We start from the raw sequence: 57,671 nt of genomic DNA, 5'->3' as shown, positions 1-57,671 counted from the left end.
TTTGCGAGAACGAATTAGCGAATATTTAACGGAACGAGTGGGTGTGAAATATCGCCCGGATTCAGAAGTAATTGTAACTGTTGGCGGAAGTGAAGCGATTGACTTAGCGCTGCGAGTCTTTATTGATCCAGGCGATGAGGTAATTATCCCACAGCCTTGTTTTGTTTGCTACGAGCCAATTACCCAAATGGTTCATGGCAAGGCAGTTACCATTGATTTACAAGCCGAAAATGAGTTCAAACTTACACCGGAACAGCTGGAAGCGGTCATTACAGAAAAAAGTAAAATCTTGATTCTGTCCTATCCGAATAATCCGACTGGTGCGGTAATGGATCGTGAATCCTTAATTAAAATTGCGGATGTAGTGAAAAAGCATGATTTGTTGGTTCTATCAGACGAAATTTATGCGGAATTATTGTATGATGAAGAATTCGTCAGTATTGCTTCATTACCTGATATGCGAGAACGAACGATTGTCATTAACGGCTTTTCTAAAGGCTTTGCGATGACTGGCTGGCGCTTAGGCTTTGTGGCTGGACCAGAAATGTTTATGCAGCAAATGCTGAAGGTCCATCAATACATCATCATGGCCGCTCCAACCGCTAGTCAGTATGCGGCGTTGGAAGGCTTGAAGGATTGGCACGATACAGTTGAGACAATGCGAGTTTCTTATGAGGAACGTCGCAACTTTCTGCACCACGAATTGACTCGAATTGGTTTGCCTTGTTATCGGGCAAAAGGGGCCTTCTATTTATTCCCGCAGGTTAGTCAATTTGGTATTACCAGTGAAGAATTTGCTTTGCGGCTATTGGATGAAGAGAAGCTGGCGGTTGTCCCTGGGTCGGCCTTTGGTGATAGCGGAGAAGGATTTTTACGATTATCCTATGCGTATTCGATTGATGAATTAAAAGAAGCCGTTAAACGATTGGAAAGCTTTGTGACGAGATTGCAAACAAAATAATAGCAGCCTGATTTTTTCACGCCTTAGTGAGAAGATCAGGTTTTTTTCTGCAAATTTTTAAAACTTCCATATAGATTTGACGATTACTTGATAATCTGTCAAAATTAGATGTTATAATGTGAACAATTGGGAATTTGACTATAAGCAGCCATTTAAAGCAGAAAAGGTTTTACGATGACTGCTCACTGTCTGTGAGAAGAAGCAGGCACAGAAAAAAATCTTTCGTTTGGAGACAGCCAAACGAAAAGTTTGAAAGCAAAAATAAAACTATTGATTTACGGTTCTGCGGTTGTCAGGAGGGAATTCATGATTGGATTGACTATGCTATTTTCCATAGTATTAGCCTTATTGTTTATCCATGAGATGGATGCCATCCGAAATAAAGAATGGCAAATGTTTATTGGGCTGAAGGATTTATCTGATGAAGCGGCCTATCGACTTTTTTTGCTTTTGCATCTTCCGTTGTACGTGATTGTTTTATTTTTAGTGATTCATGGGTCAGGAAAGATGGGATTCTATTTAGTAGATATGTTTTTGATTGTGCATACGATCATCCATTATCTATTCCGAAAGCACCCGAAGAACCAGCTGACAAAGCGGCTTTCTAGAGTAATAATTAATTCAGCAGGATGTCTTGCACTTATGCATTTAATTTTGTTTAGCTTAGGGTAAAGATTTTTTAAAATGACTAACTTTTGAGGGACAAGGAGGAAACAGCTTGACCAAGAAAATGATCGGTTGGCTATTTCTAGGGATACTGGTTATCGGTTCGGTTTCGTTTGCCGGTTATCGGATTTATCAAGACAGAGTAGTAGAGACGCAGAATGAACGAAAAGAAGCCTTCAATCAAAAATTGAAGAATTTGTACAGCGACCAGGAGTCTGGCTACTTTGCCAAAGAATTGAGTGAAGATCAGTTTGATCAATTGGCTAATGAGGTCAATGGTGCCGGTGAGGCGAAAACCGTTGAAGCGATTAAGCAGGCCAAGGAAAACTTTTCGATTCAGCAACAAATGAATCAATTATTTGAATCGAATGTACTAAACGGAATGGAGCTGTTAGCCCACCCGGTATTAAAATCGCCAGACAGTGAAAATACGATTCCTGATTTGGAGTCGCGGCTGCAGGAAAGCGATGCAAAGGATATCAGCTGGGGCCAGGACATCCAAATGATTTTGTCGATTGCCAAGGAGCAGGCAGAGAAGTATAAAGCCGCTGATCAGTCAGTGACGACTTTAACCAGCAGTAAAAGTATTTCCTTATCTGATTATTTAGGCACGGTGCAGGCAGTGGCTTTGTTGCCGGAAGGAGATTACAAAAAGGATCTTCTAGCTAAGCTGGAACCAATTCGTACCAAGCTAAGCGACTCTAATGAGCAATTCGCGGCGAAAATGCAACAGGACGAAAGTGCGATTGCTTCAGCAGCAGCCAGCTATCGTCAACGTCAAGCTAAGGTGCTGGAGGAAAAAAACAAGGAACTGCAAAAAATCCAAAAAGAAGTGGATGAGAAGCAGAAAACCTATGACTCTTATGCTCGCATCAGTCAATCGCGTGCGGACAGCATCAGCCGTTCTAAAGCGGCGGAAGAATCTACAACCGAATCCAGTTCTTCAACCAGTGGATCAAGTTCTAGTTCAACCACTCAGCCAAGCTCAAGTGCAGCTGATTAACTTAACTATTAAAGCAGTAAGCAGCCGTTTCTCAATCAAGAGGAGCGGCCTTTTTGTCATTCAAGCCTAAAAACTTGAGGAACAATTGACACTTGATTGACTTCCGCTTGATTTTTCTACTTTAGACTAATCAGCAAAGGAAGTGATCGAGGTGAACATTCAATCAAATGATCGTTTAAAAGATTCATTTCAGAAAAAGGAAGGCGCTATTCTCTTCATCCCTGAACAATATTTCTTAGCGCTCCAAGTAAATGATTGTTCAGCTAAATTTGATTTGGCCTTGAGAGCAGGCGTACTGAAGTATCTTAGTCAAAGAATGCGATTGGTTTATGAAAAAGAAGTTGGTACGACAAAAGTACCTCAATGGAAACCAAATGCTGTCTTCTCTTTGGAAAAGCAACAATTGCTGCCCAAATTTGAGGACAGGTCAAAAAGTAGAGACTGTACGTTACTGGTTCGTCAGCCAGGGTTTCTCACAGAATCCTTTATCAAGGAGGCCTACAAGGAAATTAAACGTAGCAACTGCCACCCACTTTTTGAAGAAATAGAATTTGTCACTACCGGAAGCCGTCTGTGCAGTCAAATAATTCATAGCGGATCAACTGAGAAGCTAGCTGAGTCCTTAGCTCTGTTGGATCAATTTGTTCAACAGCATCATTATGAATATGCAGATCAGTACTTTCGGGAAATTGACTTAGTGGGGAGTAGTGGACAAAAAATTTTGAGGTGCAATGTTCGTGTAGTAAATTCTGCGTAAAACTAATTCACCAATAAACCTGGCTATAGTAAAATGACTAGGTTAGAAGGCTTGTTGTTTTCGCTAGTTGACATTGCTTTTCGAAAAGGCAGGGAGAGATCCACATGCAAATCCGTCTAGCAGTCACTAATGACATTCAATTCCTTGACCAAAACGATCCGCATATTGGCAAGCAGGAATTGTTGAACAGTATTCACCTAAATCGTGTCTATATAATAGAAGAAAACCGTCAAAAAATTGGCTGGCTACGTTACAATTATTTCTGGGACAGCATCCCGTTTATGACCATGCTTTACTTTTTTGAAGAGTATCGCGGCCATGGCTATGGTCGCCAGGCTGTTGAATTCTGGGAGTCGGAAATGCGGGTGCTTGATCATGAACGAGTCATGACCTCCACAGTGTCGACGGAGTTTGCCCAGCATTTTTATCATAAGCTAGGATATGTTCCGATTGGCGGATTTACACCATTAGGAGAGCCTTACGAAATTATGCTGGAGAAAGTTTTTGGATAAACTGTAAGCCGTTCTTTCAGAAATGAGAGAACGGCTTTTTTAGGTTGCCTGTAATTGGTTTTCGCATAATTCATGTAAGTATTTTTCAATATTGTCTAAATCTTTTTGGGAGATGCGGGCGCGAACGATTAAATGTTTTTGTTGAGGAGCAGGCTGCTTTTGGTAAAAAGGCACCGTGCTTAGTAATAAATCTGCTTCTTCAGGCGTTTCGACAAACTTAAGTGCGTAACGATTACTGTAATAAAAGTTAAGCTTAACCTTCAAGTATTGTTTAAATGAGTCACTGTTTTCCGAATAAACATAGATTGCAATTTCTGGTAATAGTTTGTCCATCGGCATAACCGAGATACAGATGGAAAGGCTGAACATGCGAAACATCTCTAGTTCTGGATCGGATAGTTGTTTTGACCATTCCGACCAAAAAGTTGCGAAGCGTTTTAAATAAAGTGGATACATTTCAGTTAGATCATCTAGGCCGACAAATGCTTGAAGGGTTGCTAGAAATGTACTTTTTAATGGGAAAAAATGCAGAGTCAAGGTCAGCTGATCCAATTTTCTGTAAATAAATTGTTCCTCTTCTACACTAAGCGGTCGGAAATATTCTTGAAATAGACGCACCCAATCCTGTAACGCTGGAGCAGGTACTGATTGTTCTGGCTTTATGGGCAGCTGAAAATTTTCCGAGAAGGAGCAATAAACAACGGTCAATAAAAAATTCCAGTCTTGCGTCGACCAGTGAACTAAAAATGCTGGTGGTTCAGGATAATTTAACAGATTCATCCTGCTTAAATCAGCTTTAGAAAGCTGGAGTATCTTCCCTTTTGCAAGAGCCGACTGAGTAATCAACACCCAATAAGCAAAACGTTCAACTAGAGTCAAATCACCTGATACATTTAAGTATTTCGCTATATCTTCGGCTAACTGATAGCTTGTGTCCAACGTGGTCATGTTGGGGATAGTAAAGAACTGTCGATGCATACTGCGTAGAAAAATATAGTAGAATGCACGGACTTTTGATTCTGGTCCCTTTAAACTCAATTGTTTAGCACAAGTAATCCGTATATCAAAATCAGAAATTTCGCGGTTAATATCTTTAACCTTTCGCTTTAAACTAGATTCACTTATGCCATGATTGATACAAAACAGGACAGTCGATAGCTTTCGTTTCAACAAAAGTGTTTGAAGAATTTCACTGGCCAAATCTGACGAATACAAATAATCGTAAAACAACTGCAAATTATCCGACGAACGAAATAGTGTAAGGGTGGTACCCTGCTTTTCTTTTTGAATAGCGATGGAGCAGGAGCGATCAGGATACAGCTGTTCCATCAGATCTGCCAGCTCTTGGCAAATGACCTGTAAAGTACCTACGCTAGAAGTTTGGACGATGTCTACTAATTCTTTATATGTAAGGGGCTGGCTTTGCTGATCCAAGGCATCAACAATTTTTCTTTTTAGTAAAGTATTTTTATCAAAACCGAAAATACAAATCACCTCATTTCAATCTTATCGAGCTTTAATAGTAGTAATAGTTTAAGAATATTTCAATTTAGACGAGTTGTTTTTATGTCTTTTGACGAAAATTTAGAGAAATCCAAAGAAGTTTTGGAACTGATTTCATTCTTTTAAACTAGGAAAAAGAACTAAAAAAGGTCAAATTCGCAGCTTCAGCAGCTGTGAATTTGATCTTTTTTTTGGTAGAAGTGTGATTAGAATAAAATGAGCTTCGTTAGTTTGAAGTTATTATTGTGAGATGAAACTTGAGAAATCAAACTTTAATTCCCTAGTTATAACGAAACTTGCTTTTTTATGTAAAAAAGTTATAAAACTAGAAACATTATTTTGTTAGCCTATTAATGAAAGGGGGGAGAGCATGAAACGAAAAATAGGACTGGTTCTTTTGATAATTTTGCTGATGATACCTAATACGATTGCTATTGCTGCGACTGAGGATACTGCGACGTCTTCTTCAACGGAGCAGAAAGAGACAACTATTTCGTCCCTTAGTGAAGATCCTTTGTCCACCGTATCTTCAAGCGAAGTAAATAAGAATACAGCTTCTACAGCTGAAACTGAGGAGCCGAAAGAAAGCAAAGAAACGGTTGCTTCAACCGAGAAAGAAGATGAAATCGACCAACCACAGGAAGAGGCAACTACTCGAGCTGCTGTGCAAACTTTAGCTGCGGGTGAAGTCGCTGTGAGCGATTGGACGAGTTTTGTGAATAGCGTCAGAGATGAGACGGTGACTAAAATTACACTTACAGCAAGCTTTACTAGTACTACGCTTAGTGATGGCCGTCTTTCTACTTATACGCGTCGTAACAACCTTGAAATTGATGGTCAAGGACATCGAGTGGATTTCAGAGATTCTTCGATCTGGCTGGGAGCACCAACTAGCACTACCGGTTCCTTTCATATGCATGATATCGTTTTGAACCAGCAATATCTTGGAGCATATTCCGAAGATATTGTGGGGACTAGGCTGAATTATGCTAATGGTGGAAAGTGGCGCTATCGTTTTGGAAATGTGACGACCGAACCAGGAGTTCAGCGTTTAGCACGGGCATCTTATGGTGAAGTAACTGTTTACGGAAAGATGAACGTTGACACCCGAGCTGAAAATTTCTATCTGGGAAGTTTTATTATGGAAGATAACACGGTTTACACGGGCAATGTGAATTATTATGACTTCTCTGTTTTCTGGTATAACGTGATAGCTGCCAGCAGTTCAACGGGGGCTTCTAGAGAATTCACAATCGGTCAAAATTGTCGGGTTAATATCACTCAAAGCCAAACTGGGGGAACCACCTATCCGGCAGTTTATCTATATTATCAACGGCTAACAGTTGGGGAGAACAGCGTATTTAACGTCAATATGCCAGGGAATGCTGTGCGCTTTGATGAAAATGGTTCAGGAATGATTATCAAACCAGGCGCTGTGGTGAACTTGACCAGTAAACAAAATTCCGGGGCAGTGGTTGCTTTTTCTAACAATAATACGTATTTAGAAGTAAATCCTGGCGCTTATTTTTACGTAATCGGTCGAAGCAGCCAACCTTTGATAAATATGTCATCCAATGGGGTTGGCTCAGCATCTGTTCGCTGGCAAAACACTCGGATGGTCTTAGATTCACCAGCACAATACGATTTGCGGAATCTTTATGATGGCAGACAAGCAGTTCAGGTGGCGATGGGCAACTATGGGGATAATTCCTTTAAGATAATCGATTCAGATATTGATCTATGGAAGCTAAGTACACAGCCATTAGGTCCATCAGATGAGACTCATGCCAAAGTAGCTAGCTTTGAAGTAACAGGAAATGGGACTGCTCAAACAGTCACTACATCTGAAACAGGTCTTGCAAGCTTCAAGCAGGGGAACTATCGTCGAATTTCTGGGATGAATCAGAATCCAACCATCGAATGGACACCAATTACAGATGCCGACAAAACATTACAGGCACGAGTAATCATCGGCATGGTTCCTGATAACAATGGTTCAAATAGTGACGGAGAGATTAATTATATTCCAGTTTATGCGTCAAGTAAGCAAGCGATTGTTACCTTAACGGATTCCTATGGAAAAGTGGTTTCTAATTTGGCTACCGATCAGAACGGCTATATTTCTTATCAAGCTGAAACCTTTCAAAAAGCGGGGAAATCAGTTTCTGGTATTGCTGAAAGAGGGCCTTGGATCACCGAGTCGCCCGTCGCGACAACGGTAATTGATGTTACGCCGCCGGAACCAGCGAAGATCAATGATGCTGCGAAGATTGAAAGTATTACACCTAAACTTACTGGTACAGGTGAGCCAAACAGTATCGTTACTTTGACAGTCAATGGCAATGAGGTAAGTGGTCTTTCTAGTACCGTAGCAGCAGATGGCTCTTGGACACTGGACATTTCACATTTAGCTTTAAAGCAAAATGACGTTTTGCAGGTCTTTTTACGGGATCAAAGTGGACGTGCTAACGGCATTGATAACCCGCCGGCCACAAACAACGCAGTTGGGAATATTCAGCCAGCAGCAGATATGAATTATCGTGATGCGACATTTAAAGCTGCTTCAGCTGTTACCTTAGTAGGTTATCTAACCTTGAGAGAAGTACCTGAGCAATTCAATTTTGGCTTGAATGATATTTCAAATAAAACAGAAACCTATCAACCACAAATTAGTGGCAAGCTGGAAATATCGGATTCTCGGAGCGATGCTCATAAGCCTTGGCGAATTACGGTTAATCAATCAGAAGAAATCAAGCTGGGAGCTGTTTCTTTAGTCGATTCACTTTACTATACGTCCCAATCAGGTGATTTGCCCATTAATACGGGAAATCAAGTCATCGAAACAGGCGAGTTTACTGAAGACGGTATTCAAGATATTTCGGCAGATTGGCAATCAGCTGGGGGCTTTAAATTAGTTGTCCCGCCTGAAAAGCAGCGGGTGGGCACATACTCCGGTAAATTATCTTGGAAATTAGAAGATGTCCCGGGAAATTAGGTGATGACAATGAAAAAAATAATTTTTACCTGTATCGCACTTTTCTGCTTAACCAGCACACCTGCTTACGGTGAAGTAAATTATGATTCCAATGGGCAAACGGGATTTTATGGTGTTTATGAGTATCCAGAAAACCAGCTGCCGACAAAAGACGACCTACCTAAAACGGCTGCTGATTCGGATAGCTCAATGAGCGAAAGCAGAGAGAACATTCAAAATGCTTTGCCATCTTATGAAGGAAAAGGTTCTATTTTACCGCGGACGGGTGATCGTTCGTCTTCATTTACTACAATTGCAGGAATCGCTTTGTTGGCATTTGTCGGTTTCAAACTAAAGCGAGGAGGGGATTTAACTGAAAAAAGCAGTCATTCTCCTCGTGGGTAGTCTATTTTGGGTGAACAGTCCAGCGTTTGCAGAGGAATCCAAAACCATTCTTTCCTATCAAATAAATACCAGTACGGTTATTCGACCATTGGATCCATTGGCACCTGATCCAACTAAACCGATTGTGCCGAAAGACCCCATCGATTCTTCAGGGCCTGCCCCTGGGACTGGCGGCATTCATTCGATTGATTATGCTTCAAGCTTTCAATTCGGCAAGCAGAGTATCACAACAACTGACCAAACCTATTATGCACAGGATTTGAACTATCAAACAGCAGATGGTACTCCAAAAAACGGGCCCAATTTTGTTCAAGTATCTGATCTTAGCGGAACAGGCAGCGGCTGGATACTCAGTGTAAAGCAGGATGAACAATTTCACACGAGCACTAATCAAGAGTTAAAGAATGCCGAATTGATTTTTCTAAAAGGTCAGGTTGTATCCAATGTGGATCAAGCCTATGCTCCGCAAGCCCAGGAGAAAGTTGTTTTCCAATCTATTGGTGAAGAAAAAAATGTTGTTACAGCAAATGAAAATCAAGGAATCGGCACTTGGATTTATCGCTTTGGTCAAGCTCAAGGGGATCAAGCGATCCAGCTAAAGGTACCAGGAGGTTCGGTAAAATACGCAAAGGAATACCGGACGTCTTTAACCTGGTCAATCAAGAATGTACCAGGAAATGAATAGGAGGAAAATCATGAAAAAGAAACAAATGATTACGACAGCTGCGGCGACTATTTTAGCATTTACCACTCTTGGTGGTGCTGCGACTTATGCCGCTGAAAGCAGTGAATATACATCAAATGGGGCGGTTAAGTTCATTCCCAATACTGATCCAACACCACCAGTTAATCCGGTTGATCCAGATCCTGACAAGCCGGTGAAACCTATCGATCCGACTGATCCAGATGGTCCAAAACCAGGAACAGATGGCCCATTGTCTATCGACTATGCGTCATCATTGGACTTTGGATTAAACAAAATTTCCAATAAGGACCAAACCTATTTTGCTCGGGCACAAGCCTACGAGGGAGATACACCGGCATCGCCAAACTATGTTCAAATTTCTGATAATCGCGGGAATAATGGCGGTTGGGTCTTAAAGGTTAAACAAAATGGTCAATTTAAAGCAGCGACGACTACCTTGAATGATACCTTAACTGGAGCAGTTATCACGCTAGACAAGCCGACTGTTGCCAGCAATTCTACAGCTGTAGCACCAGTAGCGGAAAAACCAATCACGTTAAATCCGAATGGCACAGAATCGGTTGTTCTATCCGCAGTAAAAAATACTGGGGCAGGTACTTGGGCGAACCGTTGGGGTACAGTGGAAGACGTAACCGAAAAGGATGCCGAGGGTAAGGATGTACAGGCAAACGTTACTAAGGATGTTTCCTTATTTGTACCAGGCAGCACACCAAAAGATGCGGTAAATTATAAAACTACGTTAACTTGGAATCTTTCAGATATACCAGAAAATGTTTAGAGGAGCGAAATCATGAAAAAAATTCACTATTTGACAATCGCGGCAGTAGCCTTAGCTGGGTTAGCCGTACCAGTGACAAGTCTAGCAGCAGACGGCGGACAATATACCTCCAATGGTGCGGTGACGTTTGAAGCAAACACAGATCCAACTAAACCAGTGGATCCAACAAATCCGGTGGACCCAATTAAACCAGTGGATCCAACTGATCCGAATGGTCCAAAACCTGGAACCAATGGACCATTATCCATCGATTACGCGTCAAGCTTAGATTTCGGCACACAAAAAATTACGTCTACCGATGAGGTCTACAAAGCCAAGGCGCAAAAATATTTAGACAAAGCCAATGCCGAGAAGACAGGTCCTAACTTTGTTCAAGTCACCGATAATCGTGGACTGGAAACAGGCTGGAATCTGCAGGTGAAGCAAAACGGTCAATTTAAGACAGCCGAGAATCAGGAATTAACCGGTGCTGCAATTACCTTCAAAAATGGAAATGTAGTGACAAACTCTAGCTCAGAAAAACCTGCGGGACAAGCAACGATCAAATTGTCTCCTGACAATGCTTTGACAAATGTTATGTCTGCGGCAGATGGTCAGGGCGCGGGCACTTACTTATTGGCATGGGGAACCGATGCGGCTACTGGAGCTGAAAGTATTGAACTGGCTGTGCCGGGTTCGACCACTAAATATGCAAAACAATACAAAACGACATTTACTTGGGTGTTAGCTGATACACCACCAGCAACCGATCCAATCCAATAATAACGTAAGAAGGGATGTGCTTTTTGCATCCCTTCCTTTGACTGAAAGGAAGCAATGATGAAAATTTTAAAAAGAATTGTACTAAGTATTTTTTTGCTAATCGGCATAGGTTTATCGACTAGTATTACCGGTGAGGGGGCGGAATTTAGTTTTGCGGTTACGCCACAAATCCCTGACAACCAAATTGATAAATCCAAAACGTATTTTGATTTACAGCTTGCACCGGATCAAAAACAAGAATTAACCGTCAATTTGCGGAACGATACTGATCGTGAGGTGGTAGTCGAAGCTCAAATTAATAGTGCCACTACGAACAGCAATGGTGTAGTTGAATATAGTGCCAATGAGATTGCTCCAGATTCATCCTTGAAATTTAACTTAAAGGATTACGTGGAAGCAGCGAAAGAAATAACCTTGGCACCTCATTCGGAAACCGACTATAAACTAAATATACATATGCCAAACGAAGCATTTGAAGGAATTATAGCAGGCGGTATTACGTTCCAAGAGAAAAAAGCAGAAGAAACCACTACTTCTAGTGATGATTCTTCTGGTTTAGCAATTAAGAATGAGTATTCTTATGTCGTTGCCTTGTTGATGCGTCAAGGGACAGAGAATGGCTCGCCAGATTTGAAATTGTTAAAAGCAGGAGCAGAACAGGTCAATGCCCGGACCTTGATCTACGGGAATTTGCAAAATCCTAGTCCTGTTTATTTGAATCAATTAACCACTCACATGACTGTTACTAAGCAAGGAAAAGAGGAGGTAATTTACGAGAATACACAAACAGGTATGCAAATGGCGCCCAATTCTAACTTCAATTTAGGCCTGCCCTTAAATGGTGAACGATTAAGTCCCGGAAAATACCTGCTGAAAATTGATGCTTATGGACAAAAGGATGAAGCAGGAGCATTTACCTATCCAAACACAGATGGTCAAAAGGAAAATTATCGTTACAATTGGCAGCTGGAGAAAGAATTTGAAATCAAAGCTGACGAGGCTCGAAAACTAAATGATAAAGATGTGACGGTCAAGCAGGACTTCACCTGGCTGTATATCCTAATTGGCATCCTGTTGCTGTTAGTGATCATTATAATTATTTGGTACAAAAAGAAACATGGGAAAAAGTAAATATTTCCTAGTGATTATTTATTGGGCTGCATTATTTCTCCTTTGCTTTCCGATGATAAAACAAAGCCTGTTGAGTTACAAATTAACTAAAGTTTCTGCCGTTCAAACGAAGGTGGTTGACCAGCCATTAAATCAAGCCGAAGCTGTTCAACCGCCAACTTTTTCAGAAATAGCAGCTTTTCAAGGGACGGATCAGCCAATTAGCGCCAAGCTGTTAATTCCTTCAGCTGGCTTTGTCGTTTCGATCTATCCGGCAATTACTCAGGAAACGTTGTTAGCTGGAGGAGGTATGCTGTTTCCCGAACGGCGTCCAGAAAAGGACAACCTAGTTTTGCTGGGTCATCACCTAGGAAACCAGCAATTACTATTTGGGCAGCTGTTTTCTTTAACTAAAAAAGACAATATCTATCTTTATTATGCCGATGAAGTCTATCATTATCAGGTGACTGCCACCAAGGTAATTAAAGAAACCGATCTTAGTGTATTAGCTGAAACCCCTAAGCCACAGTTGACGCTGATAACCTGCGATACGCCAAGACAAACCGATCAGCGATTTGTGGTCACCGCAGATTTACAAAAAAGCTCACCCAGAACTAATCAAACAAATAAAACCGAAAAGAAGCTGGAAAAAGTCACTACTAAAAGAAATAGTCAAAACATGTGGCTAGGAATTGGGTTGTTTTTTAGCTTGGCAGCCCTAGGAACCTTGATTATTTTAAGGTTATTACGAGAGGAGGAAGCCCAATGAAAAAACGGGTAATCATTCATTCAGTCTCATTATGGATGGGCGCGTGCATTTTCTTATACTCCAATTATTCGTTAGCTGCAACAAGGATTTATGATCCGACGAACCCTAATGAAACTATTACCCCTATTCCTAATGATGAACCGCAAAAAGCTCAGGAATCAGCAGCTGAAATTATTTATCAATCAACGGATTCATCGGAGCCTAGAGAAACCAGTGAATCTTCAACAGTGGAATCAGCCACTAAAGTGACCAAGGAAGAACAAACTAACCAACCAACGGGTAAATCCGATGAGAACGCTGAAAAAGCTGTTTCTAAAGAGAATAAGCCCCAGAAAAAAGCTGAAAAAAATCAGCAATCTGACAAAATATGGACCTTTATCCGCCATTCACAAACCCCTTTGATGTTAGACGACAGCTTTTTCAATGAATCACCAGCAACTATGTCTGAGCCATTTTCAGGTGGTGAAGCAAGTGGAGGCAGCGAATTTAGTCAAACGGCGTTGAGTGCGTATCTATTATCGGGAATTGCGCTGTACGGAGATCCTGTGACTATTGGTGAGAAAAAGCTGAGTGATTATTTTGCTTGAGCAATTTTTGGCAAAAGAGGAATGGCGGAAGTATCGAATTCTGGGATTGTTAGAGCGAAGTCCATTTTTTTCTGTTGCTAAGCAAGAAATTATGGATCAGCTAGAGATTTCTAATTACGTCTTAAAAGGAGTCATCGACGCACTGATTTATGATCTAAAAAGGTATCAGCTGGACCAGGCGATTCAGCTGATTGATGAAGATCCATTTATTCAGTTGAAAATCAGTGGAGAAGCCAGCTCGGAGTCCTTACTGGAAAGCTATGTGAAGGATTCTTTAGGGTTTAAGCTGTTTTGCAGTGCCTATCTTCAAAAATATAATTCAGTAAATGACTTTTCAGTTAGAGAGCTGATTAGTTATCCAATTGCTTATAAGGAATATAAGCATCTAAATCGCTTTTTGAAAGAAAAGAAGCTTCAGATCACACGAAAGTTTCAGCTAGTCAGTGAAGATGAACAAGGCTTACGACTGCTGCTTACGGAATTATTCAGTCGGATTTTTAAGGATGAATTGTCTATTTATACAGGCACCGACACCTATTTAGTAAAACAGCAGATTGCGGCTTTGTCAGCAGAAGACTTTACGCGACATCAACGAACTGAGTTAATTCATTACAGCTATGTAAGTGATACACGTATAAGGCAGGGGCATTATTTAAAAGAGACCATTCTACCATTATTAAATGGAGAGACCCAAGAACAGTTATGCCTCTCTTATTTCTTTTCACGTTTACCAGAGTCGTTTGCGGCACCTGAGAAACGAGCCTTTACTAATTTTTATCTCACTCGTTCGGTTAAGCTAGTTGATCAAGTGACGGTTTGGAGTGACTGGATAAAAGATTATAGCCAGCAATTCATTACAGCCTTAACCGAGGCCTTTCCCGTAATCGCAATTCATCCGGAAAAGCTGGCTTACTTTAACCAGCGCTTGGATTTCTTGCATCTGCAGCTTAGTGAACTGAGTTTAGGCTATGAGGCGCTGCAGCCAGCGATCGACATCAGCTATTTTCAGCAAAACTATCCTGAAATTTTAGTATTTTGTCGACAATACATGGAATCGATGAAGGGAACGGCTTTGTATGATAAAAAGAAATTCGTCTTTTTTAATTATTTGTTGCTGATTGTGACCACCTTTCCCAAGGAGGCACTGTTGCACACGGTAAAAATTTATACGGACTTTTATTATGGAGAACTATACAACCAATTTATCGAAGGAAATTTGGTTTTCTTTCAAACCGCAGGAGCGAGTACAACTGATAATATAGAAGAAGCCGATATCCTGTTGACAGACAACCGAGCATTGGGGGAAAACAGTCCGTGTGAATATGTCGTTTGGCTGTCGCCGCCGCGGCCGTTGGATTGGGCTAATTTAGGTCAAAAAATTGTTCAGCAGCGTTCGAAAAAGTATTTAGCAGACGAAAAAGGGGATTAGCCAGCGGCTAATCCCTTTCTTGTGATTCACTGGAACTACTAGAGCTGCCAGAAGTATTGGAACTGCTGGAAGGTCGGGTAGTGTCACGAATATTCAGTTCTTTTTTCAAATCCTCAATTTGTTTATCCAAATCTTTGCTTTGCTCTTCGTTAGCGGTAATCTCGCCTTCAACACGATCAACATCAGAGGTCAGCGCAGCTTTTTCTTGCGCATACTGTGCTTCCTTCGTACGATAAACGCTAGTGTACTGGTTAGATAAGGTTCCGCCAGCCGGCTCTACGTTTTGGATCAACGCCCAAACCTGTTGCGCATATTGATCAAAGGTTTTCCAGTTGTCCTGTGTGTCAGTCACAATTAATTCGAACTGACTCAAGGTTTGAATCCGATCAGCCAACAGCTGGGTACTGAAGCTGGAAGCCTCTGATACCATTGGACTGTTCAGCTTTTCAGCAATCAGTTCATTGGCCTTGGTTTTGGCTAAGGCATCAATGTTCTGCGTTGTAGCCAGCAGCGCATTCGAACGCGTCGCTAGTACTTGTTTGGCTTGACTGGAGCGCGTAACCAGCTGACCATTTTGGTTCGTTACTGAAGCCGGCATTTGGAAATCAACATCTTCTTTGCCGTCGTTTAACAAATCCATCGCTTCCTGGAAAATCTGACGGGTCGCTTTACCCACCGAAGTATTATCCTGCGGCTGCGGTGTATCATCCCCCGCCCAAACGGCTACAGTGTAATGCGGTGTTGCTCCAACCGTCCATAAATCCTTGGCTTCATCCGTTGTACCGGTTTTAATTGCCCAGTATTGATTGTGAGCCAGGTTTGTATCAGTCGCTGTTCCATCTGCATCTTGATGAACAGCCTTCATGGTATCAATTGTTAAATAAGCAGCATCTTCACTGTAAACTTTCCTTTGTGGGGCATCGTTTAGATTGAAGACTTCCTGATCATTGTCTTTACGTTTAATACTTTGAATATTGGTTGGCATCCGGTAATTTCCTTGGTTCACCAATGTAGCAATACCACTAGCCATTTCTTGGGTGGTGGCACCATAGGTCATCCCGCCGACAGCGATAATCGGGTTATCATCGGCAACGTCCAAGCCAGTAAATTGCATTTGAGCGAGAGGCTGATAGACCGGTTCTTGCAATTCCGTCTGATTATCCATCGCTAATTTGTAAGCTACCACGTTGGAGGAGATTGCCAAGGCATTCCGCAAGGTTAAATTGCCCCGTGATCCCATATAAATATTATTCGGATAGTTATTGTTTGGTCGATCATCCGATACGGTACTAGTTTCTAGAAGCCCGCGTTCATAAGCTGGCGCATAGGAGACCAGCGGTTTGATCGCAGAACCTGGCTGACGGTAAGAAAGAAACGCCCGATTGTAGGTATTGCCTTCTTCACCACGGCCGCCAATACTTGCTACAACACTGCCAGTAGCATTATCAATAACGGTCATCGCTGCCTGCTTCACGTGAATATTCTTTTCAGGGTCCATATCTGGCCAGCTTTGCATGACTCGGGTAACGATTTCCTGCAGCTGCTGGTGAATCGTCGGATCGATTTTGGTTTGAATTTCATAACCGCCAGACAAAATTCGTTGATACACTTTGTTGTAGGCGTCTTGATATTCTTGATTGTACCGATCTTCTTCTTCCTTACTGTCGAACTGGTACTGGAAGCGGAAGTCCTGTTGCTCCATCAAAATTTTGGTTGCTGAATCGACTGCTAAGGCAACCTCGTTATCACCTAGATCATTATTTAAGGCATCCGAATGAATGCTGGCAGTGAAATCATCTTTTACTGCCTTGTCATGATCTGCTTGAGTAATGTAGCCTTGACTTAACATTTCGTTCAGGATCGTTTTCCCACGTTTCAAGGCATTTTCCTTGTTACTTACTGGGTCATACAAACCAGGATTGTTGGTAATTCCTACCAAAACAGCTTTTTCCAATAAACTAGTATCATTAATGGATTTATCGAAATACACCCGAGAAGCCGCGTTAATTCCGTAAGCTCCGTGGCCAAAATACACGTTGTTCAAGTAGTACTCAAGGATCTGCTCTTTGGAAAACTTCTGTTCTAAGGACTGAGCCATTACCATTTCCTCAACCTTACGAGAAATAGAGACTTCCGGTGTTAAATAAATGTTCTTAACCAGCTGCTGGGTAATCGTAGAAGCTCCCCGAACCCCACGGCCTAGAACGGCATTTAGTCCTACCGTCAGCAATCCTTGGGTATCTACCCCATGGTGCTCATAGAAACGTTTGTCTTCAATCGAAATTAAGGCCTGAGAAACTAAAGGGTCCATATCCTTGTAGCTTAAATAATCCCGTTCCTGTGTTTTCAGTTCCTTTAATGTTCCGCCATTCACATCTAAAATAGTCGTGGGACGAAATTGCTTAAAGTCACTTTCTTGAATCGATTTCGCTTGCTGCTGTCCTGCATCTACCGCAGCAGTAATGACCTGGCCATATTGTCTGAAAAAAAACACGCCAGCTGCCACTAAGGCAATCACCATTAACGTTAGAGCGGCTATAGAAATTTTGGTTACTCTGGAAAGTCCGCTGCCTGATGGCTTTTTAGACTTAGTATTATTGTTTCGTTTATTTCCTGTTTTTTTCGGTTTCGGACGCTTTTTCTCGCCAGACAAAAGTGGCAGGACCTGCTTTTGCTTGCTTTCTTTCTTGCGTCGATCTTTTCTTCGTTCTGCCATGTAGCTCCCTCAAAAAATCATTTTCTTCTAGTTTAATAGATAACAGCGGGAAAGACCATGGAAATTGTCGCTTTACTATCAAAAATTTAGAAAAATTAAGTAAAATTCCACATTAATATGCCAAGAAGGCTTGACGAAAAGAGGAAATGTCGCCACAATGAGAAAGGAAAACAAAACGAGGTGAAAAATGAAAACCACAAAAAAATGGTTAATCTTTTGGGGCATTCTAGCCGGTTTATTTGTCGCAACCTTTGCTATTATTTTAACGGGGAATTTTCCTCAGTTTACCATTCCCTTTAGTGTGTTTGCCAGTGATGAAAAGGAACAGCAGCAGGCGGAATTGCCGAAGCTTCCTGCATTGGCGTTAAAGGATGTGAATGACCAAGAGCTGTTAAATGCGCAAACGGATAAGATTAACGCGTTAAATGAAGGCCTGCAGCAGCCAGAAAGTATGGCAAGCTCACAGGATTTGGAACATATCTTTTTAACCGTATTTGGCAACGTTGCTGATAAGAAGCTTGTTTATGAGCTATATCGCAAAGTATATCCAATGATCAGTTCTGAAGAAGCGGCCTTTGTCCAAGTAGGACTGCTAGGCTTTGGTCAAACTTTGCAAGACGAAGATGTTGTCACAAATCAGCGGCAACAGTGGACCTTTACCACAGCCGATGGAACGAGAAGAGATTATGTAGCGGATATTACTTTTAATACAGAAGAGCTGTTAAGCATGTCAGTGGCTGACAGTACGGATACCACAGCCTTACTAATCACAGCCGATGATACTTATCTGGATCGTTCAGCGGACTTTGAAACAGTTTGGTCAGATGTGATTGCCAAGGGATCGGACGAACGACTGTATCAGCAAATGCGTAAATCAGATTTAAGTCCTGATCAAACCGAATTTGCTGCATTAGAGAAAGAAGTACCGATTAAGGATAAAGCAGGCTTCTTTGATCTTTATGTAGCCACTCGAGGCGACCTGCGACAAGCTTATTTAAACAGCTTCCAGCATTCCAATAGTCCCACAGATGGGATTACAGATTATTACTTCCGAGTTCCGACTTCTGAAAAGGATGCCGATACCTACAAAGTTGAATACGATCGATTGCAGCAGAAAATTAATTCAGTTGCTAAGCAATAAGTACAAAAGCTGAGCAAGGTAAAAAACTTGCTCAGTTTTTTGTTTAAGACAAATAAGCAGGCGTTTAAAAGACTTTTCGAAATGTGTAAAACAGAATTATCGTAATCAATTGGTTAACTAATTGATTTCTTTACTGATCTATTTGTCAGCGAAGACACAAAAATAGACACTGACAAACATAGACTTTTCTTGACTAACTCAGAGAGTGAAAGTAAATTATTTTTGTATCAGTGGCTAATAAAGATATTCGATACTTGAAACGACTTGCTAGCTAAGGAAGGAGCAATATTTTGATTTCATTTTTAGTAATCCTCATGCTGCTTTATTTTATAAAAGAGCAATTCTCTTATGGAGCCGTTAATAAGGTAACCTATTATTTTTTACCACTATTTTCTTTATTGCAGGTAGCGTTTCACTTTCATTATTCACGAAATAATTTAGTTGTTTTACTCTTCTGTTTTTTGACGGGTTCCCTAGTGGGTTATTATCAAGCAAAACATGCAAAGATAAGGCAACATTTAATACCAGTGTATGTTTACTTTGAAGAAAATGGTAAAAAAAAGAATATCTATAAAAATCAGGTGGCAGTAAGAGGAGGTACACACTACTTGATCGGTTGGTGTATCATCTTTGTTATTCAATTAGCTATCCAACTAATTTTGACAGCAAATAAAGTGCAATTGGGTTCTACTCTTTATGAAGAATTACTTGAAGACTTATTTTCTATTTACAGACTGCAAGACTTTGAAAAAGGGGCACAAAATTGGTTTACGTGGTCTCTATATGGATTTTCTAGTTTATCGTATCTTTTATACTTGTGCAAAAGAAATATAGCGGTTAAAGAAATCCTTTTTCATACAAATAAAGAGATAATAGAGTAGTTATGCTCTCTGTCAGGGAAGACTAGTTGGTAAAAAATACTTAGCTAAAGAGAACCTTTAATTCTCGGATGCCATAATAAAGTGCAACGCTTAGCAATTATTTGTTGAGTGTTTTTTGTTATAATGTAAATTTCTCGACTATAAGCTTGCTTCACTTTTACATAAATATAGTTTATTATCAGTTTAATAGATAATTTATTCTGAATCAGCATAGGGATGAACAAGAATGGCGTAATATTCGTGGTGATTAGCTTCAAGAAATAGGTGGGAATTTCTTGAAATTACTTTTCCAATTTTTTGAAGCAGGCAGGAGTATGATGGTTCCTTAGAGCATGCGATTGCAAATCATTACTTCCCTAACATCAGCAAAAAAATCGATGAGTTGTTTTAGGATTAAACGAGGCTTTATTTTATAGGTAACCGTAACGTAACGATTAGGCAGGGGGAAAATATGACAGAAGAACGAATCAAACAAGCAGAAAAAGCATTTGTATTAGGCTTTCCATTGATTTTTAACTTAGATCAAATGAAACGATTCACCGACAAAGGTATCGGTGATTTACCAGCAGCACCTTTCAACGTCTTTAGCCATGCCGTGAATAAAGCTACTCCTGAAGGTCGATTTGTTTCAGTCAACAATGACACGCTTTATTCCATCTGCCAAGTCGATCTTTCTAGCGGACCCATGATTTTAGAAGTTCCCGAAGTTAGAGAACGCTATTATGTACTTCAGCTAGTCGATGCTTGGACAGAAAATTTTAGTTATATAGGAAAACGTTCAGTAGCCGGTCGAGGGGGGAAATATCTTTTAGTTCCGCCTGATCATCAGGCAACTATACCCGATACCACAGCTGAAATAATCCATTGCCCCACGAAATTGATTAGTATTGTTGGGCGCTGGGCATGTGAGCCTGAAGAAATAGAGACCGTTAGAAAACTGCAAAAAAAATTGAAAGTAACTTCACTGACTAACGATTCAGATCAATTTTGTTGGCAGAATTTTAATGATGATCATCCAATGGTTTTTTGGGAAAAATTTTGGCATTATTTGAAAGAATTTCCGTTGTCACCAACCTTCGAGAGCTATCATGCAACTTTAGAATCTTTGGGGCTATTTAATGAAAAGAATCCCTTTATTGATATCGAAGAGGAAGACGAGAAACTGTTCCTAACTGCTGAAAAACGTGGAAGAAACCTAATCAGTGATCAATTACAGCACGGAAAGGCAGTGGTAGAGAATGGTTGGCAAATAAACTATCATGCGTTTGATTACAATACGGAATTTTTCGAGTTAGGTACCGTGAATTCGCCAGAATGGATTTTGCCTCACAAAACGAATAGCGAGCTGGATCAATTGATCTTAACAAGAGCTACTGCAGCAATGGGCGGTCTATGGGGGAATCACGGATATGAAGCCGTCTACTTACCAATATATGTTGATAGCAATGGGGATCGGTTAGTGGGAGAAAAAGAGTATCAGCTGACATTTGAGCATACTCCGCCAACAAATGCTTTCTGGTCATTAACCATGTACACTTTCCCAGAGTATTATTTAGTAGCCAATGAACTTGATCGGTATTCTATTGGTGACCGAACGAAAGGATTGGTATACCAAGGAGATCAGTTAACCATCTATCTTTCCACAGAAAAGCCTAACTCTGCTGAACAGCAAAAAAACTGGTTGCCTGCACCAAAAGGGTATTATCGACCACTTTTGCGTATTTATTTACCAAAAGACGCCTTTTTTGATGAAAACTACGTGTTGCCAAAAATCGAGCCCATCAATTAGGCTGTGTCTGAAAATTCAATAGCTATTGGTATGCGCAAGTCAATACGATTGAAGCACTGCGGCTTGGCTCAACTTACCAGAAGAACCCTATCGTTCTTCTGGTAAGTTGAGTGACACTCGGTTTTCAGATGCCGGGACGGCGCCGGTTTGATAATACTTTCTCCATGTTCTTCCAGTTGCACCTGATTTTGAGACGATTAGTATTGACGCCACATCACTTTTCAACTTACCTTCAACTCTGATAGATTTGGATTATGTAAACCTATCAGATTGCTTGTTTAATCAAGTTTATAGCAGCAAAAGACGTTTAAAAGTTCTTTTTGCTTAGGTGATTTTTTTGTCGAATCAAAAATCCTCAAAAAATCCATACCATTCAAAAAAACTATGTGATACTATAAAAAGGAGAAAACGAAAAAGAGGAATAATGATGAAAAAGGGATTAGCAGTTTGCTTATTATCGATACTGTTACTACTGACCGGCTGCCGAGTAGAGGATGCAGCTCCAGCACCAAAAAATACAGCTTCATCGGTAGAAGTAACGATACCTACCAGCGGAGAAAATGAGCGTCAATATTTGGCAGAGTTGATCCAGGAGTATGGTGAAGCTGCAATTCAGCGTATCGACTATGCCTCCTATGATCAGTTGTTTAATGAAGACTTAGAGGCAAGAAATGACAAACAGTTTAAAAAAGGAACCAATTTGCAGTTAATCGGTTCGCATGTAGACGACGTTGACAGTAAACAATGGCACGGCTACTTCATTGAAGGTGAATAAACGAAAGCATGGTTGAACGCAAGTTTGATCATGCTTTTTTTATCAGTTCTGCTTTTCCCAGTACAAAAAAATAAGATCCAGATTAAAAAATAAAGCAAAACGAAGTTCCAAGCAGTCTAGCAGAATGATATGCGCAAGAGAATACAGACATTTTTCGGTTTTAGAAAAATGTTTCCTTACAAGCGAGATAGCTGTCAGTTCTGCTTTTCGCAGTAACTAGAGAAATAAGATCCAAATCAAAAAAATAAGCAAAATGAAGATCCAAGCGGTTTAGCAGAATGATATGCGCAAGAGAATACGAGGCATTTTTCGCTATTTGAAAAATGCTTCCTTATTATCGAGATAGCTATCAGTTCTGCTTTTCGCAGTAACTAGAGAAATAAGATCCAAATCAAAAAAATAAGCAAAATGAAGATCCAAGCGGTTTAGCAGAATGATATGCGCAAGAGAATACGAGGCATTTTTCGCTATTTGAAAAATGCTTCCTTATTATCGAGATAGCTATCAGTTCTGCTTTTCGCAGTAACTAGAGAAATAAGATCCAAATCAAAAAAATAAGCAAAATGAAGATCCAAGCGGTTTAGCAGAATGATATGCGCAAGAGAATACGAGGCATTTTTCGCTATTTGAAAAATGCTACCTTATTGTCGAGGTAGCTGTCAGTTCTGCTTTTCTCAGTAACTAGAGAAAATAAGATCAAAAATCAGAAGATAAAGCAAAATGAAGTTCCAAGCAGTTTAGCAGAATGATATGCGCAAGAGAATGCAGACATTTTTCGTTTTTAGAAAAATGTTTCCTTACAAGCGAGGTAGCTGCCAGTTCTGCTTTTCCCAGTACAAGAAAATAAGATCCAGAATAAAAAAAGAATCCCCAACCAGGCGGTCAGAATGATATGGGGAAGAGAAAAATGTTGCCTTATTTGCGAGATAATTGTCGATTTAATGGGGATGTAAAAGCATTTTTACGTCATTTCAAACGGTTTTTGATTTAAACTAAAGACAAAAGAAGAGAAAATGAGGCTAAGCTGATGGAAGTTGGAGAAAAGCTAAGAGAAAGAAGAAATACGCTGCATATGACACAAGACGAAGTTGCCGAGGCACTGGGCGTCACTAGACAGACTATCTCAAATTGGGAAAATGGTCGCAGCTATCCAGACATCGAACGAATCATTCGCTTGTCGGATATTTACCAGTTGTCGTTGGACGAATTACTGAAAGGAGACAATAAAATGGTGCATCAATTACAAAAAAACACTCAGCAAAACCGTTTCATCAAAACCTTCATTTTATTATTGCTAGTAAATGTGTTACTCATGGTTGGGCTAATCGCAGCTAGTCCACTAAGTAAAATTATTTGGGTCTTGCTCTTTCTCTTGTTAATGGCGAATACCTTCAGCATCTTCTACTTGATTATCAAGAAAATTTAAGGAGGTTTTTTCCATGAATACAAGTAATATTTTAGTTTTCTTCTGCTGCGGAATGATTATAGTAGGGAGTCTGTTTCTTTGCTACTATATTTATTCCCTAGTTTTGATTGATGCTAAAGCTCGGGGGTTGGAGCGGCCGAGGTTCTGGGCATTGGTTAGCTTAGGTGGACAATCAGGTGGCGGATTGCTGCTGTATTTGTTTAAACGAAGAAACTATGAGGTACGTTTGACACAACAGGAACAAGCAGCGATGGATCGCTTGAAACGCAAAATTTTGGCCATTTTTGTACTGATGTTTCTGGCGGTTATCTTTTTCGTCTTTGCTATGCTGCCAAACATGTTTTAATAAGGAAGCCATCAGCTGGATGTCAAGAGCTGATGGCTTCTTTTTTAGGCAAATAGCAAGCTAATAGCGGCTAGCACACCACCGATAACGCCAAAGCCGATAACCAAGGCGACTTTAATCCAGAAATCTTTGCGGGCATTTTTTTTCACATCTTTTTCATCTAACGTTTTGCCATCATAAAATGCGACAATCTGTGAGTAGGTTTTTAATTGAAGATTTTTTTTCAGCTTTTCAACCTTAAACGCTGCATACATCATAAATACCGCAAATAGTGCGGGGATGACTAATCCCGGTGTTCCCATAAAGCGAACAGCCGGTCCAATGGATAGAGTGGTTCCTAATATACCGACGATCATCCTGGTTGTCCATTTGTTCCATTGCTGCTTATCCAATTCTTTTCGCATCATTTCCACGTCTCCTTTAACTAGTTCGTCTAAAGTTACGTCAAAAAGAACACTCATCAGCAGCAAATTATGAATATCAGGATAGCTGCGTTCATTTTCCCAATTGGAGATGGTTTGCCGCGAAACATATAATTTCTCTGCCAGCTTTTCTTGGGAAAGTTGATCACGTTCTCGATATTTTTTGATTTGCTTACTAAGCTTCATTTTTTTCGCTCCTTTGTCTCCTTAGCTTAAAAGATCGAGAGAATTTCCGCGATCAAAGGTCTTTATACTTGCTGTTTTTCGAGTGTCAAAGATTTTTGACAGCTTGATTTAACAAGTTTTTTCTAGTTTAGCGTTTTATTGAACCAGTCGTCAATCGTTTCTTCCAAACAAGCAATAGAAAGGACCATTTAGGAAAAGAAGCCGTTTCTCCTTTGGCTCTTAGATAAAATAGGTAGAGAAGAGGGGGCGGCTATGATGAGGAAAGAAAAAATTTACATAATTGCTAGAGGAATCGGCGGTCTGTTTGTCTGTTGGTTTTTCTCTAATTTGCTTGCTCCCGAATTTGTGGCTCAGCACCGTTTATTAGTCATCATTTTCTTGATTTTCCTTGTGGGAGGAGTGATGTATTATCGACACCTCCAAAGAAAATTTAAAAAGAAATTGGCTCTGAAAGAAGAAAAGTTAAAGCTGCAGCAGGAAAAGCTGCAAAATGATCTTACTGAAACGATGAAGGAATTAGTCGTCATGCACTCAGAAATCCGCGATTATCATAAAAAAAACTGCGAAAAAGGAGAAAATGGCCATAATATATTATAAAATAGATTGTAATTTGATTAGATATAGAATAGAATCATTTTAAAAAGGGGACGGAGATTCAATACATGTTTATGTCTTTTGGTCGGGTGATGGAGTTTTTTATTTTAAATAGTCTCACTTATTTTTTTGTTAAGTGGTTTACGATTGAATTATTCACCTTTTTTACTGGTAGAAAGCTTACGCGCAAACAAACGATGCTTTGTCTCCTGCTATTTATTCTTTTAGTCATTTTTCCTGTCTCCTTCTTTACGGAGATCGGGGCGGATGGATGGATGACGGAGCGTTCCTCTACGATTCTTAATGTAATTATGCTTATCGGGGAACTTGTTTTCTATTTATATCTGAATCGTGGGATAACACTGCGGGGAATTTCTGCATTTTTTGTAGTGCAAACACTTTTAGGCGTTTTTGATGGATTTAGCAATCTATTTGTCGGACGGATGATTGAACATTTAGGATTAACTTTCCCGTGGCCTGCGATAATAAATAGAGATATCGTTATGCCGCTTTTTTATCTTTTATTTATTAAGCTGATTCATTCGGTTAACTTATTTCCTTTTATTAATTCACTGTTTGAAACTCGAAAAAGGGCGATCCTTTCGACATTGGCCTTCTTATTTCTGGTTAATCTAAATTCAATGATTGAATTGTTGGCTCCTGAATTTACAAAAGAGTATCCCTTTGCCCATAATCTTTTCATTTTTATTTTAGTGTGCTTCTTAATGATTTTTTGTGCTTTCTACAAAAATGCTCAGCTGCGGATTGCCGAGCAGGAGGCCACCCTTTTGCAGCAGGAAGGCTATGTGAAAAGCTTGGAATCGATCCAGCGGGACATGCGGACCTTGCAGCATGACTACAAAAATATTTTGTCTGGGTTGTATTTACAATCAGAAGAGGGTAAAACGGAAGAAATTAAGGCTTACTTGAATCAGACATTGGGTCAGTTGGATGAAAATGTTGCCAACAAGATCAAAGAGACAACGCATTTAAGCAATATTCAGGTGTCGGCGGTTAAAAGTATGCTGCTGACCAAGCTGGCTGCAATGGAGCAACAGGGCATTCAGTGTAATTTGGAAGTCAGCGAGCCCATTAAGAATATCAATATGGATTTGAACGATTTCGTTCGCTGTTTGGGTATCTTACTGGATAATGCGATGGAGGAGGTCCAGCAGCTTCAAGCAGAAGCAGCTAAGCTGGATGTGATTTTAAGCAATGAAGCTGAAGATCTGACCGTAATCATTAAAAATCCAACTCGGGAAAAGCCGCTGATCCACCAGATTTGGCAGGAGGGCTTTTCTACCAAAGGAAATAACCGTGGAGTAGGTTTATTCAGTTATCAACGAATTTTATCCAAATATCAGCATGTGTACAAACAAACGGTTGCGAAAGACAATGAGTTTGTTCAAATTTTGACAATTAAAAATTAGGAGATCCTATGGTAACTATCTATATTTGTGAAGACAACTTAGTTTTTCAGCAGGAAATTCAAAAAACAATCGAAGCCTATGTAATGATCCAGGCCTATGACATGCAGGTCGCTTTAGCAACGGCCAAACCGCAGGAAATTTTAGCTGCAATCGCGGAGGGAAAGACGCGAAATGTTTATTTTCTAGATGTGGATTTAAAGGATGAGGAAATGAATGGATTTGATCTAGGCAAAGCCATTCGAAAAGTTGATCCCCGCGGCTTTATCATTTTTATTACTGATCACAGCGAACTATTGGCCGAGACCTTCAAGTACCGTTTAGAAGCGATGGATTACATCATCAAGGGCGACATTGCCAATATTCAAACACGCGTGCGGGAATGCTTAGACAGCGTACAGGAACGGTTACTCCTGGAGCAAAAGGAAACCCGACGATATTTGCCCATTAAAATGAATAATGAGGTTTTCTATGTGGCAATTGACGAGATTTACTTTATTGAAACCTCCCCGCACAAGCACAAGGTTCTTTTGTATGCCAAGAATCAGCAGCTGGACTTCTTTGGGAATTTGCAGGACCTGGAAACCGAGCTGGGAGAAGACTTTTTGCGTGTTCACCGCTCGTATTTAGTCAACACGAAACAAATTAAACAATTGGACTATAAAACGAATACCATTTTCTTTGAGGATGAGTTAAGCTGCTTTTTCACTCGTAGGAAGAAGAAAGTGCTGCAAGAGCTGCTAACGCAGTAAGCTGAAGGATTAGAAAATCTTTCGGCTTTTTTGCTTGTATAAAATTCTCAAGCCTAAACGGTAGGTTCCTGTCCTGCTGAAGATCATCAAGGCTAAATATTGTTATTACAAAAATTGATGTTGGAACGTATAAGAGAGAGAACTGACTGTGAGAGGATGTGTTTACTGATGGTGCTGAGTTTAGCGGAATTTATTGAAAAAGAAACAGGCCAAAAAGCCAGTCCTGCTAAATTAGCTAAAACAACAGGTCTGGCAGTAAGTACAGTTAACGAGGCGTTAAAAAAAGAGGCAACTAAAAGCAGCTTTGGAACAATAGTCCTACTTCTTAATGCCTTAAATATATCCGTTGAAAAAGTAGCGCAGTTATATAGTGGGAAGCAAATGACGCCGGAAAAAGCAGAGCGTATCTTTTTAGCCAAAACGGATTTGTCTCGACTTACCATTATGGGCACACAGTTTAGTACACCGGAAAATTTTTGGCAAGCACGCGATACACTTGTGGATAGTATTTATGAAGGACTTTATCCTGATGAAACGGACCTGGTAATGTTGAAGGACAGAATTGAGAACAAGAAAACCAGTGATCAACTAATTGCTGAATTATACGATGAGGTCCCAAAAAAAGCAGAGGACAATGGAAAATTGTCTTAATAAACCTTTACTTTCTAATGGTGTTAAAGATAAATAGAGCATCACGGATCATAAAAAGCCTAACGATTTTCTCGTTAGGCTTTATTCAACGTATTCTGATTAGAGTAGCAGGCTTTCTTTAAATAATGCTGGACGTAAATAAATTGCGCTGCTAATAATAGGAACAGTAGGCCGGCGATCATGATTGCGCCAGTTTCTTCACTGATCCGATTGGAGGCAAGGATAGGAACCGCAATGACAAATTGAATGATTCCCGCAATAAAGCTGAATTTTTTCGCACGAATCTGGGCTAGTTTCCAACGTTTCCAGCTGCCGACAGCTAATGTTGAACGGAATCCTAGCACTGAATTACACCGATAACGATTATTTGACTTGGCGATGTCAAAGGTAAATGGAAAAATCACCCACCAAAAGACGCTGGTTACAAACAGTAGAATCCAGTCCATCATACGCTTTTGCCTCTTTTCTTCCTTCAAATTTAAAGCAAATGTTAGCACATTCTAGACTAAATTTAAAGGAGATTATGATGAGAGTTTTATCATTTAAATCTTACACAAAAAAGCTGAGGGCTTTTTTAGCAAAAAAGGGCTAAATTTTAATGAAAAAATTTAGCCGTTTAAGAACGAGTTTACTGTAAGGGCTTATTATCCCAAAAATACATCGATTTTTTTAGCTTTTTACGTTCAGACTCAGGTTTTTTATAGTAATCAGAGAGAAAGAAGTAAATGATTACGACCGCAATCAAGCTGACAGTTAAGTTAGGTGTTAAAACAGGGGCATCCTTGATTAAGCCCAACAAATGGCAAAGAGTTTTGAAGAGATCAAAGCCTAACCCTAGCAGAGCAAAAAAGACCAGCAGCTTTGCGGTTCCGACAATCGATTGTTGGTGAAGTCTTTTTTCTTCTTTGGTTCCAGTCGTTTCAACTTTATGATTCCAATAAACCAAGGCAATTAAAATTGCTAAATTGATGATAGTAGTTAAAAATGTGTTCATTTTTGTTTCCTCCTTAACGATGATTTCTGACTAAAGTTTAGCATCCATCAGGCAAAAAACGAGGCCTATTTCCTAAATGGCTCATTTTTTTACCTGATTGGCAAAAAAAGTTTCGCTGAGTTAAATGATTTTTGAACGTCAGCGGTTCATTAATAGTGAGCAGGGAAGGAGGAAAATTCGAAGGTAGCAAAAAAAATTAAATGATTTTAGCTGCGGGTTTGTTACTATATAGTGAGGAATTTAGAAAGAGGGTGATACTTATCAAAGATTATTTGCTGGTGCTTAAAATTAAAAAAGGCGATCCCGAGGCGTGGGAGCTTTTAGTTGAGCGTTATTATCAAACGATTTACTCCTATTGCTTTAGAAGATGCTTCGGACAGGTTAAGCTGGCGGAGGATTTGACGCAGGATATTTTTCTGAAGCTGATAAAAAGCATCGATAAGTATCAGTTCACCGGAAAATTTTTCAATTATTTATTTACCATCGCGGTGAATACCTGCAATAACTATTATAGTAAGAAAAAATTTGACCTGACAGAATTAGCAGACTATCTTCCAGATCAGCAACAAAAAAGCTCTCTTCAGCTGATTAGTGAAGAAGAGCGTTCCGATGAAATCCAGCAGGCATTAAACCAGCTGCCGGATATTCAAAGAGAAGCGATTATCTTAAAATTCTATCATGACTTAAAGGTGAAGGAAATCGCCAAAATGACCGAAGTTAGTGTGCCCACTGCGCAATCAAGGATTAACCAAGGAATCAAGAAGCTAAGCAAACTGTTAGACAAGGAGGCTCTTTACTTTGAATGAAGAAAAACTAAAGAAACTAGTGCTGCAACAAAAAATTGCAACCAATGAAGAAGCCAAACGACAAGTAATTACTGTAGGTAAACGTTTGATGGAAAAGCAGCAGTATACTCGCCACTCCTTTTTCAACTTATTAGCCATTACTTTGCGTTTTATTCCCGCCGCAATCTGGATCAAGCAGATCGCGCTATTTGTTGGAATTGTCGGCTTTTTAGCTGTTTTTCAGCAGGGAGGTTTCGCTATGTATTATGACTGGAGTATTTTGCTGGCTAGCTTGACAGTATTGGTCTCCTTCTCGTTGCTGCTGTTTACAGATGAGCTGCTGAAAAGCTTCTCCTATGGTACGTGGGAGCTGGAACAGACCTTAAAGTACAATCTCGATCAACAGCTGTTAGCGAAATTTCTGATTTTTGGTTTGTTCGAATTGTTTTTTGTAATGGGGATTTCGCTAGCGGGACAGGGATTTTTAATGCTGACATTTTGGAAATGTGCCTTGTATTTGCTGGTACCAATGAATTGCTGCACGATTGTCGTGTTGTCCGTTTTAACGACCTGGAATACACAAAGCTTCCGCATTTTGCTATGGCTGACTTCTGGCGCAAGTGTCGCAGTGATCTGGGGAATCTTACTCAAATTTGATTTATATGAGGCGAATATATCCATCTGGTTAAGCAGCTTTTTTGCGACTGGTTTGATAGTAGCCATGATTATTTTAAAAAGTACAAGAAGAATTGGAAGGGAATTAACATGAAGCTGGAATTAATGAATATTACTAAAAAATACGAAGGAACCACTGTTTTGGATAATGTTTCCTTCAGTTTGACTCCCGGAGTGTATGGGCTTCTGGGCTCCAATGGCTCAGGAAAAACCACCTTGTTTCGGATTATTTGCGGGTTGATTAATGCCAATGAAGGGGAGGTTTTGTACAATCGCAAAAATACCGATGCCAACAGCCAAGAATTTCGCACCATTTTAGGGTTTTTGCCGCAGGATTTTAGTTATTATCCTGAATTTACCGCCATGAAATTTATGCTGTATATCGCAGCGTTGAAGGGACTTAATCCCACTGTGGCTAAGCGTAAAAGTAATGACCTGCTGAACAAGGTCGGGTTAGAAACTGTGAAGAACAAGCGAATCAAGAAATTTTCGGGCGGAATGAAGCAACGGTTGGGCATTGCACAGGCTTTATTAAATGATCCGGAAGTTTTGATCTTAGATGAACCTACTAGTGGATTGGATCCCAAGGAACGTGTTCGCTTTCGAAATTTGATTTCTTCGTTTTCACAAGAGAAAATCGTAATTTTGTCCACTCATATCGTTTCTGATGTGGAATATATTGCCGATGAATTACTGATTTTAAAAAAAGGAAAGCTAAAAAATCGCGGTACGGCACAGCGCTTAATTCAGGAAATTGACCATTCTGTTTGGGAAGTAGAAGTAAGAGAAAGTGAAGTAACCGGCTATGAGCTGACCTATACCATCAGTAATCAAAAAAATACCGAGCGTGGCACAGTCTTGCGCATTGTCAGTGAGACAGCACCAAATGAAAAGGCGAGGCAGGTAAGGCCCACCTTAGAGGATCTGTATTTATATTATTTCAGGGAGGAGGCTTAATCAGATGCTGCAGCTAATCAAATATGAAATTCAAAAGATCCTGCTGAATAAGGCAGTTTTAGGCGCATTTGTGGTGTTCTTCATTGTCCTAGGGGGGATTTTCCATATTTATTTTGTAAATTCACGGATGCATAGTAATCATGAAGGGGACATCTCACGGAGTGCGGCGGTCCAGAAAAATAACGCGATCACCTCTAAGTACGAAGGAGATCTAACGACACAAAAAGTACAGGATGCGATGATTGATTATACTGAGGAACGGGCAAAAAATCCCAATTCAGATTATTTTAATATGTATTCTTACTATACGTTTTCAACGTTTGCTAAAAACTCAGGAGATTTGTTTACACAAATTTACGATGCTGCCCAAGAGGGAAAGGTGTTTCCAATCAAACAGTCTGACATTAAATCCTTAGACCAGGTCGGGTTCAATCAGCCAGAAACCGGCTATCTGCAAACCGGAAATTTTCCTAGCTGGTCCATTCTGATGGATGCCTTGGATCGCATATTTATGTTAACCGCGCTTTTGATCATTTTTCTGTGCTCAACGATTTTCTCAAGTGAAGTATCAGGAGGGAACATTGGGTTGTTGGCTTCAACCAAATATGGTCGTTCTAAATCAACGTTAAGTAAACTAGCCGCGGCCATGCTTTTAAGTGTAGGAGTGTTTTTATTGGCTCAGCTTGCAACAATTATTTTATTCCAAATGCTCTTTGGATTTAGTGGCTGGAATGTAAGTGTTCAAGCGAATTTGATGTGGCGATTGTACGATTTCCCTTGGTTTATTAATCTGCTGCAGGTTTTCTTTTTAACTAGAGGCGTTCAGATTATCAATATTTTGGTGATTGTGGCAATGACTTGCTTTGTCTCAAGCATGACCAAATCACCATTTAGTTCCTTGGCTATTTCCTTAGGGGCCTTTTTTGGACCAGAGCTTTTGTCGCGAATTTTTAACAAGGGGTTTCCAGCCAAGCTTTTACAGTTGTTTCCGATTAACAACTACGGATCAGTAAAAATCCTGCAGCTGATTCAGTTAAAGGAAGGCTTTCTATTCAGCACAGCAGTAATGAACTTAGTGGGACTGCTGCTGATTTTCCTGCTGGCAAAAGTAGTATTTGATTTGCTGGTTTACTGGCGAATGAAGCATTATCGTTTATCCTAATTGATGAAAAACTAAGCGAATTTCCATTAGGGAAGTTCGCTTAGTTGTTGTTATAAGTAGTTGTTGGGGTGTAACATTTTACAGATAATTTTGGAAATTGTTTGATTTAAAATGAGTATTCATCTCTTTTCCCTTTTTCAATACAAAAATTATGAGCTTTGCGGAAAAATAGAGAACGATTATTTAGATAAAAGTCGAACTTTACCTTCGAAAAGAGTCCGTTTAGCTGGTCTAATCTTTTAAGAGCAGATTAGGATCGTTTTTCGCAATAAAACTTTCTAAGGTTGTCCGATCTACTAATGCATTAGTTACTCCATCACGTGATACCAAAAAACCTGCTGCGTAAGTTGCAATTTGAATCGCTTTTTCTAAACAATAGTCTCTTAATAGGTAGGCCGACAGAGCACTAATAAAAGCATCACTAGCACCGGTACTATCAACGGCGGAAAAATCAGCAGCTGGAAAATATTTTTCTTTTTCTTTGTTCTTTAGAAAAACGCCTTGTTTGCCTAGGGTAACAATCACATTATTTACACCTTTGGAAATTAAGTGTTCAGCTTTTTCTTCGATGGTATTAAAGTCTGGACACACTGCGGATAGCTCGTCCTCGTTGGGAACGAAATAATCCGTTTTGCTTAGAAGTGAATCCGGTATTTTTTTTGACGCAGCTGGCTTTAAGATCGTTTTTACGCCCTTTTCTTTCGCAAGTAAGCACGTTGCCTCGACCGTCTCAATCGGAACTTCTGTTTGAACCAGACAGAATCCCACATTAGAGAATAAGTCATGATTTTCTTTGATCGTGGTAGGAGATAACTCCGTATTAGCTCCAGGCAAAATCGAAATCATTGAGTCGCCACTGGACTCAACAAAAATATAAGCTTGTCCTGTTTCTATATCCTCAGAGCGCGAGATCCCTTCAGTATTAATCCCATTTTTCTTAAGTTCTTGAAACATAGTGTTAGAGTTGCTATCAGCACCAACACACCCAATTAGACGAACTTGGTGTCCAAGCTTTGCTGTCCCAATCGCTTGATTGAGACCTTTGCCTCCAGGACGTTTACTTAAATTTGATAAAAAATTTGTCGAGCCGTTATGAGGGAGGTTAGATGAATAAAGATAAGTATCCATATTCATACTACCCACCACGAGAATTGTCGGGCGTTGATTTTCAGCAGGAAAGCCTATTGATTGCACATTTTCCAATGCCATTTCCTGATGATACAGCTTTGGCTCTTGAGCCTTTGTAATGATATCAATCAGTGATTGACATACATATTTACCAAAGGTGTTCTTATCAATTGGGACCGTAGACAGTTTATCTCGATAGTTTTTGTACTTTTCGTCGGTAACATCACGAAGGGAAAGCAATGAGTAATCTTTTGGGCATTCCAAACTACTTTGCATTGTGAGATTGTATAGCTCTATAGACTTAAAAAAATCACCAGAGATAAATCCAGATATTTCTTTTTCAATAATAGCGTCATTGATTGAATTATCTAAACTATGAATAATCATTGATTCATTAAATTTTAAATTGTGGTCAAAAAGAGCCTGTTTATATCCAGAAATAAGGGCTTCTTTCGTTTTGTCTTCTCCAATAATACACGCAATTTTTTTATGTTTTTTCTCGATTAATTGCTTTGTTAAAAAATAAGACAGTTCTTCATAAGGAATGGAAAGGGAAGTATATTCTTCTGAGTGTCCAATCAGTACCAGTGGAATACCTAAAGTTTCAATATGTTTTAGGTTTTTTAAACTGCTTTCATTTATTGGATCCCAAATAATTCCATCGACTTGCTTTGTACATAAAGCGGTAATATTTTTAAGCTCTTGCTTCGGATCATCAAGGCTATTAAACACTATCGGACTGTAACCCTTTTGTTGAGCAAAATCAATCACGCCGTTAAGCGCTTGATCAACGTAATTGGAAGAGTTAATCAATATTCCTATCGAACCAGTGGTCGTTGCAGAATTGATAGTTGCTGAATAGGGGGTGTAATTGTATTCATGAACAATCTTCAAAACTCTCTCTCGAGTCTCGTTGCTAATGCTGGCGTCTTTTTTATTTACAATTTTTGAAACTGTTGAAACAGAAACACCAGCTAATTTTGCGATATCTCTTATATTCATAAACGTCTCCTTTTCCCTAGTTTTCTATCTTATCATACTCAACTCATTCTAGAGGGGTCAAGCATGTTTCGTCAAAAAAGATAAAATTTTTTCGGCAACAGCCAAAAAAAGTGTTGACAAAATCTGTAAGCGATGATAACTTTTAATCAAGGAAAACGTTTTCCGAAAATGTTTTCCTTGGATTGATTTTATCACTTTTTGCGAGGAGGAACTAGAATGAAAAAATATTTTCAAGTATTTCTCCATAAAAATTTCTCAACGAAAGCACTTGTACTGATCCCAATTGCGGTTGGAATTAATTTGGTGGGTGGAACCTTATGTTCAGCATTAAAACTACCGCTATTTCTGGATATGATTGGAACAGTATTGGTTGCATGCTTAGCGGGACCTTGGGTAGCTGCGCTTTGTGGATTAATTACCAACTTGTTTTTAGCAATTGTGACAAACCCAGTTTTTTTCCCGTATGCCCTAGTTAGTGTTTTATGCGGGTTGGTTACAGGGTATTTAGTAATGGCGGGCTTCTTTAAAAATATTCCAGGAGCAATAGTTACATGGTTAGCCTGCACACTTACTAATTCTTTTGCTTCGTCAGTCATTACGATTTTTGTCTATGGTGGTGCTACTGGAGTCAATGCCAGTTCTCTTGCAGCGGCAGCTTTAATTGCTGCAACTAAAGAAATTGTTCTTTCAGTTTTTTCTACATCGTTAATAGAGAATTTAGTAGATAAAGGATTAGTCTTTTTGATTGTTTATTGGTTAGTAAAAAAGATACCGAAAAGATTTTCCAGCCAATACGCGCCATTGGATAACGCTTCATTGTTAAATGAAAGGGCGAAGAATTGAGGATGATAATCTGTGAAAACGAGTAATAAAATCAGTTGCTATGTAAAAGAATTGAATCCTGTGACGAAGTTAATCCTTGTACTATGCCTGGGAGTGGGTTGTATGATTTACCCTAGTCCTTTTCTGGGTTATGGAGTTTTAGTTATGACTTTAATTTTTGGTGGTTTTATGGGTATGGGTAAAAAAATTAGTTTACTCCTTCTTGGGTTCGGAGTACCTGTTACCTTCATGCTCCTTTTTATTCAAGGGTTGTATAGTCCAAAGAATACTACAATCATTGCTGATTTAGGATTTGCTCAAGTTGGTTTGGAAGGGACATTGTATGCATTAAAAATATCCTCCACATTGTTAGTTTTTTTGAGTACTTTCTATATATTTATGCAGACAACTAAAAATTCAGAAACTGTAGCTGCACTTACCCAATCAGGTCTCAATATGAAAATTGGCTATTTAATCTTGGCAAGTCTGAACGTTGTCCCTCAAATGCAAAGAAAAGTGAAAATAATTCAGGAAGCACAAGAATCCCGAGGGGTTGAAGTAACAGGTAATTTCTTTCAACGAGCGAAGGCTTTCTTTCCACTTATTGGACCTGTCGTACTTTCATCTTTAACTGATGCGCAAGAAAGAGGAATGACTCTGGAAACCAGAGGATTCAGCATTAAGGGAGTAAAGCCTACGAGTTTTATTGAAGTTAAGCATAGCAGCGGCGATCAGCTTTTAAAGATATTTTCAGGATTGTTTATCGTCTTTTGTATTTTAAAACGATTTTTTGAAATGAGGGGGTGACGATATGGATAGAGATACTATTATTGAATCTATTAGCTTTTCTTATCGCTATAATGAAGCACCAGAGGTAGCTCTTAATGATATAACTTTCGACGTTCAAAAAGGGGAGATTATTGCAATAATAGGTGCTAATGGAGCTGGGAAATCAACATTGTGCAATGCATTAGCAGGTTTAATTCCCAACTATTTTGTCGGCCATACGGATGGAGTAATCCAGATTGATGGAAAAAAAACAACTGAATGCACTGTGGGGGAATTATCGCAGACGGTGGGTTTAGTTTTTCAAAATCCCTTTAATCAGTTGTCATACACTGCGGATACTGTCAGTGAGGAATTAGCTTTTGGGCTAGGTAACAGGGGCGTACCGAAAGAAATAATGATCGAAAAGATCAATAAAGTGGCAGATATTGTGCAAATAGAGGATTTGCTAGATAAGAATCCGTTAGAGCTTTCGGGGGGACAAGTTCAAAGAGTGGCACTCGCTTCGGCAATAATTCTAGAACCAGAAGTTTTAGTTTTAGATGAATGCACAACTCAATTAGATCCAGCCGGTAGTCAGCAAATAATGAAAACGGTTAAAAGGCTTAATCAAAACGGTATGACAATTATAATGGTAGATCATGACATGGAAAAGGTTGCAGAACTAGCAGATAGAGTACTCGTGCTACACAACGGTAACTTAATTTTAAATGATTCTCCAGAAGCTGTTTTCAGCAATCCCAATATAGCTGAATATGGCATTGCTGCCCCAGATTATTATGAACTAACTAAAGATTACGACTCTAGTTCGGTTATCTTAACTGAAGAGCAGGCGATAAAAAAACTAGAGGATGTGTTAGCAAGTGAAAATTGAAATTACCAATCTTACCCATCAGTATCCTTCAGGTGATAATGCCTTAAGCGAAATTAATACTGTATTTGAAGGGACTGAGCCGATCGCGATCATTGGTCAAAATGGTGCTGGAAAGACCACGTTCGTTAAGCATTTAAATGGGTTGTTACGGCCAACCACTGGAGATGTTTTAATCAACGGAGAGAGTATTAAGAACCATACAACAGCTTTTTGGTCTCGAAAAATTGGGTACGTTTTTCAGAATCCAGACAATCAGCTTTTTTTAGAAAGTGTAAAAAAAGAATTTGAATTCGGTCCAAAACAGCAAGGAATACCTCAAAAAGAAATCAACGAACGATTAAAAAAGGTTGCTGATTTAGTCGGATTAGCTGACAAGCTATCGATTCATCCCTTTGATTTGAATGGGACAGAAAAAAAGTTTTGTACAATTGGTTCGATTTTGATGATGAATCCAGAAATGATTATTTTGGATGAGCCAACTTGCGGTCAAGATCTTGAAGGAAACAAACGATTGGAAAGGATCATCACCGCGTTGAAAGAAAACCATCAACTATGTATAACAATCACCCATGACATGAAGTTTGTTGTAAAAAACTTTGATCAAATAATTGTGATGGCAAAAGGAAGAATAGTGAAACGAGCAACCAAAGAAGTGATTTTCTCAAGTCGAGAAATTTTGCAGGCTAGTTCAGTAAGTCCACCGCCAATTACGCGGGTGGGGCAGGCATTAGGATTAGAAAAGCCAGTTTTTACTCAACAGGATTTTCATCAGCAATTTGAAAACAAGAAAACAGGAAATACGTATATATAGGTGAGATCACCTTTTATATAGATAAATCACGAAAGTGGGGATAAAGAATGGAAGCAACAAATGAGCGAGAAAAAATAGTTGGTGTTCCGATACCAGAAGAAGGAAGCCAAGAATTTGAAACAATGAATCGTATGGCGAAAAAAGCGATACCCTTAATTTTGTTAATATTCACTTTTGGTATTCTGGAACAACAAGCCTTTGGTATGATCTTTGTCAATATTGGACAACAGTTAGGAGCGACAAACTTAGCACCACTTATTACCTCAATTCCAGGGATTGTCTTAGGGATTGTCTGTGTAGTCTATGGCGCGCTAGGTGATTTTGTCTCATTGAAAAAAATGACCTTGTTGGGAGTAATTATTTTTGTTATAGGTTCTATCATTGGTTTTGGATTTGGGCCAAGCAGTATTTGGGCAGTAGTTATTGCTCGCGTCTTACAATCTGCCGGAGGACAAGTCGCAGGATCAGTTTTCTTGGTGCTAGTATCAAAATATATCGCTAAAGAAAACCGCGTTATCTATTACGGTATTTTTGTAGCCGTTTTCCGTTTTTCAGCAGCTTTAGGTGTCGTTGCAGCTGGCTATATCACAAAAATTGACTGGCGCTGGTTATTCGCAGTTCCGATCATTTCAATCTTATTCATTCCTTCGTTAGCTAAAAACTTACCTGATGAACGAGCTGAAGGGGCAAATATTGACTGGCTTGGATTTATTTTGATTGGTGCATTTGCTGGAGCAATGACGATGTTTTTCACAGATATGAATGCTTTTTGGGCAATTTCGTCAGTGGTAACATTAGTATTGTTTTTCGTGTATATTAATAAAGCTAAAAATCCCTTTATTACACCTGAGTTTTTGAAAAATCCGGCATTGATTGCGACAATGGCAGTTATCTTTATTGGGTACTTCTTTAGTTACACGTTGAATGCAGGAGTAAATGCAATTGGTTTAAACGTTTTTGGGATTGATTCTGCGGAAGTATCGTTACTATTAGTTGGTTCTATCTTATTAGCTGCTGTTTTAGGATTCGTTTGTGGTCCTGTCGTTAAAAAAATCGGACGTTCAGCGGCAATTATCATGGCTTTATCCTTCATGGGTCTGGGTTTATTAGCCATTGCATTCGCTATTCCTCATGGAAAAGTCTGGGCATTAGCATTAGCGCCTTGTATTTATTACTTTGGTACATCATTCTTTTATTCACCGATTGTAGACACGGCGACACTAACTGTTGCACCAGAAGAATCTGGTCGTGTACTAGGTGTAAATGATTTAGTACAAGCTATCACTGGTTCTGTAGGTGTTGCTGTATTTGGCGGTATGATGTCGTCAGGTGTCCTATCTGGGAGCAGCGTTGTTGGTTCTGCTGAAGGTGCGGCTTCAACATATGCCAATATTTTCTTAATTGGTGGTGTCATTGTATTAATAGCACTTGTGATCTTTATTGTAACAAGAAAAATGATTTACTCTCATGGTGAAAAAATGCAACAAAGCAAATAGATTAGTATTGGAGGATAAACAATGGTAAAAAAAGTAATTTTAGATTGCGATCCAGGTCACGATGATGCATTAGCATTATTGATGGCTATCGCTTCAGAAAAAATTGAGTTATTAGCAGTAACAACATCTGCTGGAAATCAACTTCCAGAAAAAACGTACGTTAACGCCAAAAGACTATTAACCTTGGCAAAGAGTGAACATATTCCAGTTGCTCGCGGAGCTAAAAAACCATTGCGTCGAGAGTTGATCATCGCGGATGATGTTCATGGCGAGTCAGGGATTGATGGTGCTGAATTACCGGAGTCTACTATACAAGATCTAGATATCTCTGCCAATGATTTAATTGCCAAAATTTTGAAAGAGTCTGAAGAAAAGATCACGTTAATAGCAACAGGACCATTAACGAATATTGCAATTTTCTTATTGTCTCATCCTGAGCTAAAAGAAAAAATCGAACTGATCTCCTTTATGGGAGGAGCCTGCTTTGGAGGGAATATGACACCTCATGCTGAATTTAATATTTACGTTGATCCCGAGGCGGCAGATATTGTTGTTCAATCAGGTGTGCCAGTAGCGATGTTCGGGTTAGATGTAACCTTAAAAGCTCAATTATTCGAAGAGGACATAAAAGAAATTCGCGGTATTGGGAACCAAGTAGCAACTACCATGGCTGACCTTTTGGATTTTTTCAACTTAACTACAACACGTCCCTATTGGGCAGATGAAAAGCATGTTGAAGGTATTCATATGCATGATCCTTGTGCTGTTGCTTATGTAATTGATCCAGATATGTTTACTGTTTACCCAATGAATGTACAAGTTGAAACAAGCGATACCTTGGCACTTGGCAGCACCGTTGTTGATTATGATGATGTCTTTAAAAAAGAGAAAAATGTCAATGTTGCCTTTAATCTTGATCTAGATAAGTTCAGAAAATTAACAATGGATACGATAAAATACTTTTCATAAACTGTTTATGAAAAATTAAAAGGTAAGCGAAGTCAATTGGAGAGAAGTGCAGAGATGAATAAGATTACAGTAGTAGGAAGCATCAATTTAGATACAACGATTCGAACAGAACAATTTCCAAAACCAGGTGAGACAATTCACTCAAAAGAAGTATTCACTAATGGTGGAGGGAAGGGAGCCAATCAAGCTATTGCTGCGGCTAGAAATGATGGGCAAGTAAACTTCATCGGCGCTGTTGGAAATGATGATGGGGGAAAAACGTTAGTTGAATTACTTGAACAAGATGGGATTAATACTTCAGCTATTGATCATTTAACTAATATCAAAACGGGAAGCGCCTATGTAACCGTCGATGATAATGGTGAAAATAGTATTGTGATTTATGGTGGAGCAAACCAGCAAATTTCAAGCGAGCATATATTGGACAGTAGTGAATTGATTTCTTCGAGTGACTATGTTATTGCTCAATTAGAAACTAATCTTTCAAGTATTGAACAGAGTTTTGAGATAGCTAAGAAATCAGCTGCATTAACGATTCTTAACCCAGCACCCGCACTAAAAGAGATGCCTGACTCTATTATCAGAATGACGGATATTTTAATTCCGAACGAAATTGAACTGGAAACAATAATAGGGGACAAAATCGATACTAAAGAAGACCTAATTAACGCTGCTAAAGTCATTCATTCTTTGGATGTGAAGGTATTGATAGTAACATTGGGCAGCAAAGGGGCGTTCTATTCTGTTTTGGATGGAAAACAAGGTTTCGTCCCGGCCAGCAAGGTAGATGTAGTTGATACAACTGCTGCAGGCGACACTTTTATCGGAGCACTTTCTACAAAGCTATTTGTGGATTTTAGGAATATTGAAGAAGCAATTCAGTATGCCAATAAAGCAGCATCATTGACTGTGCAACGTTATGGAGCACAACCTTCTATTCCTTATGAGTCAGAGCTAGTAGAAAAAGAGCAAAAGATCAAGGTATAGATGGTAAAAAGTAAGCTAAGCTTGAATAAAGAGAGACTTTGTATGACACTTGCAAAGTCTCTCTTTATTGTTTACGTTTTTATTTGGTTGAATGGATGGCAGTTGTGAAGGGAATTGAGAAAAAATATGGAGAACGATTTTTTCAGTAAAAATTTATCTGAACTTACTTACTTGAAATCTCAAAATGCTATTTTTAGGATAATACTTGCTGCAACGCCTATTGTACACTAAGATTTCGCCGTCCAAAAACAATATAAAAGCTCAACTCAAAAGCCTCGTTTCAGAATCGAGACCTTTGAGTTGAGCTTGTTTTTTAGAAATGACTTGAATGTTGACTGATACTAAGTGGCTTTTTGCTAAATCGTCGTTAACGATGCTGCATAGAATGCAAGCTTTGTTGTTCTGGCGATTTTAGTCAAAAGCACTTAATAACGAGACTTTTCCATCTTATTTTTAAGTCCGTTCGTATGAAACAGGTAGCCAAACAATGCGCCTAACAATCCACCAATAATATGGGCCATTCTCGAAATATTGTCACTAGATATCACACCACTTACGATTTCATTTCCAATATAAAGCGTACCTACCAAGATAACCGTCAGGGGAATCCTGCCATCCTTCATGTTGGCGAAGGAAGCTAGTAAGATGAACATAAACACAATGCCGCTTGCGCCCAAAAGCATTGTACGTGGAAAGAAAATGACATTGATCAAGCCGATGATAGCAGAGGCAGTCAGTATCATGATTAACACATTTTTACTGCCATACTTTTCTTCCACTAATGGTCCAACTGCTAATAGCAATAGAAAATTTCCTGAATAATGGCTCAAATCCTGGTGGGCAAGTGTATGAGTGAATAATCGTATATACATCATGGGATCTGCCCAGGATGTATAGTAGACGGCAAATAATTTGTTGATTTCTCCATTTGTCACTACGTTTAAAATAAGTACGACAAATGATGCAATCGTCAGACCTAAAATAACTGGTGAATTGAAGCTGATTAGTTTGTTTATCTTTCGCTTTTCCATGTAGTCCTCCTTCCTTAATTAATCCGAATCGTCAAGCTGCTCGCCATAACCTCTAAAAAATTTGGGCAATTAGCTGATTGTTTGCCTCCATCACTTCTGAAAAAAGGTAAGAAAGCCAATTGCAATTTATTTCGTTCAAAATAATGATAGCATTCAGTTTTTTACTATTCAATAAGACCTGAGATGTAGTGCTGTATCTGAGCCCAGGATAAGAAGGGCATACAAAAAATGTAGGAAATCCACAAGCTCACGTTGTCGTTTTCCTACAGTCTACAATTATCGAATGAGCAGTTCCACACCTAGCCGAGTAACTCCGATGATTCAAGCGCAAACTCCTAAGAAATTTTGCGTTGGTAAACATGTAAAGAGCTGAAATAAGCCACAAGAATAATGCCGATACACCAAGCCAAGGCTATCGTTAAGTTATCGTCCAATGGCAAGTTCAACGTTAATGACCGAATGCTATTGATAATCGGCGTCATGGGCTGCGTTTTGGCAAACCAGCGAATACTGCTGTTCAATGTTTCTACCGGGGCAAATCCTGAACTTATGAACGGCAAAACAAAAAGGGGAAGCATTAAACTGCTGGCTCCTTCAACTGTTTTCGAGAGCAGACCGCAAAGCACACCAAGCAGGGAGACAGTAGTATTAACCATAATAAGCAGTCCAATAACGATACACCAATCCCCGAAGCTGCCCTTGGGTCTAAAGCCTAAAAGCAAAGCCGTAACAAAAATGATAATCGTCGAAATCGTATTTCTGATTACTCCAGCTGCAGTATGACCGATCAGCACCGCTGATTTTGAAATTGACATTGTACGAAAACGGTCAATGATCCCGGTTTTCATGTCTGAAGCAACATTCATAGCTGAATACTGCGATGCCTGACCGATGCTTTGCAGGATAATTCCGGGAACAATGAAGTCAATGTAATTAAAATTATCAATATCGGATATACTGCCGAAGATTGTCCCAAACAGCAGCATTAGGATAAAAGGTACAATGATGGCTACCAAAATAGCTTCAGGATTTCTCAGGGAAATAAATAAGCAGCGTTTAAACATAATCCACGAATCGAGCAGGGTACTCCTCTTTGACTTATCCATTTTGACTATCCTCCGTTTTCTCATCAATTAAGCTCAAAAATACATCCTCCAATGAAGGTAAGCTTTGTTCCAGGTTGGCAACTGCAATATGATGTTCATTCAAAATTTCAACAGCCTTGGCTGCCTGTTTTTCACTATCAAAGTTTAACTTAGCGCCTCGAGCAGGCAGGATCTGTTTAAGATAGTGTGGGGTGCCTTCAACTAAGATTCGTCCGTTATGAAGAATTGCAACGTTGTCTGCTAGATATTCAGCTTCTTCTAAATATTGCGTCGTAAGAAATACCGTGGTTCCCTTGGCTGAAAGTTGTTTTACTAACTCCCACATGGCGATCCGATTTTGTGGATCCAGTCCGGTGGTGGGTTCATCAAGAAAGAGCACCTCGGGGTCACCTAAAAGACTCATCGCGATATCCAATCTTCGCCGCATGCCTCCAGAATAGGTAGATACTTTTCGGTCCGCAGCATCAGTCAAATCGAAAAGGGCAAGCCACTCATCGGTTTTGCGTTGGGCATTGGGTAATCTTTTTAACTGTCCGATTAGGTTCAAATTCTCTCGACCGCTTAAAACCTCATCCACTGCGACAAATTGACCCGTTAAGCTGATCCATTCCCGAACTTCGTCTGCTTGATTGATTACATCAAAGCCATTAATAGCGGCAGTCCCTGCATCTGGCTTTAAAAGAGTCGATAAAATTTTAACCACCGTGGTTTTTCCTGCGCCATTTGAACCAAGCAGAGCATAGATAGTACCGCTGGGGACTGAGAAGGTGACATCTTTTAATACACTCTTGTCCTGATAGCTTTTCTTTAGCGATGAAACGACAATAGAAGGGGTTGAATTGGGCACAATGAATTCCTCCTTAGAATTTTAGGCCAATGAAACAAGGCAATAAAACTTACATTCATACCGAACGAATGTATATAGCTAAAATAAAAATTGTCCGTTAAAGACAATTTTATTTACTCTTAATCAGAAAAAAGCGGGGAGTCCTTGATATAGCCTTCCATTTCTTCGTCTCTGATAGGTAGGCCCATTTTATCCAATAGTTCAGTAATGAAAAGGTATCGTTGGTAAAATTCCTCATTCCCCCCTGGAAAGAGAGAAGGGATGAACCAAAAATCGAGTAAAACCAAAAATTCCGCAAGCGGCTGGGCATTTTCTACCTTAATCGAGCCATCCTTTTGACCTTCTTCAATCAGCTCCAGCCAACGAGGAAAGAGAATCCGGCGATTGGTGTCTAGGCTTCTTGCTAGTACATGTGGATTTTCCAGAAGCGGAATCGATTGCTTCATTAATTCCATTTGCTCTTCATCGGCTTTATTTTGCTTGATGACTAGTTGAATTTTCTCAAGCGCAGTTAACTCCGTGTGCTTTTTGATCGCTTCAAAGGGATCATTATCGAAAAACATTTTGTCTTCCAGGGCATTCATGATTTCTTCTTTTGACCTGAAATGATAATAAACGGCTCCTTTGGTTAAGCCATCCAATTCATGAACAATGTCTTGGATGGTGGTGTTGTCGTAGCCTTTTTCAAGAAACAGTCGTTTGGATACTTCCAATATTCGATCAACAGTCACTTCGGGATGCTTATTTCTAGCCATGATCTTTCTCCTTTGTCAAACATTCATACGGTATGAATGTATTATATGATTTAGAATTTTATTTGTCAATGACATTCATACTAAACGAATGTAAACTCTTTCGCGAAAAAATTCAAGGTTCATCGGATAGATTTAGGATTGAAAGCTCCAGCGTAGATTCATCTGACTGATTGATTGTCAAAGAAACTGTGACTCAAATTACTAGTCAAATTTGCATTAAATCAGAATCTGACTTGGTCTTTGATTGTACTGCTTTTATTTATAATAGATATTAAGGGATTTTTCATCGACTGTTTAGAAATTCCTGCTAAGAAATTTAGCATTTGTAAACGTACAAAAAGCTGAATACACCACTAGAGTCATTCCCATAAACTAAGCGCATCATAAAGTGGCTATCCACTTCCTCCTTTTGTTTAAGGAAAACCAATTCTTAATAACAAGTGTATTTTTTAAATTGTTCAAAAAGTATATTTGTCTTTTTGATCCAAATAACTAACAATAAAAATGACTATATAAGTAAAAAGTATGTTAAATAATATACGATTTGAGGTTCTTGTATGATATCATAATAATAACAATAAGGATTCTGGGGAGAAACCAATGAATATTGCAATTTGTGATGATGATCAGATTTTTTGCCAACAATTAGAGGAATGTGTTCAACAATTGTTCAAAGATAACAGCCAAGACTTTGAATGTGAAATTTTTTACTCTGGAGAATCTATGCTTTCCTTTGTAGAGAAAAATCAAAGAGGGTTTCAGATATACTTACTTGATATTGGAATGGCAGGTATGGACGGAATTGGTGTAGCTGAAGTGATTCGTCAAAAAGATTTAGATGCCATTATTATCTTTGTGACTAGTCATGAGGCAGAGATGCCGCGTGCGTTTGACGTCTTGGCTTTTCATTATTTAGTTAAGCCGTTAGATGAGAAGCAGGTTTTTAGAGTCTTGTCTTCTGCAGTCTATTATATTCACAAGAAAAGGACGGTCTTTCAGTATCCTATTCGGCGGCAAGTGAATACGATATTGTTGGCAGAGGTCGCCTATTTTGAGAGTGTGTCTAGAAAAATTCGTATTCATACAACAAAAGGAGAGGTTTTTGAATATTACGGTACATTAAAAGACGTAGAAAGACAGGCTGGAAGCTTTAATTTTTCAAGGATTCATAAATCTTATTTAGTAAATTTAGAGTGTATTCAACGAACAGAGAACCAGACAATCATGATGAGAGATCAGACGGTTCTTTCGATTAGCCGTCGCTATCATCAGCTTTTCCATAGAGCTTTTCGTCGTTACTTATTAGGGAGCATGAAGCAGGTTTTGTAGCAGCTTTATGAAAAAGCATAGGATCAAAATCTGTCTACAGAGCGTTATATTCGTCCTGTAGACAGAAGCCTTTTTAGCAAGAAATCTTTCGTAATCAAAATTAGCAACGGAGGAAAGTATGTACCAATTAAAACTTTTATTCGTACTTTTGGCTTACTTGACCCTAGCTTTGGGTTTCTATTTTTTTGCTCAAAGCCATTTGCCTCTTAAGACAACGATTTCTCGAACCAAGCTTCTTCTTTTCGTAGTAGGAATTACTATTCTAGTGGGGTATATCAAGTTTACTATCGAACTCAGTTTGCCACCTAGTATGTTTAGAATCTTTTTGCTGATCGCCTCAAACACTGTTTATGAAGCTTTTTATCTAGGTCTTTTTGAGGGAACAAGGGCACAGAAATTTTTTGTCATTATGCGTGCACATTTTATTACTACTTTTATCGAAAATGTCCTTTGGTTCCTTTTGATCCTTGCCGTAGGAGAAGAACAGGCCATTTTGATGGAAACTATCGGCTGGTGGTCAGGAGAAATATTTTTCATTATTTTTTTAATCACTTCTTATTGGTTATATAAGCGAAAAAAGCCAGATATACATAAACAGTCGACTACGATGATGTTTGTACAAGAGATGATAATTTTTGTTTACTTCGTTGTTAACTTAGTTCTTGCAACGGGGACGGATGTAATCTCTCAAGGGTACTTTATCGCCTTGTCAATCTTACTCTTTGCGTATTTTATTATTGCGGAAAGGAAAGAAAAGGAAAACTATGAGTTCCAACTGAATCAACAAAAATATCTATTACTAGAGGAGCACTATGAAGAAATGGAAAGCTATCATGAAAAAGTTAGGATTGTTAAACACGATATGAAAAATCATTTATTGAATCTGAATAGTCATCTGCAGCAAAACGACTACCCGCAGGTAACGAAACAATTAGCTCGATTGATTCAAACGTATCAGCAGGAAATTTCAATAGGGAATGAGGAAGAAAACAAATGAACGATGGAGGAGTTCTTACTATCTCTTTTGTTTCATTTTGGGTACTCTTAAGGTCTTGTTTAGGACTTATCAATTTTTTACTATTAGCAGCTCTTTTATTTAAACAGAAAGGAGGATTTAAAAAGCCCTTCAGTTTAATAAGAATAGGGATTACTGCCTTCATTTTCACTTTGTTTACTGGGTATCTATTCAATAGACCTAGCTTAAACATGTATCAAGTAATCATGCTGCTTCTTATATCCTGGATTTATATTGAAGTAGTAATGGCTCAATTTGCCGGAAAACGATCTTATAAATTGGCAACAGGAGGGTGCTATCTCCTTTTTTGTTTTTATGCAGATTCTTTTCTGTCGCTGCTTATACTGTCTATCTTCGGAGAAAGCTTTAGGCATCAGTTCATGGGCAGGGGATGGATCGTTGATGATTTGCTTGAAATTGCGCTCCTTTTGCTATTTCTTTATGTTAATAGACAAAGAACTAAAAAAGAATACGACTATCCAATTCATCTGATTGTCTTATCTGTGTTCATTACAGCAAATTGTGTAGTGATCGCACTGCTTTTTTTAATCAATGGTGAGCTGATTATCCTCCTACCTATAGTGTTTCTTTTGTTGCTTTTTTTCAACTACTTGAAATTATCCAAACAAGCTTTCAAAGAGAATTATCATTATCAAGTCAAAGAGCAAAAGCAACAGTTGCTAAAAGAACACTATAAAAAAATTGATGGCTTCCATCAGGAGATTCAGCAGCTGCAGCACAAGATGAACGTTCAACTGATGACCATGCAAAAGCAGGTGGAGCGAAACGAATTTCCCCAAATGGCCATGCAACTTGCAGGAATGATTGAAGAAAATATCTCGGTTGATTACCAATGGTTTACTTCCCACAAAGAAATGAATGTGTTAGTTGGCCACAAATATCGACAAGCACAAGCTGCGGGCATCCTTTTCAAAGGTCAAATCAATATTCCAAGGAGCTTAACCATTTCTGAAATCGACCTGATTTCTTTAGTCAGCAATTTGCTAGACAATGCTATCGAAGCCTGCAGCTATTGTTCTTCAGGCGAGGCCTGGATTAACTTTCAAATGGCTGCGCAAAAACAATGCTTGGTGATTCGAATGGAAAACAGTAGAGACAACACTCATCAATCCTTTACTACCAGAAAGCCAGACAAACAGCAGCATGGGATTGGCTTAAAAAGTGTCCAACGAATCGTAAAAAAATACAATGGAGAATTAGACTTCGAATGGCAAGAACGTTCCTTCTCCATAGAAATTACACTATTTACTTTGGACTACAATAAAGTTGACTACTTGAAGAAGGGAGAAACCGTTTGATCTATCAACTATTGCTTTCGACGAATGTGTATCTTCTTTTGACCATTCTCAATTTGCATTTGCTGCTGACATACTTTTTTGAAAGAAAACCTACTATCAATAGAACGGTTTTCTTGATGGTTTTATTGATTAGCGGATTCATTTATTCTGAAATAAATGGCAGAATAACTCTCATGCCGCATAGTATACTGAGAGTTATTCTATTGCATCTTTCTCTTGTTGGGTACATTTGGAGTAATTTATGCTTATTTAAAGGTACGTGGCAAATGAAGGTTTTTGTGATGATCCTCTCTATTTTTTCACGAATGGTTTCTGAGGGGATTGTGTGGTCAACGATTGTTTTTATCTTAGGAACAGAAGGGGCAGCAGCGCTGCTTCAAACTGCATGGCCATCAGGTGAAATAGGAAACTATGTTACTTTACTGCTGATTTTATTGATTAGAAAGAGCAAGCTTCATCGTATTCAATATTTTTCGAAGAAGACAATGGTGATGCATGGCTCAATTATTATTAGTAGTATGCTGCTTTCTATTCGTTTACTTATAGCGACAGATTTTTTTTATGTCTTTATATTTACCGTTCAATTATTTCTATTCTATAGTTATTTCAAACACGTGGAAATGACCTCTAAAGAAAACTATGACTATCAATTAAATGAACAGAAGCATACAATGATGGAAAATTATTATCAGCGAATTGACTCCTACCAAAAGGAGGTCCTTCGATTAAAGCATGATATGAAAAACCAGCTGTTAGTTCTCCGAGGTCATATGGACAAAGCGGAGCTGCCTCAGATGGAGAGCTTGTTGGATTCCATGCTGCAAAATACGATTGCTACAGAGCATTACCATTATACGAATGACAAAACAATTAATGTACTAATTAGTCAGAAGTGCCTTCAAGCACAAAAGGCAACGATCAATTGTCAGTTTGATATACAAATGCCGTCCAGTAACTTATTTGAATCGAATGATTTGATTGTATTAGTCAGTAATATCTTAGACAATGCAATCGAAGCAGCGAGCTACTGTGACTCTCACAACAGATGGCTTACCTTTCAAATGATTTTACAGCAGCAGTGTTTGGCAATTTACTGTGAAAATAGTATAGATGGCAAACATAAATCCTTAAAAACTAGAAAAAAGGAAAGCAGGAACCATGGCATTGGAATGAGCAGTATTCAAAGAGTTGTCCAAAAATATGATGGAGAGCTGGATTACTCTTGGGGAGAGAACACCTTTCAAATAGAAATGCATTTATTTGAAGACCGGTTATGACAGCGAACCTGTTGAATTTCTACAAATAGAAAATAATAGCCTCAAAAGATGATAAAGTACATATATCATCTTTTGAGGTTATTTTTATGATAAAAAATAAATTTCCTGTTCTTAGCAGGAACAGGAAATTTAAGAAAAGTATTGATCTATTTCTAAGAAAAAGACTGATAAATCAGTGGAATTGGCAAGATAGTAAAACCACTCTTATCTACTGCTTATTATAACTAGCAGAAAAAGATAAATCAATACTTTGTTTAATATAAGTTAAAAAAGTTGGAGAATGCCATTATTCAAGATAGAAGTTGACTTTATTTAGAGACTATTAATTAAATATTTCAGACTTTCTCTAAAGAAAGTAATCTTCCGTCATTCTAGCCGTCAGAAAGGAAGAGATCGTATGTCAAGAACAGGAGATAATCTTTATAAGCGTAAAGATGGTCGTTGGGAGGGACGCTACATTAAAGATCGCACACCAACTGGACAAATTCGCTATGGGTATGTGTACCACCGGAAGTATCAAGAAGCCAAACAGTTGTTATTTGAAAGAAAGGTTCTTTATCAAGAAATTCAGGGAAGGTACAAAACAACCCGCCAAGCTAAGCAGCTATTTAACGACTGGCTTATCCACTGGCTTCATCAAAAGAAGGATCAAGTCAGACCTGCTACGTACCAAAGCTATGAGAGCAAGATTTTGCAGCATATTTCCCCCTTCTTTCAAGACAAATCATTTAATGATTTAACTGGGGAATTGATTCAGGAATGGATTTATTTTTTACAAAATAATTTGAGCATTAATTCAGTCCATGCAGTCTATCGTGTCTTTAAACAAATAATTAAAACGGCAGTGGCGGACAAGCTTCTCTATAGGGACCCAACAGCCTCGGTTATTTTGCCGAAGCAAACCAAGAGCTTGGTTCGATCCTTTTCACAAAGAGAGCAGGAGGCTTTGGAAAACTATTGTCAGTCTGCAAAAGAATTACCGATATTAGTTGCTTTAGATACAGGAATGCGGATTGGTGAAATCCTCGGTTTACAGTGGCAAGATATTGACTGGCAAAATCAAACTGTATTTGTGAATAAAACAGTGCAGCGTGTTAAGCAAAATGGGCACACTGAATTAACCGCAGGGGTCCCAAAAACAGAAAACAGCATGCGCGTTATTCCGCTTACGCAACGCCTAACTTTTCTTCTGAAAGAGCAAAGCAAGTACACAGAGGACGCATTTATCTTTGTTGGAAAGAATCATTTGCCAATTGATCCTCGAACGTTACGGTATCGTTTTGATCAAATAAAGAAACTAAGTCAGGTAGCTGATTTGCCATTCCATGCATTACGACACACCTTTGCTACTCGTTGTTTGGAAAGGGGAGTTAGCGTGACTACAGTTAGCTCACTTTTAGGTCACAGTTCGATTAAATTGACTTTGGATATCTATACTAATTCGTTTTTAAGTGAAAAACAAGAAGCGATCCGACAGCTAGAAAAGGACCATTCATTCACCTTTGATTTGGAAACAATTCCGTCAAAAAGCCGTCAAGATGTTGTGTAATCCTTGACTCATAAAGGGTGTAAAAAGTTTCCCATTCCTGCTAAGAACAGGAAAAGTTTGAAGAAAAAAGAGGAGGAATACACCTTAATTATACCAGAGTTACCAAAATAAGCTAAACCAGAAGGATCAAACTTCTGTTTAGAATAATAAAAAAGGGGAGAATGAGCAATGAAAGATTTAAAAGGAAAGGTTTTAGTTGGTCTAGCCAGCGTATCAATGTTAGGAGGTATTGCGTTAGGTAGTGTGCAGGGGTTTGCGGCGTTAACTGGAGATACGGATGCTCAGGTGCGTTTTAATCCATACAGTGGTGGAGGCGAAGATACCGGTAACTTAGCATTGGCTTATGTTCCAGCAGGTATTGACTTTGGTACCCAAAATGTAGATGCAGGAAACGCTGTATCCTATGCTGGGAATACTGGAGGTGCGAACTATCTTGCAGTTGATGATGACCGTACGACTCCTGGGCAATGGAAACTAGTTGCAGCAGCAACTGTTTTGAGCAGTACAACAACTGCTCAAACAATTTCAAGTGGAGATATCACGCTTACTTCTACTGCAGCTGTAAGAGATTATGATGTTTCTGTAGGAACACCAGACGTTTCAGGAGCAGTAGGGAACCCAATTGCAGGTGTGACTGTTACTCGACCTGCAAGTTCAGTTCTAACATTAGGAGGAGGCACTGCGGATATCGCTTCTACAGCCACCAGTGCTAATCAGGGACTTGCAATTCCGATTGATTCAGTACAAATGAACATCACCTCTCAAAATGCTCATGGTGGACAAACCTTTACTGGTAAAATCAACTGGACATTAAGTGATACGATCTAAAATTTTGAAATGATTGCAATCAAGAGAAGGGAATAAATTCTCTTCTCTTGATTTAGTTAAGGAGCCTAGTTATGAATCGATTAAGCAAATGTAAAGTTAAAAAGCTTTTCATTATAAATTGTTTACTTCTTTCACTTATTCTTCCACCGCTGTTTTCTGCTGAGACGGTCTATGGTGATGAAACAGAGACCAGTCAGGAACTACAGATTGGTAAAAAACAAGTCCCCGAACCATCAAAAGAGCAGAATAAAGGAGTGGAAGTAGGTTTCACAGTTGAAGCAGTGAAGACAGATACGCAAGTTGATGAATCAAAAGGTTTTTTCTTCGTAAAAGTGATACCGGGTCAAGAGCAACAATTAACCTTGAAAATCAAAAGTACTAGCGAGGAAGAGCGAAAAGTAGCGATCAAAGTAAGAGACGCCTTCACGAATCAAAATGGTGAGATCGATTATGACGGAGCTGAATATCAACGGGATGAATCACTAAAGAATTCAATGGAAGAAATCACTTCTATCTCTGAAGCAACTGTTTCTGTAAAGAATAAGGAAGAAAAAGAAGTGACCATCACTGTTAATCCGCCAAAAGAAAGCTTTAAAGGTGTGAAGGTGGCCGCTATTGTTGTCATGAACGCAGAAGATACAGGGGAACAACAAAAAGGTTTGAGTTCAAATTATGGGTATCGTTTAGGCTTAGTGATTACCGAAGAGGATGAAGTAGACTATTCAGACGGCAGCTCCCTTAACTTATTGCAGGTTAAGCCCACGGTTCACCAAGGTAAGCGAGTAATTCAAGCTCGCCTGCAAAACCCTGAACCAAAAATTTTAGACAACTTAACCGTTGAAACCAAACTCCGCCAAAAAGGCAGTAAAGAAGTTCTGAGAAAACGCACAACCAATGACCTGCGGATGGCACCTAATTCTCAATTTGACTTCGCAACTAATTGGGGATTAGACCCTATTCAACCAGGTACCTATATTTTATCTGTAAAGGCCACTTCAGGAGAACACTCCTGGTCGTGGAATGAAGAATTTACAATCGGCGAGGAGCAAGCAAAGAAAATTAACGAAGAAGCAAGCTATACAATTACCTATCCTAAATGGGTCTCAATAGTAGTCATTCTTCTAGGTGTCTTGACGATTTGTACAATCGGCATGCTTTATGTTCGGCGAAAAAAATGGACAACACCAAAGTAAGTTCATAGAAAGGAAGGTGGACTTATGAAAAGTAAAAAGATCTTATGCTTCTTAAGCGTTGGCATATTTTTAACTGGTACTTTTGGCAGTGTTTTGAAAGCTGAAGCGCAAGAAAAAACCACAGCGGTTACGATTACTTTCAAAGAAGCAGCTCATCCAGTTGCACCACCAGTTAACAATGGAAGTGGAATACTCCCAGAGACACAAGTGGTTGAACTTAAAACAGGCGGTTTCACTTCCTATGTACCCAACAATAAACGACTGCCAGTTACAGGTGAAGCATACGATCAAACATTGAGTAAACTTGGTTGGATAGCATTAATCGCGGTTTTGTTCTTTTATCTAGCAGGAAGTCGCAGGAGGGAGCGGGAAGATGAATAATTATAGGAAAAGGATCGTTCTATTCTTTATGACGGTCGTATTAATTTCATCAACTCTTTCCCCAGCCATTGTTGGCGCTATTACAGAACCAACTCAAACTAGTGAAACTACTGCAGCAACAGAAGCAACTACGAAACAAAGCAGCAGTACAGCATCTTCTGAACTAACCAATGCTACTGAAGGGGAGGAAACAGAAAACTCCATCGAAGATACTGCAGAAGAAACCAGTTATGAAGAACGCGAATTATCGGATGAAGCTCTCAGCGACTCACCTCATCCTGTTGTGCGGATAGAAGAAGAGAACAGAGCAAGCTTGTTTGTTCAGAATGAAAATGATCAACAAGTAACACGTTTAGAAAAACTGGTTCTTCAAACAAAGCAAGCTGGGACAGAATGGCAAGATGAACAAGCTTATGATATCGAGGATAATTATGATTTGAGAGAATCTCCATATTCATTTGAATATGACACTGAGCTACCTCAACGAATCATCATTGAATACTCAATTGAAGAATCTCAGGCTGGACAGCTGGTAAAAAGAATTAAGCACATGGCTCATTATTCATTTAAAGAGTTAGAAAAACAGGAAGATTCACCTTCTGGAGAGAGTAGTGAAGGTGATCTATCTTCAGAAAACTCGGAAACTCTGTCATCGGATACGTTAGATGCCAAACTACCAGATGCTGAAATTAGCAGTAGCCCAGAGAAACAACACGCGGCTCAGGATTCAGCAACTATTCCAAGCTCACCTCCATCCGAGGAAACCAATCCATTCAAACGCAGCTTAAGAGGGATTTCTCCTCAAGCAGCACCAGCACCATATGTACCTTCAAAAGAGTATAAAGGTCCTGGTGGTTCATTGGATTATATGACTTGGATAACTGATATTACAAAAAGTTCGGCTAACATTAAGGGTAAAGTACCGAACATGGGTGACATACAACATGTTTATCTAGTATGGAGTACCAATAAAGACGATTTTGGTGGACAGTTACGTAGTGACCAGATGACGCCTCTTGAGAATAAGATACTGGTGACAACGACATCTACAACGCCTTATCAGATTGAAGCAAGATTGATTCGTCTACAAGCGAATCTAGATTATTACATTTGGTTCTATGCTAAGACAAAGTGGGGTGGTAATTATTATACTACCTTTTCTTTTGGAACACCAGATGTTACTTGGGCTGGAGGAGGGACTGGAGCTGCTGGATATAATTATTATACGTTTGCTACAGATTCTGCTCAGGAATTAAAACTAGAGTTACCAACAATAACGTCAACAACTAAAGATAGTGTTGTTCTTGGAACATCTTATTACACAGGGGATATTACTCAAACAACTAATGATGGTATTCTAGAAATGACCAGTAATACATCGCTTACTAACTGGGGAAATAAGTTTACCAATGTTCAACATGAGACAAAACGCGGAATAACTAACTCTAAAGGGAAAATAAATGATGTTACAAACGGGCGACAGGTAACAGGACTTACGCCAGGAACAAAATACCAAGCGAGACTGAAAATAAAAGATTACGGCACTACTGGGACAAATGGGAATGTGAAATCTTCTGGAGAAACAACTTTTTACACAAAAAATTCAGTTGAAAGCCCTGTTTTAGTGCAAAATAATCCACCAGTAGGAACTACTAAAGGGTCAGCAACCTTTACTGGCAGTTATGGATATAGTAGTGTGCCTGCTCTAGCTGCTCATCCAAATAAAGCAACTGTAAGGGTTAATACAGGCTCAGGTTGGAGCGGAGATTTAACAGCGACAACGACACCTGCAGTTCAAGTGACAAAACTAGCTAACGGTCAAGTTGCCTTTACATTAACTAAATTGGAACCCAAGACAAATTATCAAGTGGCCTATAACGTGACTAATTTGGGCGGAACTTCGGAATGGGCTTTTCTACGAGGTGGCAGTTTTGATTCTAGAGGATTACCTCTGGTTTTAGACGCACCTAAATTTAATGTAACTACTGATAATGCTGCTACACTAGGTTTGTCAGGATACACGGGCGATATTTCTCCTTCAGAAAACGATGGGGTATTAGAAATGACCAGCAATACCTCACTTACCGTATGGCAAAACAAGTTTACTAATGTTCAACATGATATTGGGCGAGGAACATCCACTTCAAAAGGAAAAGTAAATAATGTTGTAAACGGGAGACAAGTGACTGGATTAGTACCTGGAACAAAGTATCAAGCAAGATTAAAAATAAAGGATTATGGTACTTCGGCACAGGTTCAAACTTCTGGAGAAACAACTGTTTACACTAAAAACTCAGTTACGAGCCCGGTTTTAAATGAAAATAATTCACCGACAACCACCACACCTGCCTCAGCAGTCTTTACTGGTAGTTACGGTTATAATAGTGTAAATTCACTGGCGGCTCATCCTACTAGTGCAAGAGTAAGAGTTAATACTGGTTCAGGATGGGGACAAGACCTGACAGCAACCACAACGCCGGCAGTACAGATTATAACTCTTGCAAACGGTCAAATTAGGTTCAAATTAACGAATTTATCACCTAAGCAGAAATATCATGTAGCTTATAATGTAACAAATCAAGGTGGAACCTCAAATTGGGCATTTTTGAATGGAACTGACAATTTTGATGAAGGTAACTTCAGCACAAAAGGGGTCAAGCCTGATATTAGTCCCCCAATATTCTTACAGACGACTGCGACTCCAACATCCATAGATATGAAGAGCGGTACTTATACTGGAGACTTAGGTACTTTAGTGAACCACGGAATCATCCAAACCGAATCCTATAATGTAGGTGCAGAAAAAGACTCGACTGCTAACGTAACCGACTTAGCCCATGATCCAATTTTAAAAACTTATGCAGGATCACGGGTAGAAGGATTAAATCCAGGTACCCGATACAGAGGTTGGGTTGCCTTCAAAGACTATGGAACAAATGGTACGGATGGAAGCTATAGTTATAAGGAGCGGACCGAAGCCAATGGGGACCCATATTATTTCTATACAACCAATAGTATTAATAACCTTACCGAACCTGTTAGAGGTATGCCAACAACCGCTAATAATGCTACCGCAACTTTTACAGCCGGCTATCAAGCAGCTGGTCAGCATTCAGCCCAGGTTGCAGCACACCCGACTAAGGTTAAAGTGTTTATAAGTACGGATGGCTCTAGTTTTGATGAAATCACGACAAGCACATCTGGGCCTAGATTAAGTAGAGACGATGATATAGACTCATCAGCGAAAACAGTTACCTTTAAACTGGAAGGCTTGCAAGAAAATACACGTTATTACGTTAAGTATTCGGTAGTTAATCAAGGTGGCGAATCACCTGAATCGACAGTCTATGACTTTATTACCCTTGCACGTCCCAATGGTTTCTATATTAATCAAACACCTCAAGCCTTTGATTTTGGAACAGTTGAAATGTCCGAAAACACGATGAGTCATCCATTGCAAAATATTAGTGGTGGAGGAAACTATTTCTCTGTAGATTTTGAGAACATCAACATGAACAGTCAATGGACTTTGTCCGCAAAATTGAGTAAATTACAGGTTGTGGGA

At 39.2% G+C, this 57,671-nt stretch carries 54 protein-coding genes (2 of these 54 running past the window's edge); 44 read left to right on the top strand and 10 right to left on the bottom strand.

What is annotated here, in order from left to right; genetic code table 11:
* The 5 genes from I588_RS01980 to I588_RS01960 form a co-directional block, all read left to right on the top strand.
* Positions 1–961 carry the 3' portion of an aminotransferase class I/II-fold pyridoxal phosphate-dependent enzyme gene (locus I588_RS01980; RefSeq protein WP_010757262.1) on the top strand. The gene continues 206 nt to the left of window position 1, outside the view, so only the last 961 of its 1,167 coding nucleotides appear in the window; its start codon lies off the left edge, out of view; its stop codon occupies positions 959–961.
* Positions 962–1,267: 306 nt separating this feature from the next.
* Positions 1,268–1,633: a DUF6713 family protein gene (locus I588_RS01975; protein WP_010757261.1), complete on the top strand. Its 366-nt coding sequence runs from the start codon at positions 1,268–1,270 to the stop codon at positions 1,631–1,633.
* Between the two features lie 46 nt (positions 1,634–1,679).
* Positions 1,680–2,630, top strand: a complete 951-nt coding sequence (locus I588_RS01970; protein WP_010757260.1) for a hypothetical protein — start codon at positions 1,680–1,682, stop codon at positions 2,628–2,630.
* Positions 2,631–2,781: 151 nt separating this feature from the next.
* Positions 2,782–3,387, top strand: a complete 606-nt coding sequence (locus I588_RS01965; RefSeq protein WP_010757259.1) for a hypothetical protein — start codon at positions 2,782–2,784, stop codon at positions 3,385–3,387.
* Positions 3,388–3,491: 104 nt separating this feature from the next.
* Complete coding sequence (locus I588_RS01960; protein ID WP_010757258.1) at positions 3,492–3,899, top strand: GNAT family N-acetyltransferase; 408 nt, start codon at positions 3,492–3,494, stop codon at positions 3,897–3,899.
* A gap of 39 nt (positions 3,900–3,938) precedes the next feature.
* Here I588_RS01960 and I588_RS01955 read toward each other — a convergent pair whose 3' ends face one another.
* The gene (locus I588_RS01955) at positions 3,939–5,393 is read right to left on the bottom strand and encodes a helix-turn-helix domain-containing protein (RefSeq protein ID WP_010757257.1); all 1,455 of its coding nucleotides are present in this window, start codon (positions 5,391–5,393) and stop codon (positions 3,939–3,941) included.
* Between the two features lie 379 nt (positions 5,394–5,772).
* Between I588_RS01955 and I588_RS01950 the strand changes: the two genes are divergently transcribed.
* From I588_RS01950 to I588_RS01910, 9 genes are read left to right on the top strand one after another with little or no spacing between them, the layout of a single operon-like run.
* Positions 5,773–8,397: a pectate lyase-like adhesive domain-containing protein gene (locus tag I588_RS01950; RefSeq protein WP_010757256.1), complete on the top strand. Its 2,625-nt coding sequence runs from the start codon at positions 5,773–5,775 to the stop codon at positions 8,395–8,397.
* 9 nt (positions 8,398–8,406) lie between these two features.
* Positions 8,407–8,781 carry an EF2685/EF0750 family sortase-dependent surface protein gene (locus I588_RS01945; RefSeq protein WP_010757255.1) on the top strand — a complete coding sequence of 125 codons (375 nt, stop codon included), beginning with the start codon at positions 8,407–8,409 and terminating at the stop codon, positions 8,779–8,781.
* The gene (locus tag I588_RS01940) at positions 8,774–9,466 is read left to right on the top strand and encodes a WxL domain-containing protein (RefSeq protein WP_010757254.1); all 693 of its coding nucleotides are present in this window, start codon (positions 8,774–8,776) and stop codon (positions 9,464–9,466) included. Before I588_RS01945 ends, I588_RS01940 begins: the two co-directional genes overlap by 8 nt.
* A 10-nt stretch (positions 9,467–9,476) precedes the next feature.
* Entirely contained in the window at positions 9,477–10,265 is a 789-nt protein-coding gene (locus tag I588_RS01935; protein ID WP_010757253.1) for a WxL domain-containing protein, read from the top strand.
* 12 nt (positions 10,266–10,277) lie between these two features.
* Entirely contained in the window at positions 10,278–11,027 is a 750-nt protein-coding gene (locus I588_RS01930; protein WP_010757252.1) for a WxL domain-containing protein, read from the top strand.
* 57 nt (positions 11,028–11,084) lie between these two features.
* Entirely contained in the window at positions 11,085–12,158 is a 1,074-nt protein-coding gene (locus tag I588_RS01925; protein WP_010757251.1) for a WxLIP family cell surface protein, read from the top strand.
* Positions 12,145–12,906, top strand: a complete 762-nt coding sequence (locus tag I588_RS26320) for a class A sortase (protein WP_010757250.1) — start codon at positions 12,145–12,147, stop codon at positions 12,904–12,906. The genes I588_RS01925 and I588_RS26320 overlap by 14 nt, the downstream gene beginning before the upstream one ends.
* Positions 12,903–13,493 (top strand): hypothetical protein, encoded by a 591-nt coding sequence (locus tag I588_RS01915; RefSeq protein ID WP_010757249.1) that lies wholly within the window; start codon positions 12,903–12,905, stop codon positions 13,491–13,493. Before I588_RS26320 ends, I588_RS01915 begins: the two co-directional genes overlap by 4 nt.
* A complete protein-coding gene (locus tag I588_RS01910) occupies positions 13,477–14,922 on the top strand; it encodes a helix-turn-helix domain-containing protein (protein WP_010757248.1) in 1,446 nt (481 codons plus the stop codon). Before I588_RS01915 ends, I588_RS01910 begins: the two co-directional genes overlap by 17 nt.
* A gap of 7 nt (positions 14,923–14,929) precedes the next feature.
* On the opposite strand, the gene I588_RS01905 is transcribed toward I588_RS01910, so the two are convergent.
* Positions 14,930–17,638, bottom strand: a complete 2,709-nt coding sequence (locus tag I588_RS01905; protein ID WP_010757247.1) for a transglycosylase domain-containing protein — start codon at positions 17,636–17,638, stop codon at positions 14,930–14,932.
* A 187-nt stretch (positions 17,639–17,825) separates the two neighbouring features.
* Here I588_RS01905 and I588_RS01900 point away from each other — a divergent pair, with 187 nt between their 5' ends.
* The 6 genes from I588_RS01900 to I588_RS01875 all read left to right on the top strand — a co-directional run bounded on the left by I588_RS01900 (position 17,826) and on the right by I588_RS01875 (position 23,996).
* On the top strand, positions 17,826–18,779 hold the full coding sequence (locus I588_RS01900; protein ID WP_010757246.1) for a hypothetical protein: 954 nt from the start codon (positions 17,826–17,828) through the stop codon (positions 18,777–18,779).
* Between the two features lie 290 nt (positions 18,780–19,069).
* Positions 19,070–19,660: a hypothetical protein gene (locus I588_RS01895; protein ID WP_010757245.1), complete on the top strand. Its 591-nt coding sequence runs from the start codon at positions 19,070–19,072 to the stop codon at positions 19,658–19,660.
* Positions 19,661–20,111: 451 nt separating this feature from the next.
* Positions 20,112–21,449: a DUF1254 domain-containing protein gene (locus tag I588_RS01890; protein ID WP_010757244.1), complete on the top strand. Its 1,338-nt coding sequence runs from the start codon at positions 20,112–20,114 to the stop codon at positions 21,447–21,449.
* Positions 21,450–21,876: 427 nt separating this feature from the next.
* Positions 21,877–22,224 (top strand): hypothetical protein, encoded by a 348-nt coding sequence (locus tag I588_RS01885; RefSeq protein WP_010757243.1) that lies wholly within the window; start codon positions 21,877–21,879, stop codon positions 22,222–22,224.
* A gap of 1,027 nt (positions 22,225–23,251) precedes the next feature.
* Positions 23,252–23,650: a helix-turn-helix domain-containing protein gene (locus tag I588_RS01880; protein ID WP_010757242.1), complete on the top strand. Its 399-nt coding sequence runs from the start codon at positions 23,252–23,254 to the stop codon at positions 23,648–23,650.
* Positions 23,651–23,663: 13 nt separating this feature from the next.
* Positions 23,664–23,996, top strand: a complete 333-nt coding sequence (locus I588_RS01875) for a hypothetical protein (RefSeq protein WP_010757241.1) — start codon at positions 23,664–23,666, stop codon at positions 23,994–23,996.
* Positions 23,997–24,040: 44 nt separating this feature from the next.
* Here I588_RS01875 and I588_RS01870 read toward each other — a convergent pair whose 3' ends face one another.
* Positions 24,041–24,604, bottom strand: coding sequence for a helix-turn-helix transcriptional regulator (locus I588_RS01870; RefSeq protein WP_010757240.1), 564 nt, complete (start codon positions 24,602–24,604; stop codon positions 24,041–24,043).
* Positions 24,605–24,856: 252 nt separating this feature from the next.
* Between I588_RS01870 and I588_RS01865 the strand changes: the two genes are divergently transcribed.
* From I588_RS01865 to I588_RS01850, 4 genes are all read left to right on the top strand, one after another.
* A complete protein-coding gene (locus tag I588_RS01865; RefSeq protein WP_139244062.1) occupies positions 24,857–25,201 on the top strand; it encodes a hypothetical protein in 345 nt (114 codons plus the stop codon).
* A gap of 65 nt (positions 25,202–25,266) precedes the next feature.
* The gene (locus tag I588_RS26315) at positions 25,267–26,628 is read left to right on the top strand and encodes a sensor histidine kinase (protein WP_010757238.1); all 1,362 of its coding nucleotides are present in this window, start codon (positions 25,267–25,269) and stop codon (positions 26,626–26,628) included.
* 8 nt (positions 26,629–26,636) lie between these two features.
* On the top strand, positions 26,637–27,377 hold the full coding sequence (locus tag I588_RS01855; RefSeq protein WP_010757237.1) for a LytR/AlgR family response regulator transcription factor: 741 nt from the start codon (positions 26,637–26,639) through the stop codon (positions 27,375–27,377).
* Positions 27,378–27,545: 168 nt separating this feature from the next.
* Positions 27,546–28,028, top strand: coding sequence for a hypothetical protein (locus I588_RS01850; protein ID WP_010757236.1), 483 nt, complete (start codon positions 27,546–27,548; stop codon positions 28,026–28,028).
* A gap of 74 nt (positions 28,029–28,102) precedes the next feature.
* Here the strand turns inward: I588_RS01850 and I588_RS01845 are convergent, their stop codons facing one another.
* Both I588_RS01845 and I588_RS01840 read right to left on the bottom strand, forming a co-directional pair.
* Positions 28,103–28,477, bottom strand: a complete 375-nt coding sequence (locus tag I588_RS01845; protein WP_010757235.1) for a hypothetical protein — start codon at positions 28,475–28,477, stop codon at positions 28,103–28,105.
* Positions 28,478–28,656: 179 nt separating this feature from the next.
* A complete protein-coding gene (locus I588_RS01840; RefSeq protein ID WP_010757234.1) occupies positions 28,657–29,022 on the bottom strand; it encodes a hypothetical protein in 366 nt (121 codons plus the stop codon).
* A 251-nt stretch (positions 29,023–29,273) separates the two neighbouring features.
* Here I588_RS01840 and I588_RS01835 point away from each other — a divergent pair, with 251 nt between their 5' ends.
* From I588_RS01835 to I588_RS01820, 4 genes are read left to right on the top strand one after another with little or no spacing between them, the layout of a single operon-like run.
* Entirely contained in the window at positions 29,274–29,828 is a 555-nt protein-coding gene (locus tag I588_RS01835) for an RNA polymerase sigma factor (RefSeq protein WP_034693544.1), read from the top strand.
* Positions 29,821–30,576, top strand: a complete 756-nt coding sequence (locus I588_RS01830) for a hypothetical protein (RefSeq protein ID WP_010757232.1) — start codon at positions 29,821–29,823, stop codon at positions 30,574–30,576. The genes I588_RS01835 and I588_RS01830 overlap by 8 nt, the downstream gene beginning before the upstream one ends.
* Complete coding sequence (locus tag I588_RS01825; RefSeq protein WP_010757231.1) at positions 30,573–31,439, top strand: ATP-binding cassette domain-containing protein; 867 nt, start codon at positions 30,573–30,575, stop codon at positions 31,437–31,439. Before I588_RS01830 ends, I588_RS01825 begins: the two co-directional genes overlap by 4 nt.
* Positions 31,440–31,443: 4 nt before the next feature.
* Positions 31,444–32,601 carry an ABC transporter permease subunit gene (locus I588_RS01820; protein ID WP_010757230.1) on the top strand — a complete coding sequence of 386 codons (1,158 nt, stop codon included), beginning with the start codon at positions 31,444–31,446 and terminating at the stop codon, positions 32,599–32,601.
* Between the two features lie 231 nt (positions 32,602–32,832).
* Here I588_RS01820 and I588_RS01815 read toward each other — a convergent pair whose 3' ends face one another.
* Complete coding sequence (locus I588_RS01815) at positions 32,833–34,731, bottom strand: PfkB family carbohydrate kinase (protein ID WP_010757229.1); 1,899 nt, start codon at positions 34,729–34,731, stop codon at positions 32,833–32,835.
* Between the two features lie 216 nt (positions 34,732–34,947).
* Here I588_RS01815 and I588_RS01810 point away from each other — a divergent pair, with 216 nt between their 5' ends.
* Genes I588_RS01810 through rbsK form a run of 7 tightly spaced genes read left to right on the top strand, consistent with a single transcriptional unit; the run spans position 34,948 to position 41,476 of the window.
* Positions 34,948–35,574, top strand: a complete 627-nt coding sequence (locus I588_RS01810) for an ECF transporter S component (protein ID WP_010757228.1) — start codon at positions 34,948–34,950, stop codon at positions 35,572–35,574.
* Positions 35,575–35,586: 12 nt separating this feature from the next.
* Positions 35,587–36,360 carry an energy-coupling factor transporter transmembrane component T gene (locus tag I588_RS01805; RefSeq protein ID WP_010757227.1) on the top strand — a complete coding sequence of 258 codons (774 nt, stop codon included), beginning with the start codon at positions 35,587–35,589 and terminating at the stop codon, positions 36,358–36,360.
* A gap of 4 nt (positions 36,361–36,364) precedes the next feature.
* Positions 36,365–37,213 carry an energy-coupling factor ABC transporter ATP-binding protein gene (locus I588_RS01800; protein ID WP_010757226.1) on the top strand — a complete coding sequence of 283 codons (849 nt, stop codon included), beginning with the start codon at positions 36,365–36,367 and terminating at the stop codon, positions 37,211–37,213.
* Entirely contained in the window at positions 37,203–38,024 is an 822-nt protein-coding gene (locus I588_RS27795) for an energy-coupling factor ABC transporter ATP-binding protein (protein ID WP_010757225.1), read from the top strand. The genes I588_RS01800 and I588_RS27795 overlap by 11 nt, the downstream gene beginning before the upstream one ends.
* A 47-nt stretch (positions 38,025–38,071) precedes the next feature.
* Entirely contained in the window at positions 38,072–39,520 is a 1,449-nt protein-coding gene (locus I588_RS01790) for an MFS transporter (protein ID WP_010757224.1), read from the top strand.
* A gap of 21 nt (positions 39,521–39,541) precedes the next feature.
* Positions 39,542–40,489 (top strand): nucleoside hydrolase, encoded by a 948-nt coding sequence (locus I588_RS01785; protein ID WP_010757223.1) that lies wholly within the window; start codon positions 39,542–39,544, stop codon positions 40,487–40,489.
* A 54-nt stretch (positions 40,490–40,543) separates the two neighbouring features.
* Complete coding sequence (gene rbsK / locus I588_RS01780) at positions 40,544–41,476, top strand: ribokinase (RefSeq protein ID WP_010757222.1); 933 nt, start codon at positions 40,544–40,546, stop codon at positions 41,474–41,476.
* Between the two features lie 425 nt (positions 41,477–41,901).
* On the opposite strand, the gene I588_RS01775 is transcribed toward rbsK, so the two are convergent.
* The 4 genes from I588_RS01775 to I588_RS01760 form a co-directional block, all read right to left on the bottom strand.
* Complete coding sequence (locus I588_RS01775; protein ID WP_010757221.1) at positions 41,902–42,507, bottom strand: rhomboid family intramembrane serine protease; 606 nt, start codon at positions 42,505–42,507, stop codon at positions 41,902–41,904.
* A gap of 335 nt (positions 42,508–42,842) precedes the next feature.
* Positions 42,843–43,613 (bottom strand): ABC transporter permease, encoded by a 771-nt coding sequence (locus I588_RS01770; RefSeq protein ID WP_010757220.1) that lies wholly within the window; start codon positions 43,611–43,613, stop codon positions 42,843–42,845.
* Positions 43,606–44,460, bottom strand: coding sequence for an ABC transporter ATP-binding protein (locus tag I588_RS01765; protein ID WP_010757219.1), 855 nt, complete (start codon positions 44,458–44,460; stop codon positions 43,606–43,608). The genes I588_RS01770 and I588_RS01765 overlap by 8 nt, the downstream gene beginning before the upstream one ends.
* Before the next feature lie 119 nt (positions 44,461–44,579).
* On the bottom strand, positions 44,580–45,215 hold the full coding sequence (locus tag I588_RS01760; RefSeq protein ID WP_010757218.1) for a TetR/AcrR family transcriptional regulator: 636 nt from the start codon (positions 45,213–45,215) through the stop codon (positions 44,580–44,582).
* A gap of 600 nt (positions 45,216–45,815) precedes the next feature.
* Between I588_RS01760 and I588_RS01755 the strand changes: the two genes are divergently transcribed.
* The 9 genes from I588_RS01755 to I588_RS01715 all read left to right on the top strand — a co-directional run.
* Entirely contained in the window at positions 45,816–46,544 is a 729-nt protein-coding gene (locus I588_RS01755) for a LytR/AlgR family response regulator transcription factor (RefSeq protein WP_010757217.1), read from the top strand.
* Positions 46,545–46,662: 118 nt separating this feature from the next.
* A complete protein-coding gene (locus I588_RS01750) occupies positions 46,663–47,541 on the top strand; it encodes a hypothetical protein (protein ID WP_010757216.1) in 879 nt (292 codons plus the stop codon).
* Between the two features lie 398 nt (positions 47,542–47,939).
* On the top strand, positions 47,940–48,878 hold the full coding sequence (locus I588_RS01745) for an ATP-binding protein (RefSeq protein ID WP_162141120.1): 939 nt from the start codon (positions 47,940–47,942) through the stop codon (positions 48,876–48,878).
* A gap of 266 nt (positions 48,879–49,144) precedes the next feature.
* Complete coding sequence (locus I588_RS01740; RefSeq protein ID WP_162141119.1) at positions 49,145–50,155, top strand: ATP-binding protein; 1,011 nt, start codon at positions 49,145–49,147, stop codon at positions 50,153–50,155.
* Between the two features lie 397 nt (positions 50,156–50,552).
* Positions 50,553–51,704 carry a tyrosine-type recombinase/integrase gene (locus I588_RS01735; RefSeq protein WP_010757213.1) on the top strand — a complete coding sequence of 384 codons (1,152 nt, stop codon included), beginning with the start codon at positions 50,553–50,555 and terminating at the stop codon, positions 51,702–51,704.
* 168 nt (positions 51,705–51,872) lie between these two features.
* A complete protein-coding gene (locus I588_RS01730; protein WP_010757212.1) occupies positions 51,873–52,532 on the top strand; it encodes a WxL domain-containing protein in 660 nt (219 codons plus the stop codon).
* A gap of 71 nt (positions 52,533–52,603) precedes the next feature.
* Positions 52,604–53,725 carry a WxLIP family cell surface protein gene (locus I588_RS01725; protein ID WP_010757211.1) on the top strand — a complete coding sequence of 374 codons (1,122 nt, stop codon included), beginning with the start codon at positions 52,604–52,606 and terminating at the stop codon, positions 53,723–53,725.
* Between the two features lie 24 nt (positions 53,726–53,749).
* Entirely contained in the window at positions 53,750–54,106 is a 357-nt protein-coding gene (locus I588_RS01720) for a hypothetical protein (RefSeq protein WP_010757210.1), read from the top strand.
* A protein-coding gene (locus I588_RS01715) for a WxL domain-containing protein (protein WP_010757209.1) crosses the window boundary here: on the top strand, positions 54,099–57,671 show its 5' portion. It continues 321 nt past the right edge of the window; the window shows 3,573 of its 3,894 coding nt (coding positions 1–3,573); the start codon lies at positions 54,099–54,101; the stop codon falls past the right edge of the window. The genes I588_RS01720 and I588_RS01715 overlap by 8 nt, the downstream gene beginning before the upstream one ends.

Origin of the sequence: Enterococcus pallens ATCC BAA-351 (assembly GCF_000407485.1) — a bacterium.
Classification (GTDB): Bacteria; Bacillota; Bacilli; order Lactobacillales; family Enterococcaceae; genus Enterococcus_A; species Enterococcus_A pallens.
This window is presented reverse-complemented; position numbering and strand designations above follow the sequence as displayed.

What these genes read in the sequence shown, in the direction of transcription:
- I588_RS01975 (WP_010757261.1), top strand. Translation starts at nt 1,268, where the DNA reads ATGATTGGATTGACTATGCTATTTTCCATAGTATTAGCCTTATTGTTT.
- I588_RS01960 (WP_010757258.1), top strand. Translation starts at nt 3,492, where the DNA reads ATGCAAATCCGTCTAGCAGTCACTAATGACATTCAATTCCTTGACCAA.
- I588_RS01950 (WP_010757256.1), top strand. Translation starts at nt 5,773, where the DNA reads ATGAAACGAAAAATAGGACTGGTTCTTTTGATAATTTTGCTGATGATA.
- I588_RS01945 (WP_010757255.1), top strand. Translation starts at nt 8,407, where the DNA reads ATGAAAAAAATAATTTTTACCTGTATCGCACTTTTCTGCTTAACCAGC.
- I588_RS01935 (WP_010757253.1), top strand. Translation starts at nt 9,477, where the DNA reads ATGAAAAAGAAACAAATGATTACGACAGCTGCGGCGACTATTTTAGCA.
- I588_RS01930 (WP_010757252.1), top strand. Translation starts at nt 10,278, where the DNA reads ATGAAAAAAATTCACTATTTGACAATCGCGGCAGTAGCCTTAGCTGGG.
- I588_RS01925 (WP_010757251.1), top strand. Translation starts at nt 11,085, where the DNA reads ATGAAAATTTTAAAAAGAATTGTACTAAGTATTTTTTTGCTAATCGGC.
- I588_RS26320 (WP_010757250.1), top strand. Translation starts at nt 12,145, where the DNA reads ATGGGAAAAAGTAAATATTTCCTAGTGATTATTTATTGGGCTGCATTA.
- I588_RS01915 (WP_010757249.1), top strand. Translation starts at nt 12,903, where the DNA reads ATGAAAAAACGGGTAATCATTCATTCAGTCTCATTATGGATGGGCGCG.
- I588_RS01905 (WP_010757247.1), bottom strand. Translation starts at nt 17,638, where the DNA reads ATGGCAGAACGAAGAAAAGATCGACGCAAGAAAGAAAGCAAGCAAAAG.
- I588_RS01900 (WP_010757246.1), top strand. Translation starts at nt 17,826, where the DNA reads ATGAAAACCACAAAAAAATGGTTAATCTTTTGGGGCATTCTAGCCGGT.
- I588_RS01890 (WP_010757244.1), top strand. Translation starts at nt 20,112, where the DNA reads ATGACAGAAGAACGAATCAAACAAGCAGAAAAAGCATTTGTATTAGGC.
- I588_RS01885 (WP_010757243.1), top strand. Translation starts at nt 21,877, where the DNA reads ATGAAAAAGGGATTAGCAGTTTGCTTATTATCGATACTGTTACTACTG.
- I588_RS01880 (WP_010757242.1), top strand. Translation starts at nt 23,252, where the DNA reads ATGGAAGTTGGAGAAAAGCTAAGAGAAAGAAGAAATACGCTGCATATG.
- I588_RS01875 (WP_010757241.1), top strand. Translation starts at nt 23,664, where the DNA reads ATGAATACAAGTAATATTTTAGTTTTCTTCTGCTGCGGAATGATTATA.
- I588_RS01870 (WP_010757240.1), bottom strand. Translation starts at nt 24,604, where the DNA reads ATGAAGCTTAGTAAGCAAATCAAAAAATATCGAGAACGTGATCAACTT.
- I588_RS01865 (WP_139244062.1), top strand. Translation starts at nt 24,857, where the DNA reads ATGATGAGGAAAGAAAAAATTTACATAATTGCTAGAGGAATCGGCGGT.
- I588_RS26315 (WP_010757238.1), top strand. Translation starts at nt 25,267, where the DNA reads ATGTTTATGTCTTTTGGTCGGGTGATGGAGTTTTTTATTTTAAATAGT.
- I588_RS01855 (WP_010757237.1), top strand. Translation starts at nt 26,637, where the DNA reads ATGGTAACTATCTATATTTGTGAAGACAACTTAGTTTTTCAGCAGGAA.
- I588_RS01850 (WP_010757236.1), top strand. Translation starts at nt 27,546, where the DNA reads ATGGTGCTGAGTTTAGCGGAATTTATTGAAAAAGAAACAGGCCAAAAA.
- I588_RS01845 (WP_010757235.1), bottom strand. Translation starts at nt 28,477, where the DNA reads ATGATGGACTGGATTCTACTGTTTGTAACCAGCGTCTTTTGGTGGGTG.
- I588_RS01840 (WP_010757234.1), bottom strand. Translation starts at nt 29,022, where the DNA reads ATGAACACATTTTTAACTACTATCATCAATTTAGCAATTTTAATTGCC.
- I588_RS01825 (WP_010757231.1), top strand. Translation starts at nt 30,573, where the DNA reads ATGAAGCTGGAATTAATGAATATTACTAAAAAATACGAAGGAACCACT.
- I588_RS01820 (WP_010757230.1), top strand. Translation starts at nt 31,444, where the DNA reads ATGCTGCAGCTAATCAAATATGAAATTCAAAAGATCCTGCTGAATAAG.
- I588_RS01815 (WP_010757229.1), bottom strand. Translation starts at nt 34,731, where the DNA reads ATGAATATAAGAGATATCGCAAAATTAGCTGGTGTTTCTGTTTCAACA.
- I588_RS01810 (WP_010757228.1), top strand. Translation starts at nt 34,948, where the DNA reads ATGAAAAAATATTTTCAAGTATTTCTCCATAAAAATTTCTCAACGAAA.
- I588_RS01800 (WP_010757226.1), top strand. Translation starts at nt 36,365, where the DNA reads ATGGATAGAGATACTATTATTGAATCTATTAGCTTTTCTTATCGCTAT.
- I588_RS01790 (WP_010757224.1), top strand. Translation starts at nt 38,072, where the DNA reads ATGGAAGCAACAAATGAGCGAGAAAAAATAGTTGGTGTTCCGATACCA.
- I588_RS01785 (WP_010757223.1), top strand. Translation starts at nt 39,542, where the DNA reads ATGGTAAAAAAAGTAATTTTAGATTGCGATCCAGGTCACGATGATGCA.
- rbsK (WP_010757222.1), top strand. Translation starts at nt 40,544, where the DNA reads ATGAATAAGATTACAGTAGTAGGAAGCATCAATTTAGATACAACGATT.
- I588_RS01775 (WP_010757221.1), bottom strand. Translation starts at nt 42,507, where the DNA reads ATGGAAAAGCGAAAGATAAACAAACTAATCAGCTTCAATTCACCAGTT.
- I588_RS01770 (WP_010757220.1), bottom strand. Translation starts at nt 43,613, where the DNA reads ATGGATAAGTCAAAGAGGAGTACCCTGCTCGATTCGTGGATTATGTTT.
- I588_RS01760 (WP_010757218.1), bottom strand. Translation starts at nt 45,215, where the DNA reads ATGGCTAGAAATAAGCATCCCGAAGTGACTGTTGATCGAATATTGGAA.
- I588_RS01755 (WP_010757217.1), top strand. Translation starts at nt 45,816, where the DNA reads ATGAATATTGCAATTTGTGATGATGATCAGATTTTTTGCCAACAATTA.
- I588_RS01750 (WP_010757216.1), top strand. Translation starts at nt 46,663, where the DNA reads ATGTACCAATTAAAACTTTTATTCGTACTTTTGGCTTACTTGACCCTA.
- I588_RS01745 (WP_162141120.1), top strand. Translation starts at nt 47,940, where the DNA reads ATGGGCAGGGGATGGATCGTTGATGATTTGCTTGAAATTGCGCTCCTT.
- I588_RS01740 (WP_162141119.1), top strand. Translation starts at nt 49,145, where the DNA reads ATGAAGGTTTTTGTGATGATCCTCTCTATTTTTTCACGAATGGTTTCT.
- I588_RS01735 (WP_010757213.1), top strand. Translation starts at nt 50,553, where the DNA reads ATGTCAAGAACAGGAGATAATCTTTATAAGCGTAAAGATGGTCGTTGG.
- I588_RS01730 (WP_010757212.1), top strand. Translation starts at nt 51,873, where the DNA reads ATGAAAGATTTAAAAGGAAAGGTTTTAGTTGGTCTAGCCAGCGTATCA.
- I588_RS01725 (WP_010757211.1), top strand. Translation starts at nt 52,604, where the DNA reads ATGAATCGATTAAGCAAATGTAAAGTTAAAAAGCTTTTCATTATAAAT.
- I588_RS01720 (WP_010757210.1), top strand. Translation starts at nt 53,750, where the DNA reads ATGAAAAGTAAAAAGATCTTATGCTTCTTAAGCGTTGGCATATTTTTA.